The sequence below is a fragment of the Nonomuraea sp. NPDC050383 genome (genome assembly GCF_044459125.1).
GTDB lineage: Bacteria > Actinomycetota > Actinomycetes > Streptosporangiales > Streptosporangiaceae > Nonomuraea.
In genome coordinates this window covers 115,025-170,073 of record NZ_JBITIP010000015.1, presented here as the reverse complement: position 1 = coordinate 170,073, position 55,049 = coordinate 115,025, and the positions used below count along the sequence as shown (strand labels likewise).

Annotated in this window: 52 protein-coding genes and 2 pseudogenes; 29 read left to right on the top strand and 25 right to left on the bottom strand. The window is 70.0% G+C overall.

What is annotated here, in order from left to right; genetic code table 11:
• Nucleotides 1-14 precede the first annotated feature (14 nt).
• Complete coding sequence (locus ACIBG4_RS31730; protein WP_310708253.1) at nt 15-446, bottom strand: MarR family transcriptional regulator; 432 nt, start codon at nt 444-446, stop codon at nt 15-17.
• A gap of 90 nt (nt 447-536) precedes the next feature.
• Here ACIBG4_RS31730 and ACIBG4_RS31725 point away from each other — a divergent pair, with 90 nt between their 5' ends.
• The gene (locus ACIBG4_RS31725; RefSeq protein WP_397204916.1) at nt 537-1,742 is read left to right on the top strand and encodes an MFS transporter; all 1,206 of its coding nucleotides are present in this window, start codon (nt 537-539) and stop codon (nt 1,740-1,742) included.
• Here the strand turns inward: ACIBG4_RS31725 and ACIBG4_RS31720 are convergent.
• The 3 genes from ACIBG4_RS31720 to ACIBG4_RS31710 all read right to left on the bottom strand — a co-directional run bounded on the left by ACIBG4_RS31720 (nt 1,682) and on the right by ACIBG4_RS31710 (nt 5,001).
• Complete coding sequence (locus ACIBG4_RS31720; RefSeq protein ID WP_397204915.1) at nt 1,682-2,188, bottom strand: methylated-DNA--[protein]-cysteine S-methyltransferase; 507 nt, start codon at nt 2,186-2,188, stop codon at nt 1,682-1,684. The genes ACIBG4_RS31725 and ACIBG4_RS31720 overlap by 61 nt on opposite strands.
• Complete coding sequence (locus ACIBG4_RS31715; RefSeq protein WP_397204914.1) at nt 2,185-3,624, bottom strand: AlkA N-terminal domain-containing protein; 1,440 nt, start codon at nt 3,622-3,624, stop codon at nt 2,185-2,187. Before ACIBG4_RS31715 ends, ACIBG4_RS31720 begins: the two co-directional genes overlap by 4 nt.
• Nucleotides 3,625-3,747: 123 nt before the next feature.
• Nucleotides 3,748-5,001 carry an MFS transporter gene (locus ACIBG4_RS31710; protein ID WP_397204913.1) on the bottom strand — a complete coding sequence of 418 codons (1,254 nt, stop codon included), beginning with the start codon at nt 4,999-5,001 and terminating at the stop codon, nt 3,748-3,750.
• 62 nt (nt 5,002-5,063) lie between these two features.
• On the opposite strand from ACIBG4_RS31710, the gene ACIBG4_RS31705 reads away from it, so the two are divergent.
• The 4 genes from ACIBG4_RS31705 to ACIBG4_RS31690 all read left to right on the top strand — a co-directional run bounded on the left by ACIBG4_RS31705 (nt 5,064) and on the right by ACIBG4_RS31690 (nt 9,067).
• A complete protein-coding gene (locus tag ACIBG4_RS31705) occupies nt 5,064-6,035 on the top strand; it encodes a DUF5937 family protein (protein WP_397204912.1) in 972 nt (323 codons plus the stop codon).
• 45 nt (nt 6,036-6,080) lie between these two features.
• Complete coding sequence (locus ACIBG4_RS31700; protein WP_397204911.1) at nt 6,081-6,410, top strand: ArsR/SmtB family transcription factor; 330 nt, start codon at nt 6,081-6,083, stop codon at nt 6,408-6,410.
• On the top strand, nt 6,407-6,676 hold the full coding sequence (locus ACIBG4_RS31695) for a hypothetical protein (protein ID WP_355440078.1): 270 nt from the start codon (nt 6,407-6,409) through the stop codon (nt 6,674-6,676). Before ACIBG4_RS31700 ends, ACIBG4_RS31695 begins: the two co-directional genes overlap by 4 nt.
• A gap of 120 nt (nt 6,677-6,796) precedes the next feature.
• The gene (locus tag ACIBG4_RS31690) at nt 6,797-9,067 is read left to right on the top strand and encodes an MMPL family transporter (RefSeq protein WP_397204910.1); all 2,271 of its coding nucleotides are present in this window, start codon (nt 6,797-6,799) and stop codon (nt 9,065-9,067) included.
• On the opposite strand, the gene ACIBG4_RS31685 is transcribed toward ACIBG4_RS31690, so the two are convergent.
• The 3 genes from ACIBG4_RS31685 to ACIBG4_RS31675 all read right to left on the bottom strand — a co-directional run bounded on the left by ACIBG4_RS31685 (nt 9,025) and on the right by ACIBG4_RS31675 (nt 11,882).
• Entirely contained in the window at nt 9,025-9,966 is a 942-nt protein-coding gene (locus ACIBG4_RS31685; protein WP_355440072.1) for an NYN domain-containing protein, read from the bottom strand. The two genes, ACIBG4_RS31690 and ACIBG4_RS31685, sit on opposite strands and share 43 nt — an antisense overlap.
• Nucleotides 9,967-10,074: 108 nt before the next feature.
• The gene (locus ACIBG4_RS31680) at nt 10,075-10,275 is read right to left on the bottom strand and encodes an acyl-CoA carboxylase subunit epsilon (protein WP_397204909.1); all 201 of its coding nucleotides are present in this window, start codon (nt 10,273-10,275) and stop codon (nt 10,075-10,077) included.
• Complete coding sequence (locus ACIBG4_RS31675) at nt 10,272-11,882, bottom strand: acyl-CoA carboxylase subunit beta (RefSeq protein ID WP_397204908.1); 1,611 nt, start codon at nt 11,880-11,882, stop codon at nt 10,272-10,274. The genes ACIBG4_RS31680 and ACIBG4_RS31675 overlap by 4 nt, the downstream gene beginning before the upstream one ends.
• A gap of 36 nt (nt 11,883-11,918) precedes the next feature.
• Here ACIBG4_RS31675 and ACIBG4_RS31670 point away from each other — a divergent pair, with 36 nt between their 5' ends.
• The 3 genes from ACIBG4_RS31670 to ACIBG4_RS31660 all read left to right on the top strand — a co-directional run bounded on the left by ACIBG4_RS31670 (nt 11,919) and on the right by ACIBG4_RS31660 (nt 17,019).
• Entirely contained in the window at nt 11,919-12,764 is an 846-nt protein-coding gene (locus ACIBG4_RS31670) for an ABC transporter ATP-binding protein (RefSeq protein ID WP_397204907.1), read from the top strand.
• Nucleotides 12,761-14,329 carry a hypothetical protein gene (locus tag ACIBG4_RS31665; protein ID WP_397204906.1) on the top strand — a complete coding sequence of 523 codons (1,569 nt, stop codon included), beginning with the start codon at nt 12,761-12,763 and terminating at the stop codon, nt 14,327-14,329. The genes ACIBG4_RS31670 and ACIBG4_RS31665 overlap by 4 nt, the downstream gene beginning before the upstream one ends.
• A gap of 68 nt (nt 14,330-14,397) precedes the next feature.
• Nucleotides 14,398-17,019: a phosphoenolpyruvate carboxylase gene (locus tag ACIBG4_RS31660; protein ID WP_310708242.1), complete on the top strand. Its 2,622-nt coding sequence runs from the start codon at nt 14,398-14,400 to the stop codon at nt 17,017-17,019.
• Nucleotides 17,020-17,031: 12 nt separating this feature from the next.
• On the opposite strand, the gene ACIBG4_RS31655 is transcribed toward ACIBG4_RS31660, so the two are convergent.
• From ACIBG4_RS31655 to ACIBG4_RS31645, 3 genes are all read right to left on the bottom strand, one after another.
• A complete protein-coding gene (locus tag ACIBG4_RS31655) occupies nt 17,032-18,141 on the bottom strand; it encodes an epoxide hydrolase family protein (protein WP_397204905.1) in 1,110 nt (369 codons plus the stop codon).
• A 114-nt stretch (nt 18,142-18,255) separates the two neighbouring features.
• Complete coding sequence (fdhD, locus tag ACIBG4_RS31650) at nt 18,256-19,095, bottom strand: formate dehydrogenase accessory sulfurtransferase FdhD (RefSeq protein ID WP_310708239.1); 840 nt, start codon at nt 19,093-19,095, stop codon at nt 18,256-18,258.
• Complete coding sequence (locus ACIBG4_RS31645; RefSeq protein ID WP_397204904.1) at nt 19,092-21,296, bottom strand: FdhF/YdeP family oxidoreductase; 2,205 nt, start codon at nt 21,294-21,296, stop codon at nt 19,092-19,094. The genes fdhD and ACIBG4_RS31645 overlap by 4 nt, the downstream gene beginning before the upstream one ends.
• Nucleotides 21,297-21,405: 109 nt before the next feature.
• Here ACIBG4_RS31645 and ACIBG4_RS31640 point away from each other — a divergent pair, with 109 nt between their 5' ends.
• The 9 genes from ACIBG4_RS31640 to ACIBG4_RS31600 all read left to right on the top strand — a co-directional run bounded on the left by ACIBG4_RS31640 (nt 21,406) and on the right by ACIBG4_RS31600 (nt 28,660).
• Complete coding sequence (locus ACIBG4_RS31640; protein WP_397204903.1) at nt 21,406-22,227, top strand: biotin--[acetyl-CoA-carboxylase] ligase; 822 nt, start codon at nt 21,406-21,408, stop codon at nt 22,225-22,227.
• A gap of 58 nt (nt 22,228-22,285) precedes the next feature.
• Entirely contained in the window at nt 22,286-22,798 is a 513-nt protein-coding gene (locus ACIBG4_RS31635) for a PH domain-containing protein (RefSeq protein ID WP_310708236.1), read from the top strand.
• Between the two features lie 47 nt (nt 22,799-22,845).
• Entirely contained in the window at nt 22,846-23,880 is a 1,035-nt protein-coding gene (locus ACIBG4_RS31630; RefSeq protein ID WP_397204902.1) for an adenylate/guanylate cyclase domain-containing protein, read from the top strand.
• 15 nt (nt 23,881-23,895) lie between these two features.
• Complete coding sequence (locus ACIBG4_RS31625; protein ID WP_397204901.1) at nt 23,896-24,981, top strand: S-(hydroxymethyl)mycothiol dehydrogenase; 1,086 nt, start codon at nt 23,896-23,898, stop codon at nt 24,979-24,981.
• Nucleotides 24,982-25,602, top strand: coding sequence for an MBL fold metallo-hydrolase (locus ACIBG4_RS31620; protein WP_310708233.1), 621 nt, complete (start codon nt 24,982-24,984; stop codon nt 25,600-25,602). It begins immediately after the preceding gene.
• A 106-nt stretch (nt 25,603-25,708) separates the two neighbouring features.
• Nucleotides 25,709-25,885, top strand: a complete 177-nt coding sequence (locus ACIBG4_RS31615) for a (2Fe-2S)-binding protein (RefSeq protein ID WP_310708232.1) — start codon at nt 25,709-25,711, stop codon at nt 25,883-25,885.
• Nucleotides 25,886-25,901: 16 nt separating this feature from the next.
• Entirely contained in the window at nt 25,902-26,381 is a 480-nt protein-coding gene (bfr, locus tag ACIBG4_RS31610) for a bacterioferritin (RefSeq protein WP_397204900.1), read from the top strand.
• Between the two features lie 329 nt (nt 26,382-26,710).
• On the top strand, nt 26,711-27,379 hold the full coding sequence (locus tag ACIBG4_RS31605; protein ID WP_043620820.1) for a response regulator transcription factor: 669 nt from the start codon (nt 26,711-26,713) through the stop codon (nt 27,377-27,379).
• Nucleotides 27,380-27,382: 3 nt separating this feature from the next.
• Entirely contained in the window at nt 27,383-28,660 is a 1,278-nt protein-coding gene (locus ACIBG4_RS31600; protein WP_397204899.1) for an ATP-binding protein, read from the top strand.
• A gap of 29 nt (nt 28,661-28,689) precedes the next feature.
• On the opposite strand, the gene ACIBG4_RS31595 is transcribed toward ACIBG4_RS31600, so the two are convergent.
• A complete protein-coding gene (locus tag ACIBG4_RS31595) occupies nt 28,690-29,169 on the bottom strand; it encodes a GtrA family protein (protein ID WP_355440022.1) in 480 nt (159 codons plus the stop codon).
• Between the two features lie 294 nt (nt 29,170-29,463).
• Here ACIBG4_RS31595 and ACIBG4_RS31590 point away from each other — a divergent pair, with 294 nt between their 5' ends.
• The 3 genes from ACIBG4_RS31590 to purE are packed head-to-tail and all read left to right on the top strand — an operon-like array spanning nt 29,464 to nt 32,066.
• Entirely contained in the window at nt 29,464-30,351 is an 888-nt protein-coding gene (locus ACIBG4_RS31590; RefSeq protein WP_397204898.1) for a hypothetical protein, read from the top strand.
• A gap of 45 nt (nt 30,352-30,396) precedes the next feature.
• Nucleotides 30,397-31,545: a 5-(carboxyamino)imidazole ribonucleotide synthase gene (locus ACIBG4_RS31585; RefSeq protein ID WP_397204897.1), complete on the top strand. Its 1,149-nt coding sequence runs from the start codon at nt 30,397-30,399 to the stop codon at nt 31,543-31,545.
• 41 nt (nt 31,546-31,586) lie between these two features.
• Complete coding sequence (gene purE, locus ACIBG4_RS31580) at nt 31,587-32,066, top strand: 5-(carboxyamino)imidazole ribonucleotide mutase (RefSeq protein WP_355440098.1); 480 nt, start codon at nt 31,587-31,589, stop codon at nt 32,064-32,066.
• 118 nt (nt 32,067-32,184) lie between these two features.
• Here purE and ACIBG4_RS31575 read toward each other — a convergent pair whose 3' ends face one another.
• Complete coding sequence (locus ACIBG4_RS31575; protein ID WP_397204896.1) at nt 32,185-33,498, bottom strand: UDP-glucose dehydrogenase family protein; 1,314 nt, start codon at nt 33,496-33,498, stop codon at nt 32,185-32,187.
• Between the two features lie 124 nt (nt 33,499-33,622).
• Between ACIBG4_RS31575 and ACIBG4_RS31570 the strand changes: the two genes are divergently transcribed.
• The 3 genes from ACIBG4_RS31570 to ACIBG4_RS31560 all read left to right on the top strand — a co-directional run bounded on the left by ACIBG4_RS31570 (nt 33,623) and on the right by ACIBG4_RS31560 (nt 36,220).
• On the top strand, nt 33,623-34,786 hold the full coding sequence (locus ACIBG4_RS31570; RefSeq protein WP_397204895.1) for an acyl-CoA dehydrogenase family protein: 1,164 nt from the start codon (nt 33,623-33,625) through the stop codon (nt 34,784-34,786).
• 461 nt (nt 34,787-35,247) lie between these two features.
• Entirely contained in the window at nt 35,248-35,667 is a 420-nt protein-coding gene (locus ACIBG4_RS31565; protein WP_397204894.1) for an HNH endonuclease signature motif containing protein, read from the top strand.
• A complete protein-coding gene (locus ACIBG4_RS31560; protein WP_397204893.1) occupies nt 35,651-36,220 on the top strand; it encodes an HNH endonuclease signature motif containing protein in 570 nt (189 codons plus the stop codon). The genes ACIBG4_RS31565 and ACIBG4_RS31560 overlap by 17 nt, the downstream gene beginning before the upstream one ends.
• Here ACIBG4_RS31560 and ACIBG4_RS31555 read toward each other — a convergent pair.
• The 3 genes and pseudogenes from ACIBG4_RS31555 to ACIBG4_RS31545 all read right to left on the bottom strand — a co-directional run bounded on the left by ACIBG4_RS31555 (nt 36,217) and on the right by ACIBG4_RS31545 (nt 38,208).
• Nucleotides 36,217-37,470 (bottom strand): tyrosine-type recombinase/integrase, encoded by a 1,254-nt coding sequence (locus ACIBG4_RS31555; RefSeq protein WP_397204892.1) that lies wholly within the window; start codon nt 37,468-37,470, stop codon nt 36,217-36,219. The genes ACIBG4_RS31560 and ACIBG4_RS31555 overlap by 4 nt on opposite strands.
• A 2-nt stretch (nt 37,471-37,472) precedes the next feature.
• The gene (locus ACIBG4_RS31550) at nt 37,473-37,649 is read right to left on the bottom strand and encodes a helix-turn-helix transcriptional regulator (protein ID WP_393180957.1); all 177 of its coding nucleotides are present in this window, start codon (nt 37,647-37,649) and stop codon (nt 37,473-37,475) included.
• A pseudogene (locus tag ACIBG4_RS31545) lies at nt 37,646-38,208 on the bottom strand (replication initiator). Before ACIBG4_RS31545 ends, ACIBG4_RS31550 begins: the two are co-directional and overlap by 4 nt.
• A 153-nt stretch (nt 38,209-38,361) precedes the next feature.
• Here ACIBG4_RS31545 and ACIBG4_RS31540 point away from each other — a divergent pair.
• Both ACIBG4_RS31540 and ACIBG4_RS31535 read left to right on the top strand, forming a co-directional pair.
• Nucleotides 38,362-38,931, top strand: coding sequence for a hypothetical protein (locus tag ACIBG4_RS31540; RefSeq protein WP_397204891.1), 570 nt, complete (start codon nt 38,362-38,364; stop codon nt 38,929-38,931).
• Nucleotides 38,932-39,018: 87 nt separating this feature from the next.
• Nucleotides 39,019-39,582 carry a hypothetical protein gene (locus ACIBG4_RS31535; RefSeq protein WP_397204890.1) on the top strand — a complete coding sequence of 188 codons (564 nt, stop codon included), beginning with the start codon at nt 39,019-39,021 and terminating at the stop codon, nt 39,580-39,582.
• 406 nt (nt 39,583-39,988) lie between these two features.
• On the opposite strand, the gene ACIBG4_RS31530 is transcribed toward ACIBG4_RS31535, so the two are convergent.
• On the bottom strand, nt 39,989-41,731 hold the full coding sequence (locus ACIBG4_RS31530; RefSeq protein ID WP_397204889.1) for a hypothetical protein: 1,743 nt from the start codon (nt 41,729-41,731) through the stop codon (nt 39,989-39,991).
• A 303-nt stretch (nt 41,732-42,034) separates the two neighbouring features.
• On the opposite strand from ACIBG4_RS31530, the pseudogene ACIBG4_RS31525 reads away from it, so the two are divergent.
• A pseudogene (locus ACIBG4_RS31525) lies at nt 42,035-42,118 on the top strand (acyl-CoA dehydrogenase family protein); the annotation flags it as partial.
• Between the two features lie 259 nt (nt 42,119-42,377).
• Here the strand turns inward: ACIBG4_RS31525 and ACIBG4_RS31520 are convergent.
• Nucleotides 42,378-44,204: a sugar transferase gene (locus ACIBG4_RS31520; protein ID WP_397204888.1), complete on the bottom strand. Its 1,827-nt coding sequence runs from the start codon at nt 44,202-44,204 to the stop codon at nt 42,378-42,380.
• A 436-nt stretch (nt 44,205-44,640) separates the two neighbouring features.
• On the opposite strand from ACIBG4_RS31520, the gene ACIBG4_RS31515 reads away from it, so the two are divergent.
• The gene (locus tag ACIBG4_RS31515) at nt 44,641-46,125 is read left to right on the top strand and encodes an MDR family MFS transporter (RefSeq protein WP_397204887.1); all 1,485 of its coding nucleotides are present in this window, start codon (nt 44,641-44,643) and stop codon (nt 46,123-46,125) included.
• Nucleotides 46,126-46,156: 31 nt separating this feature from the next.
• Here ACIBG4_RS31515 and ACIBG4_RS31510 read toward each other — a convergent pair whose 3' ends face one another.
• The 4 genes from ACIBG4_RS31510 to ACIBG4_RS31495 form a co-directional block, all read right to left on the bottom strand.
• Entirely contained in the window at nt 46,157-47,572 is a 1,416-nt protein-coding gene (locus tag ACIBG4_RS31510; RefSeq protein WP_397204886.1) for an ATP-binding protein, read from the bottom strand.
• 377 nt (nt 47,573-47,949) lie between these two features.
• Nucleotides 47,950-48,426: an iron chaperone gene (locus ACIBG4_RS31505; protein ID WP_397204885.1), complete on the bottom strand. Its 477-nt coding sequence runs from the start codon at nt 48,424-48,426 to the stop codon at nt 47,950-47,952.
• Between the two features lie 283 nt (nt 48,427-48,709).
• Nucleotides 48,710-49,174 carry a helix-turn-helix transcriptional regulator gene (locus ACIBG4_RS31500; protein ID WP_310708217.1) on the bottom strand — a complete coding sequence of 155 codons (465 nt, stop codon included), beginning with the start codon at nt 49,172-49,174 and terminating at the stop codon, nt 48,710-48,712.
• Nucleotides 49,175-49,252: 78 nt separating this feature from the next.
• Nucleotides 49,253-49,663 (bottom strand): VOC family protein, encoded by a 411-nt coding sequence (locus tag ACIBG4_RS31495; protein ID WP_397204884.1) that lies wholly within the window; start codon nt 49,661-49,663, stop codon nt 49,253-49,255.
• Nucleotides 49,664-49,828: 165 nt separating this feature from the next.
• Between ACIBG4_RS31495 and ACIBG4_RS31490 the strand changes: the two genes are divergently transcribed.
• Nucleotides 49,829-49,969 carry a hypothetical protein gene (locus ACIBG4_RS31490; protein ID WP_397204883.1) on the top strand — a complete coding sequence of 47 codons (141 nt, stop codon included), beginning with the start codon at nt 49,829-49,831 and terminating at the stop codon, nt 49,967-49,969.
• A gap of 22 nt (nt 49,970-49,991) precedes the next feature.
• Here the strand turns inward: ACIBG4_RS31490 and ACIBG4_RS31485 are convergent, their stop codons facing one another.
• The 4 genes from ACIBG4_RS31485 to ACIBG4_RS31470 all read right to left on the bottom strand — a co-directional run bounded on the left by ACIBG4_RS31485 (nt 49,992) and on the right by ACIBG4_RS31470 (nt 53,795).
• Nucleotides 49,992-50,732 carry a DUF4097 family beta strand repeat-containing protein gene (locus ACIBG4_RS31485; RefSeq protein WP_397204882.1) on the bottom strand — a complete coding sequence of 247 codons (741 nt, stop codon included), beginning with the start codon at nt 50,730-50,732 and terminating at the stop codon, nt 49,992-49,994.
• 226 nt (nt 50,733-50,958) lie between these two features.
• Nucleotides 50,959-51,798, bottom strand: a complete 840-nt coding sequence (locus tag ACIBG4_RS31480; RefSeq protein ID WP_397204881.1) for an LLM class flavin-dependent oxidoreductase — start codon at nt 51,796-51,798, stop codon at nt 50,959-50,961.
• A 178-nt stretch (nt 51,799-51,976) separates the two neighbouring features.
• Nucleotides 51,977-52,324: an STAS domain-containing protein gene (locus ACIBG4_RS31475; protein ID WP_310708213.1), complete on the bottom strand. Its 348-nt coding sequence runs from the start codon at nt 52,322-52,324 to the stop codon at nt 51,977-51,979.
• Nucleotides 52,325-52,358: 34 nt separating this feature from the next.
• Nucleotides 52,359-53,795: an LCP family protein gene (locus tag ACIBG4_RS31470; RefSeq protein ID WP_397204880.1), complete on the bottom strand. Its 1,437-nt coding sequence runs from the start codon at nt 53,793-53,795 to the stop codon at nt 52,359-52,361.
• Nucleotides 53,796-53,907: 112 nt separating this feature from the next.
• Here ACIBG4_RS31470 and ACIBG4_RS31465 point away from each other — a divergent pair, with 112 nt between their 5' ends.
• Entirely contained in the window at nt 53,908-54,948 is a 1,041-nt protein-coding gene (locus ACIBG4_RS31465; RefSeq protein WP_397204879.1) for a glycosyltransferase family 2 protein, read from the top strand.
• Nucleotides 54,949-55,049: the final 101 nt, after the last annotated feature.

Genomic DNA, 55,049 nt, shown 5'->3' with positions numbered 1-55,049 from the left:
AAGCCCGGAGGCGGTCAGGCGATGACGGCGGCCAGGGGGGCCAGCTCCGGCACCTCGGCCGCCTCCGCCAGCACCTCCTTGAGCACGGCGTCGTGCGTGGGCTCGGCGGCGGCGAGCAGCGCGCGGCCCTCGGGCGTCACCTCGGAGTAGATGCCGCGCCGGTCGTCCTCGCACAGGTAGCGGTGGAGCAGGCCGCGGTTCTCCAAGCGGGTGACGAGCCTGGTCGTGGCGCTCTGGCTGAGCACGACCGCGCGGGCGAGCTGCTGCATGCGCATGTGCCAGCCGTCCTGCCTGCCGAGCGCGTCGAGCACGGTGTACTCGCTCACGCTCAGCTCGTGCTCCTTCTGCAGGGCTCTCTCCAGCCTGTCCTCGATCCGCGCGTGCAGCGCGGCGAGCCGGCGCCAGCCCTGGGCGCGGGCCTCCGCGGCGTCGTCGGGCAGCGGCATGTGACACCCCTCCAGACATCGTTGTATGGTGAGTTAGTCGGCGTGTGCAAATAATGTCTACGCTTACTAACGTCGTCTGAGGAGTATTCTATGCCTCTCGCCCTGTTCGCCCTCGCGATCAGCGCCTTCGGCATCGGCACCACGGAGTTCATCATCAACGGGCTGCTGCCCGACCTGGCGACGGACTTCGGTGTCACGATCCCCACCGCCGGGCTGCTCGTCTCGGGGTACGCCCTGGGCGTGGCGGTCGGCGGGCCGCCTCTGACCATGCTCGGCGGGCGGCTGCCGCGCAAGACCATGCTGCTGGCACTGATGGTGCTGTTCATCGCCGGGAACCTGCTCTCGGCGCTCGCGCCCTCGTACGGCGTGCTCATGATCGGCCGTGTGCTGGCCGCCTTCGCGCACGGCGCCTACTTCGGCGTCGGCTCCGTGGTGGCCGCGGAGCTCGTCGCGCCGCAGAAGCGGGCCAGCGCCATCGCGCTCATGTTCACCGGCCTGACCCTGGCCAACGTGGCCGGCGTGCCGCTCGGCACCTGGATCGGCCAGGGGTTCGGCTGGCGCGCCACGTTCTGGCTGGTGGTCGCGATCGGCGTGGCCGGGCTCGCCGGCGTGCTGGCCCTGGTGCCGCGCCGGCCGCGCCCGGAGGGCGGCGTGCTGCGGGAGCTGGCCACGTTCCGCTCGGGCGGTGTGTGGCTGGCGCTGGCGATGACCGTGTTCGGGTTCGCGCCGGTGTTCGCCGTCATCACCTTCGTGGCGCCCATGATGACCGGTGTGGGCGGGTTCTCCGCCGGGGCCGTGCCCGTGGTGATGGCGCTGTTCGGCGTGGGGCTCGTCGTGGGCAACCTCGTCGGCGGCCGGCTCGCCGACCGGGCGGTGATGCCGGCCATCTACGGCTCGGTCGCGCTGCTCACGGTGCTGGCCGTGGCGCTCGCGCTGGTCGCGCGGAACCAGATCGCCTTCATGGTGGTGATCACGCTGTTCGGCCTGGCGGGGTTCGCCACGGTGCCGCCGCTGCAGACCCGCGTGCTGGACGCCGCGGCGGGCGCGCCCACGCTGGCTTCGGCCGCCAACATCGGCGCCTTCAACGTGGGCAACGCCATCGGCTCGTTCGCGGCCGGCCTCACGATCGAGGCCGGACTCGGGTACGTGGCTCCCGCCTGGACCGCCGCGCTGCTCGGGGTCGCCGGGCTGGCGGTGGCGGGCCTGGCGGGATTCCACGCCCTGCGCACCCGCGATCAGGCGGGGCGGCCGGTGGACTCGTGCGTCAGCAGCCACTCCTTGACGGGCACGCCGTAGAGGTAGCCGCCGTAGCCGCCGGTGCTGGGCAGCACCCGGTGGCACGGCACGAACGGCGCGATGAGGTTCTGCGAGCAGGCCGAGCCCGCCGCGCGCGCCGCCGTCCTCGGCAGCCCCGCCCGCTCGGCCAGCTCCGCGTACGACACCGTGGTGCCGGCCCGGACCTCCCGAAGCGCCTGGTGGAGGCGTCTGCGGGTCTCGCTGCCCGGCTGCTGGACCGGGATCGCGTCGAGCGCGTCGAGGTCGCCGTCGAAGTAGTCGCGGACCGCCTGGGTCACCGGGCCCAGGTCGGCGGCGACGGACATGCCCTCGGCCCGCAGCTCCGGCGACAGCCGGGCGAACAGCTCGCCGGGCTCGCCGGTGAACCCGCCCGCGATCAGCACGCCCTGCCGTACGAGCAGGGAGAGAGGGGCGATCGGGGTGGGCAGGACCATAGTGTCGATCATGATGAGCTCCAGAGATGCAGGGCGGCGTAGGCCCGCCAGGGCCGCCACCGCTCGATGTGGTCGTCGGTGATGCCCAGGGCGGCCATGCGCTTGGTCAGCACCAGGTCGCCGGTGGGCCACGCGTCGGGGTCGCGGAGCGCCCGCAGCGCGATGTAGCTGGCGGTCCACGGGCCGATGCCGGGCACGTCGAGCAGCGCCTCGACGGCCTCGGCGGGCTCCTGGCCGCCGTCGAGGTCGAGCCGGCCGTCCGCCACCCGCGCGGCCAGCTCCTTGAGGGTGAGGACGCGGCGTCCGGTCAGCCCGAGGTGCTGGAGGTCGGCCTCCAGCACCTGCTCGGGCGAGGGGAACAGCAGCGCCGGCGTCGTGGCGTCCGCGCCCGCGGCCGGGCGGCCCGCACGGGCGACGATCCGGCCCAGCAGGGTGCGGGCGCCGGCGACGGAGATCTGCTGCCCCACCACGGCCCGCACCGCCAGCTCGAACCCGTCGAACGTCCCCGGCACCCGCAGCCCCGGCCGCGCCTCCACCAGGGGACGCAGCGAGGTCTGCCCGAGCGCCTCGGCGATCGCGCCGGGGTCCGCGTCGAGGTCAAGCAGGCGTCGGCAGCGGGCCACGAGCCGGGCGAGCTGCCGTGTGTCGTCCACCGCCACGTCCAGGGCGATGTGCCCCGGCAGCGGCGTGAGCGTGATGACGCCCCCGGGCACGGCCCGGCTGTAGGAGGCGGTGGTCGCCACCTCCAGCCCCGGGATCGCGCGGGCGGCGAGAAAGGCGAAGACGCCCTCCACGTCGTACGGCTCGCGCCGGTGCAGCCGCAGCCGCAGCGGCGTCCCCACGCGGGGCGCCTGTGCCCCGGCGGCCCGCGCCGGACCACCGGCCGTGGCGCGCAGCTCGCTCGGCGTGAAGCCGTACGTCTCCCGCATGGCGGCGTTGAACTGCCGCACGCTGCCGAACCCGGCGGCGAACCCCACGTCCGTGACCGGCAGGGCCGTCTCCGTGAGGAGCTGCTTGGCCAGCAGCAGCCGCTTGGTCCTGGCCACGGCCAGCGGCCCCACGCCCAGCTCGGCGACGAACAGCCGGTGCAGATGGCGCTCGGTGATGTGCAGCCGTCCCGCCAGCCCGGCGATGCCGCGCTCGTCGGCCGCCCCGTCGTCGATCAGGCGCAGCGCCCGCCCGACGAGGTCGCCGCGCACGTCCCAGCCGGGGTCGCCGGGCGACAGCTCGGGCCGGCACCTCTTGCACGGCCGGAAGCCGGCGGCCTCGGCGGAGGCGGCGTGCCGGTAGAAGCGCACGTTCCTGGAAGAGGGGGTGCGTGCCGGGCAGATCGGGCGGCAGTAGATGCGCGTGGTCGTCACCGCCGTGTAGAAACGCCCGTCGAACCGGGCGTCCCTGGAGGAGACCGCCCGGTAGCAGGACTCGAAGTCGAGCTCCAGTGGTGACATGCCTCCGACGTTATGCGCTGTCGGGGCGGTGGGACCGGCGGAAATCGGACCTCAACGTGAAACCGCAGGTCAGCAGGTCGTACGGGGTGAGTGGCGGAAATCGGACCCTGTCGCAGGGCGAGATCAACGCTGACGGCGCAGTGGCGAGAGCACGACCGGCAGCCAGCTCAACGCCATGATCACCGCACCCGCCCAGAGCGACGCCCGCGCGCCCCACACCTCGCCCAGAACGCCCGCGAGCAGCCCGCCGAGGCCGACGGCACCGATGAGGACGAGGCGGATCGTGGCGTTCGCCCGGCCCAGCATGCCGTCCGGGATGATCCGCTGCCGCACGCTGACCAGCAGCACGTTGTTCACCCCCGTGCGGAACGTCAGCACGAACCACGCCCCGGCCGCGGCCCACAGCCACGGGCCGCGGTCCAGGAACGGGATCACGAACGCCGGGGGCGCCGTGGCGAGGCTGAGCAGCAGGGTCGTCCGCCCGGCGCCGAGCCGGCGGCCGAACAGGTGCGCGGTGGCCGACCCGGCGAGCGTGCCCAGCCCGCCCGCCGCGAGGTACGCCCCGAGCACCCACTCCGGATAGCCGAGCTGCCGGACCAGGAGCACGGGCAGCAGCACCGAGAGCAGGGGGAAGGCCAGGTTCGCCATGGCCCCCATCACGCACAGCGCGACGAGGACGGTGTTGCCGAGCAGGAAGCCCACCCCCTCGGCGATCTGCCGTCCCACCCCCTCGGCCGTCGCCGGGCGGTCCGGGGGAGCCGGCTCGGGGACGTGGCGCAGCCAGGCGGCCGACCACAGGTGGCTGAGCGCGTCGAGCAGCAGCGCCACCGGCGCCCCCACGGCCTGCACCAGCACGCCGCCCAGGCTCTTGCCGGTGACGTCCATCCCGGCCTGGGTGCCCACGAGCAGCGAGTTGGCCGCCATCAGCCGATCCCGTCCGACGAGCCCCGGCAGCACGCTCACGGCCGCCAGGTCGAACACCATCGTCCCGGCCCCCATCAGCACCGCCACGGCGTAGAGCTGGCCCATGCCGAGCCCTCCCATCCACCACGCGACCGGCACGGACAGCAGCACGGCCGCCCGCGCGACATCGGCGAGGATCATCAGGCTGCGCCGCCGTGAGCGGTCGACCCAGACGCCCGCCGGCAGCCCGAGCAGCAGCACCGTGAGCGTGCCCAGCGCGCTGAGCAGCCCGACCTCCCCGGGACCCGCGCCGAGCGCGGTGACCGCGAGCAGGGGGAGGGCGACCTGGCTGACCTGGCTGCCGAGCCCGCTGACCGCTCCGGCGACGTACAGGCTGCGGAAGCCGCGGTGCCGCAGCAGCGGGGTCGCGGCGGCGGCCGGAACAGGGGTGGCGGGGGAGGAGGTGGAAGTCATGCCACCGACGATGCTGAAATATCGGCCTATAGGGCTATTGATGAAGCGAGGCGTTAATCCACATGCCCCTCACCCTGGCGTTCACGGCCCAGGACATGGCCAACATCCGCTTCGCCGTCTCACCCCTGGGCGAGGTCGTGGCCAGCGTCCGCGTGGTCAAGGACCCCGCCGCCCATTCCGCCCTGCGCCCCTGGGCCGAGCAGGTACGGCGCCGCCTGGCGGACGTCGACTTCCGCCTGCTGTCCGACCTCGTGCCCGTCCCCACGGTCTCGATCGCCGGCTTCACCTGCACTCCGCCGTCCACCTCGACGCCCGACCTGGAGGTGGAGCTCGCCACGATGCGCGCCGCCGCCGGCCGCGTCCGCGCCGACCTCGACAACGTGGGCGGCCCCCGCACCGAACGCGTCCAGGCCCTGTACGACGACCCGGACAAGGGGCTGGAACGCCTGGCGGAAGAGGTCGGCGGGTACTGGGAGGCGGCCATCGCCCCGTACTGGCCGAGGATCAGGTCGCTGCTCGACGGCGAGATCCTGCGCCGCGCCAGGGTGCTCGCCGAGGGCGGCGCGGACCGCATGCTGGCCGACCTCGACGACGGCGTCACCTGGGAGGACGGCAGGCTGCACGTGCGGAACCGCTACGTGTCGGGCGTCCGCTCACTGCGCGGGCTGGGGCTGCTGCTGGTGCCGTGCGTGTTCGCCTGGCCGAGGGTCTTCTCCGTCACGACGCCGCCGTACCAACCGACGGTCCGCTACCCGCCGCGCGGCGTGGCCACGCTGTGGGAGAGCCGCGCGGCGGACATGCCCTCCGCGCTGGCCACGGTGCTCGGCCGCACCCGCGCCCGGCTGCTGGCCGAGCTGGACCAGCCCGCCTCCACGCAGGACCTGGCCCGGCGCCTGGAGCTGGCCGAGCCGGGCGTGAGCCGGCACCTCACGGCGCTGCGCGACGCCGGCCTGTGCACGTCGCACCGCACCGGGAGGTACGTCCTGTACGCGCGCACCGCGGTGGCCGAGGCGCTCCTCGGGCACCGCACCTGAAGAAGACCTGCTAACTTTTCTTGGCATGTGCCGTTGGACGTTTGCATGAGTGATCCCGCGCCGACGGGAGACGACCTGGTACGGGTGCTGGCCACCCTGTCCAACCCGCACCGGTTGCGGGTCGTCGCGGCCCTCATGCGCGGACGCAACTACGTGAGCCGGCTGGCGCGCGAGCTGGGCATCAGCAGGGCACTCCTCCAGGTCCACCTGAAGAAGCTGGAGGCGGCCGGCCTGGTCAGCTCCCAGCTCGAACTGTCGGAAGACGGAAAAGCGATGAAGTTCTACGAGACGAGACCCTTCTCGATCCACCTGACGCCGGAGTCCATCGCGGACGCGGTGGAGATGCTGACCGACGAGAAGGGATCGCCGCAGTGAACGAGCACGAGTGGCAGGAGGTCATCGGCACCATCGGCGTCTTCGTCCTTCTCACCGCCGTGATCATCACGGTCGTCTGCCAGGTGGCCGTCACCTGGCGGGCCAAGGCGCGGCTCGCGCGCGAGAGCGAGTACAGGAAGCTGGCCGAGGCCGCGGTCTCGGGACAGCAGGCCGTCGAGCAGCGGCTGGCCGAGATCGGCCGGCAGGTCTCGGAGCTGAGCGGCCGTACCGACTCGATCGAACGGATCCTCAAGGACGTCGAGTGACCCCGTGACCAACCCTGGGCCGCCGAGCTGCAACTCGGCGGCCCAGGCACGGGGAGACGAACCACCTCGCCCAGGGCGAGTTTCCACAGGCACGTTCCACCAAGGACAGGAGAGCAGCCGATGCTGCCCGAGAGCAAATCCCTCCACTCCTCATCGGCCGGTCCCGGGGCGCCCGCGCGGTCCCGGGCACGTCCCGGGTTCGCCGAGACCGTCGCGAACTGGTCGGCGCGGCACCGTGCCATGGCGATCGGAGGCTGGTTCGCGCTGGTCGTGCTCGCGACCCTGGCGGGGGCGCTGAGCGGCGGCGAGTCCGCGCGGGCCGTCGATCCCGGCGAGGCCGGCCGCGCCCAGGAGATGATCGACGCCCAGCACGACGTCGGCTCCATCCGGGAGAACGTGCTGATCCGGTCCGGGCAGGCGGGCGGCGGCCGGCGCTTCGCGGAGGACCCGGAGCTGCGCGCGGCCGCCGCCGACCTGGTGAGCCGGCTACGTCGGACGGGCGCGGCGGTTCGGGACGTCGGCTCGCCGTCGAGCCCGCACGGCGAGCGCTGGACGTCGCTAGACGGCGGCTCGGGGCTGGTCACCTTCGAGGTGGCCGGTCCGGACGAACGGTTCGAGGACAACTACGCGGCGGCCGTTCGTGCGGTGCAGGAGGTCAGGGAACGGCATCCGGGCGTGCGACTCCTCCAGGCGGGCGACCGCAGCCTGTCGGCGGCCGTCAACGAGGGGATCAAGGACGACTTCTCGCGGGCCGAGCGGACCTCGCTGCCGCTCACCGTCCTCGTGCTGCTGGCCGTCTTCGGCTCCCTGGTGGCGGCGGGCATACCGCTGTTGCTGGCGGCGACCTCGCTGGCGGGCGCGTTCGGGCTGCTGGAGCTCGTCAGCCTGTGGGTGCCGTTCAACAGCGCGGCCTCGGCCATCGTGCTGCTGATCGGGATGGCCGTCGGCATCGACTACTCCCTGTTCTACCTGCGCCGGCTCCGTGAGGAGCGGGCCGCGGGGAAGGGGGCGCGCGAGGCGCTGCGGACCACGGCGCGGACCTCGGGGCACGCCATCGTGGCCTCCGGCGTCACCGTGATGGTGTGCGCGGTGGGGCTCCTGCTGACCGGGGTGGACGTCTTCAAGGGGCTCACGGCCGGAACGCTGCTGGTCGTCGGCCTGTCCGTGCTCGGCTCGGTCACCGTGCTCCCGGCGCTGCTCGCCACGCTCGGCGACCGGGTGGATGTCGCGCGCATCCCCTGGCTGGGCCGGCGGCGGGTGACGGCCGTGGAGTCGCGCCTGTGGGGCGGGATCGCGCGTGCGGTCGTCCGCCGCCCCGTGGTGACCGGCGTGGCGACGGCCGCGGTCCTGCTCGCCATGGCCCTGCCCGTGCTGGGCATCCGGCTGCAGGACGCGGCGGTGACGGCCAGCCTGCCGCCCGGCGCGTCCGCGGCCGTGGACGCCGCCTCGGCGATGCAACCGGTGTTCCCGGGCGTGGCGACCGCGGCGCGGGTGGTGGTCGCCCGTACGGACGGGGCGCCCGCCGACACGTCAGCGGTGCGTGAGGCGATCGGCGCGCTGCACCGGCAGGCCGCCGGGAGCGGAGGACTTCTGCGGGAGCCGATCACCGCGGTGCCGGTCGGCCGGGCGATGGTGGTGCGGGTGCCGCTGGCGGGCGCCGTCACGGACCCGGTGGCCAACCGCGCGCTGGCCGTGCTGCGCGAGCGCGCCCTGCCCGCGACGCTGGGCTCCGTGGACGGCGTGACCTACGCCGTGGGCGGGAAGACCGCCATGCCGTACGACTTCGCGCAGCAGGTCAACGGCCGCACCCCGGCCGTCTTCGGGTTCGTGCTCGTGCTGGCGTTCGTGCTGCTGGCGGTGACGTTCCGGTCGTGGGCCATCCCGCTGATGTCGATCGCGCTCAACCTGCTGTCGATCGGGGCCTCGTACGGGGTGCTCGTCTGGGTCTTCCAGGACGGTCATCTGGAGTCGCTGCTCGGGTTCACCTCGTACGGCGGCGTGGTGAGCTGGCTGCCGCTGTTCATGTTCATCGTGCTGTTCGGGCTCAGCATGGACTACCACATCTTCGTCCTCAGCCGGATCAGGGAGCGCCGGGCCGGCGGCGCCTCTCCCCGCGAGGCGGTGGCCGGGGGCATCGCGGCGAGCGCGGGTGTGGTCAGCAGCGCGGCCCTGATCATGACGGGTGTCTTCACGGTGTTCGTGACGCTGTCGGCCATCGAGTACAAGATGCTGGGCCTGGGCATGGCCCTGGCCATCCTGCTCGACGCCACCGTGGTGCGCGGCGTGCTGCTGCCCGCCGCCATGGCGATCCTCGGGGAGCGGGCGTGGCGGGGCCCGCTCCCCGCCGGTCACTTGGACGAGACGCCCACGCCCAGGTCGAACTCCCGGTAGACCCGGGCCCAGAACCCGTCGCGCAGCCACACCCTGGCCTCCGGGAACGGCCGCAGCGAGTGACCCAGCTCCTTCTCGGCCTCGATCAGCAGCTCCGTGTCGATGACCGTGGGCAGGATCGGGCCGGGAAGCAGGTCGCGGATGTTGTCGCGGCCACGCGTGAGGATCCACTTCTGCGCCACGTGCTCGCCGACGTCCTCCACCCGCGGGCGGCTGGGGCCAAGCTTGGCCACCTGGCCCGGCTTGACCTGCGGCTTGACGGGCGCGCGCCCGGCGAACACCTGCGCGGGCGACGGCGCGGCCACGGGCGGCGCGACCGGCACGGGCTGCGGGGCACGGCTGAAAAAGGGCCTCAGGAAATCAGCGGAGATCACTTCGACGGTGTCGGACTCCCACACCAGCCGCTCGGCCTGGTTGGTCCCGTACGGCGGCTCGACGCCCCACAGGTGGATGCGCACCCCGTACGCCTGGGCGGCCTCCACGGCGGGCACCATGTCCTCGTCCCCGGCCAGCAGTATCGTGTCGGTCACCGCGTGGTGGCGGGCCAGCGCCTCCAGGTCGCTCCTGATCTGCGCGTCGACGCCCTTCTGCTGGCCGCGGGCGTTGAGGTTGCCAAGCCGTACCTTGACCCAGGGCAGCTGGGCGATGACCCGCTGGTCCACGGTGGGCACGCGGTCGCGGGCGGCGTCATACCAATAGATCCGCAGCAGCTCACCGGAAATACGTTCCATCGCATGCTTCTGGAGACTTTGGATCAGCTCATCCGCGGCCACCCGGTATTCTTTACGTTCCTTGGCCCCCAGCAGGACTTCACCCGCGGCGGCGTACAGGTATCCGACATCCACGAGGACGGCGTACTTGGCCGCCACAGGATGCGGCATGAGGTCTGGGATGGCCATGATGTCCTCCAGGCCGCAGCGTTAGTTGATCGGCCGACTATATACTCCTGCTTTTTTCTAGATAGTCCCAACTCCCTGGGAAGTTGACACCCGTTTCCTGGGATCTCTCTAGGGCAGGGCGCTCATCCGCCAAGCCGCCTTCCCCGGAGAGAGGGGCTTACGCATCCTTCTAGCCGGGTTTCGCCACATTTGTGGAGAGGGCGCGGCGGACGGTCGCGGCGGGGCGGCGCGGGTGGCGAGGACGGCCACGAGTGCGGCGATCTCCTCCGGCGTGGCGTCGCCCCGGACGATCCTGAGGTGCGGCTTCATAGCGGGATGTTCCCATGCTTCTTCGCCGGTAGCGAGGCACGCTTGTTGCGCAGCGCGCGCAGCGCCCGTACGACCTGGGCCCGGGTCTCCGACGGCTTGATCACCGCGTCCACGTAGCCCCGCTCGGCCGCGATGTACGGGTTGGCCAGCGTGTCCTCGTACTCCGTCACCAGCCGGGCGCGCTCGGCGTCCGGGTCGTTGGCCGCCGCCAGCTCGCGCCGGTACAGGATGTTGACCGCGCCCTGGGCGCCCATCACCGCGATCTGCGCGGTCGGCCAGGCCAGGTTGACGTCCGCGCCTAGGTGCTTGGAGCCCATGACGTCGTACGCCCCGCCGTACGCCTTGCGGGTGATCACCGTGACGAGCGGGACGGTGGCCTCGGCGTAGGCGTAGAGGAGCTTCGCCCCGCGCCGGATGATTCCGTTCCATTCCTGATCTGTACCCGGCAGGAATCCCGGAACATCAACAAATGTCAGGATTGGGATATTGAAAGCATCACATGTTCGTATGAAACGGGCAGCCTTCTCGGATGCGTTGATATCAAGACATCCGGCGAAATGCATGGGCTGGTTGGCGACCACGCCGACCGACTGCCCGTCCAGCCGGCCGTACCCGACCACGATGTTGGGCGCGAACAGCGCGTGGACCTCCAGGAACTCACCGTCGTCGAGCACCCGTTCGATCACCCGGTGTATGTCGTACGGCTGGTTCGACGAGTCCGGGATCAGCTCGTCCAGCTCCGGATCGGGCTCCAGGTCGGCCGCCGTGTCGTAGGCCGGCGCCTCGTCCAGATTGTTGGAGGGCAGGTAGGACAGCAACTCCTTGACGTACTCCAGCGCGTCGTTCTCGTCGGCGGCCTGGTAGTGCGCCACGCCCGACTTGGTGTTGTGCGTGTGCGCCCCGCCCAGCTCCTCGAACGTGACCTCCTCACCCGTCACCGTCTTGATCACGTCCGGCCCGGTGATGAACATCTGCGAGGTCTGGTCCACCATGACGACGAAGTCCGTCAGCGCGGGCGAGTACACGTGACCGCCCGCCGCGGCACCCATGATGAGCGAGATCTGCGGGATCACGCCCGACGCGTGCACGTTGCGCTTGAAGATCTCCGCGTACAGGCCGAGCGCGACCACGCCCTCCTGGATGCGCGCGCCGCCGCCCTCGTTGATGCCGATGATGGGACAGCCCGTCTTCAGCGCCATGTCCAGCACCTTGACGATCTTCTCGCCGTACACCTCGCCCAGCGAGCCGCCGAACACCGTCACGTCCTGCGAGAACACGCACACCTGCCGCCCGTCCACGGTGCCGTGGCCGGTGATCACGCCGTCGCCGTACGGCCTGCGCCGCTCCAGCCCGAACATCGTCGACCGGTGCCGGGCCAGCGCGTCGAACTCCACGAACGAGCCCTCGTCCAGCAGCGCCAGCACCCGCTCCCGGGCCGTCATCTTGCCCCGGGCGTGCTGCTTGTCCACCGCCGCGGCCGAGCCGGCGTGGACCGCCTCGTCCAGCCGCCGCTCCAGGTCCGCGATCTTCCCGCCCGTGGTGTGGACGTCCGTGTGGTTGTCCGTGGTGTGGGTGTCCGGCTTTTCTGGTATGGCGTCCGCTGTCATGCGCGCAAGGGTAATCCCTCCTCCTAGAGTGGATCCATGACGGACGCGGTTCGCACGCACGGCCTTTTCAAGCGCTACGGACCGCAGGTGGCGGTCGCGGGTGTCGACCTCGTCGTCCCGGCGGGCAGCTTCGCCGGCCTCGTCGGCCCCAACGGCGCGGGCAAGACGACGACGCTCAGCATGGTCACCGGATTACTGCGCCCCGACGGCGGCCGAGCCGAGGTGGGCGGCCTCGACGTCTGGCGCGACCAGCTCCAGGTCAAGGCGCGCATCGGCGTACTGCCCGAAGGGCTGCGGCTGTTCGAGCGGCTCTCGGGCCGGGAGCTGCTCCTCTACAACGGCCGGCTGCGCGGCATCCCCAAGGCCGACGTCGAGCGGCGCGCCACCGAGCTGCTGCGGGTCATGGACCTGGAGGAGGCCGCCGGTAAGCTCGTCGTCGACTACTCCACCGGCATGCGCAAGAAGATCGGGCTGGCGGCGGCGCTGCTGCACAACCCGGCCGTGCTGTTCCTCGACGAGCCGTTCGAGGGGGTCGACCCGGTCAGCGCCAGCACTCTCACCGAGGTGCTGCGCCGCTTCACCGCCTCCGGCTCGACCGTCATCTTCTCCAGCCACGTCATGGACCTGGTCGAGCGGCTGTGCGACTGGGTGTCGGTGATGAGCGGCGGCCACATCGTGGCCCAGGGGCCGCTCGCCGAGGTACGCGGCGGCCGCAGCCTCAACGAGGCGTTCCTCCAGCTCGTCGGCGGGCCCCGCACGGGCGGCGACGCGGGCCTGACCTGGCTCGGCGCCCACCAGGAGCCCGGCGCCCGCCAGGAGCCCGGCGCCCGCCAGGAGCCTGGCGCCCGCCAGGAGCTGGGTGCCCGCCAGGAGGAGTCGTGAGCGGCACGGTCGCGCTGTTCGCGCAGCTCAAGCTGCGCCTGCTCGCCGGCAACCTGCGCGGCGACCTCCAGCGCAAGCTCGGCTTCGTCTTCTCCCTCGTCGTGGCCGCCGGCCTCGCCGTGCTCGGCTTCGCGCTCATGGCGCTGGTGCGCCTCGCGCCGCACGACGTGGCCGCCGACATCGTCGTCGTCGCCTACACCGCCATCCTCGTGGGCTGGATGGTCGTGCCGCTGCTCGCGTTCGGGCTGGACGACACGCTCGACCCCGCCCGGCTGTCGCTGTTCCCCCTCCGCACGCGTGAGCTGGCGGTCGGCATGTTCACCGCGTCGGCCACCGGCGTCTGGCCGGTCGCCACGCTCGTGGTCGTCGCCGGCGGGCTGGCCGGCCTCGCGACGAGCCCCGGCGGCGTGCTCGTCGGGGCGGTGGCGGTGCTCCTGCAGTTCGCCCTCTGCCTGGTGCTCTCCCGGCTCGTCACCACGTCGTTGTCGGGCGCGCTGCGCACCCGGCGCGGGCGCGACGTGCTGGCCGTGGCCGCGCTGTTCGTCGTGGTGCTGGCCCAGCTGCCCAACCTGCTCCTCAACACCAACCTCGGCGACCCCGCCGCGATGCTGCGCGGCACGGCGGGAGTCCTGCGGTGGACGCCGCCGGGCATGCTGGCCCACGCGATCGCCGACGGCGGGCTCATCGGCCTGGCCGAGGTCGCCGTCGTGGCGCTCGTCGTGGTGCTGGCCGCCTGGCTGTGGATCAAGGCGCTGAGCCGGGCGCTGGTCACCCCCGACGCCTCCACCCAGGGCTCCTCCGTGCGCGAGGGGAGCGGGCTGGCCGACCGGTTCCTGCCCGACGGGCCGCTGGCGGCCGTGGTCGCCAAGGAGCTCAAGTACCTGCGGCGGGAGCCCCGGTTCCGGGTGCTCTGGTTCACCTCGGTCGTGGTCAGCGCCGTGCTCGCCCTCTCGCTCAGCTCCAACATCCCGGGCGGGGCCGGCCCGTGGCTGCCCATCGCGACCACCTCGATGGCCGCCATCATGATCGCGCTCCAGTCCGGCAACCTCTACGGCATCGACGGCGCGTCCCTCTGGATGAACGTCGTGGCCATCGGCTCGGAGGACGGCTTCCGCACCGACCTGGCCGGCCGCCACCTGGCCAACGCCATCGCCGCGACGCCGCTGCTGGTCGCCATCGCCGTGGCCGGCTCGCTGCTGACCGGCCGGCCGACGGCCATCCCGTTCGCCGTCCTGGCCGGCTGGGGCGCGCTCGGCGTCGGGCTCGGCGTCGGCGCCGTGACCAGCGTGGCGATCCCGTACACGGTGCCCGAGCGCATGAACGCCTTCACCGGAGCCGCCCCCGGGCAGGGCGGCCAGGCGTTCGTGTCCTCGATGGGGGCCTTCGCCGGGATCGCCGCCCTGACGCTGCCGCTCGCGGTGCCGATCGCGTTCGGGCTCGTCTGGCTCTGCGTCGTCGCCCCGGTCTACGGTCTGCTGATCGAGACGCTCGGCCGCCGGCTCGGCGCGACGATCGGTTTCTCCCGCATGCCCGAGCTCGTGGCGGCCGTGTCCCGTCCCACGTGAGCAGTGGTCTAGTCCATTAGGTGAGACCGGGCTACGGCCTCCGTCGGCGACTGGATACCCTTCGACACATGATTGACCAGGGGATCGAGCGTCGTAGCGCCGCCGTCACCGAGATGCCCGACGAGCTCCGGCACGATGTGCGGCTGCTCGGCAAGCTGCTCGGACAGGTCATTGCCGAGCAGGGGGGCGAAGACCTCCTGGCCGACGTCGAGAGACTGCGCAAGGCGGTCATCGCCGCCCGCAGGGGCGAGGCGTCGGCCGACGAGATCACCGCCATGGTGGAGGCGTGGGAGATCGACCGGGCCGTCCAGATCGCTCGCGCGTTCACGTGCTACTTCCATCTGGCCAACCTGGCCGAGGAGCACTACCGCATCCGTACGTTGCGCGAGCGCGACACCGAGGGCGGCGTACAGCGCGAGTCGCTGGCGCACGCCGTGCACGAGCTGGGCGCCGACCGCGTCGCCGAGCTGGTCGAGCGCCTGGAGCTGCACCCGGTGCTCACCGCCCACCCGACCGAGGCGCGCAGGCGGGCCGTCGTCACCGCGATCCAGCGGATCAGCGGCCGGCTCACCGAGTACAACACCCCCGGCCGGGGCGCCTCCGAGCGGGCCGAGAGCCGGCGGCGGCTGCTGGAGGAGATCGACCTCCTGTGGCGCACCGCCCACCTGCGCCCGAGCAAGCTCGACCCGCTCGACGAGGTGCGCACCGCCATGGCCGCCTTCGACGAGACCCTGTTCCGCGTCGTCCCGCAGGTCTACCGCTCGCTCGACGCCGCGCTGGCCGACGGCACGGGCACCCGGGCGCCGCTGGCGCGGCCGTTCATCCGCTACGGAAGCTGGATCGGCGGCGACCGCGACGGCAACCCCAACGTCACCGCCAAGGTCACCCGCGAGGCCGTGCAGATCCAGGCCGAGCACGTGCTGACCGCGCTGGAGAACGCCACCACCCGCATCGGCCGCACCCTCACCGCCACCGCCGAGTTCGCGCCGCCGTCGCCCGAGCTGAAGAGCGCCATCGACGCGGCCGAGGACGCCCACCCGGAGCTGGTCTCCGAGCTGGCCACCCGGTCCCCGCGCGAGCCGCACCGGCAGTGGCTGCTGTTCGTCGCGGCCCGCATCGCCGCCACCCGCCGCCGCGACCTCGACCTCGCCTACCTGTCGCCCGGCGACCTGCTCGCCGACCTGCGCCTGGCCCAGGACTCGCTGGCCCGCGACGCCGCCCGCCAGGCGTACGGGGAGCTGCAGCACCTCATCTGGCAGGTGGAGACGTTCGGCTTCCACCTGGCCGAGCTGGAGGTGCGCCAGCACTCCCAGGTTCACGCCGCGGCGCTGGAGGAGATCAGGGCCGGCGGCGAGCTGTCGGAGCGCACCGAGGAGGTGCTGTCGACGATCCGGGTGATCGGCTGGATCCAGGAGCGGTTCGGCGTGCGCGCCTGCTCCCGTTACGTGGTGTCCTTCACCCGGGGCGCGGCCGACGTGGCCGCCGTCTACGAGCTGGCCCGGCACGCCCTCGGGACGCGGGCGCCGGTGCTCGACGTGGTGCCGCTGTTCGAGTCGGGTCAGGACCTCGCCAACTCGCCGGACGTGCTGTCCGGCATGCTCGACATCCCGCAGGTGCGCGAGCGGCTCGCCGCCACCGGCCGGCGCATGGAGGTCATGCTCGGCTACTCCGACTCGGCCAAGGAGCTCGGCCCGGCCGCGGCCACGCTGCGGCTGTACGAGGCCCAGGAGCGGCTGACCGCCTGGGCGGCCGAGCACGACGTGCGGCTGCGCATGTTCCACGGCCGCGGCGGCGCGCTGGGCCGGGGCGGCGGTCCCGCCAACCGCGCCGTGCTGGCCCAGGCCCCCGGCTCGGTCGCGGGCAGCTTCAAGGTCACCGAGCAGGGCGAGGTCATCTTCGCCCGCTACGGCCACCTGGCGATCGCCCGCCGCCACATGGAGCAGGTGGCCAACGCCGTGCTGCTCGCCTCCTCGGTCACGGTCGGCGCGCGCACGGCCGCCGCGGCCGAGCGCTTCCGCCCGCTGGCCGAGCGGGTGGCGACGGCCTCCGAGAGCGCCTACCGGTCCCTCACGGAGGCGCCCGGCTTCCCCGAGTGGTTCAGCCTGGTCAGCCCGCTGGAGGAGCTGGGCTCCCTGCGGCTCGGCTCACGCCCGGCGCGCCGCGGCCTCGGCGCTCCGCGCTCCCTGGACGACCTGCGCGCCATCCCGTGGGTGTTCGCCTGGGCGCAGACCCGGGTCAACCTGCCCGGTTGGTACGGCCTGGGCGCCGGTCTGGCCGCGGTCGGCTCGCTGGAGGAGCTGCGGGCCGCGTACCAGGAGTGGCCGCTGTTCAACGCCCTGCTCGACAACGCCGAGATGTCGCTGGCCAAGACCGACCGCTCGATCGCCGAGCACTACCTGGAGCTGGGCGGCCGGCCCGACTTCGCGCGCCAGGTCCTGGAGGAGTACGACCGGACGCGGCGCCTGGTGCTGGAGGTCACGGGGCACACGCGGCTGCTGGAGAACCGCAAGGTCCTCTCGCGCGCCGTCCAGCTCCGCGACCCGTACGTGGACGCGCTGTCGCACCTCCAGCTCCGCGCCCTGCGCGCCCTGCGCACCGGCACCCCGTCCGACCACGAGCGCGAGCGCCTGTCCACGCTCCTCCTGCTCTCGGTCAACGGCGTCGCCGCCGGCCTCCAGAACACCGGCTGACACCCCGGGGGCTCAGCGCAGGGCGGCGAAGAAGGTGTGGATGTCGGAGGTGAGGGCCTCCGTGGCGGTGTGGGCCGTGTAGTGGCCGCGGGCCGGGGCCGGGAGCGTCTTCCAGGAGACGATCCCGGCGTGGTCGCGCTCGGCGAAGCGGCGGATGGACCTGAAGTCTCCCTCGGCCATGGCCAGCGCCATCGGCACCGTCGTCGGCTCCTTGGCGGCCTGCTGAGCGCTCTGCTGGGCGCGGGCGTTCTCCCAGTACAGGCGCAGCGCCGAGCCGGACGTGCCGGTGAACCAGTGGATAGCGGCGTTCAGCAGCATGAAGTCGTCGTCGAGGTCCTCGTCGAAGAGCTGGGCCAGCCAGCCGACCAAGCCGGCGGGGGAGTCGGTGATGGCGTGCGCCAGCGTCTGCGGCTGCTGCGACTGCAGGACGTTGAACGCGCCCTTCTCCTTCCAGAACCAGTCGAGCACGGCCAGCCCGGCCTGGTCCTCCTCGGTGAGGCCGGCGAACTCGGCCGGGTCGCCGGAGGGGAAGGAGAAGAGCTGGGTCACGTGGACGCCGACGACGTGGTCCGGGGCGACGCGGGCCAGCTCGGGGGAGATCATGGACCCGGCGTCGTTGCCCACCGCGCCGTAGCGGTCGTAGCCGAGGCGGGACATGAGCTCGGCCCACGCGCGGGCGATGCGGAGGTTGTCCCAGCCGGTCTCGGTGGTCGGGCCGGAGAAGCCGTAGCCGGGCAGCGACGGGATGACCAGGTGGTGGTGGCGCGACAGCGGCTCGATGGCGTCGAGGTACTCGGCGATCGAGCCGGGCCAGCCGTGGGTGAGGAGCAGCGGCAGGGCGTCGGGGTCGTCGGAGCGGACGTGGATGAAGTGGATGTTCTGCCCGTCGATCTCGGTGGTGAACTGCGGGTGGGCGTTGAGGCGGGCCTCCTGGGCGCGCCAGTCGAAGCCGGCGCGCCAGTGGGTGACGAGCCGCCTGACCCGCTCGACGCTGACGCCCTGGTCGGCGCCCGGGATCTCGTCGACGAAGCGGGTCAGCGCGAGGCGGGTCTGCAGGTCGTCGAGCTCGGCCTGGGGGATCTCGACGCGGAAGGGACGGATCTCGGCGCTGATGGCGGTCATGCTGACACCTCTTCGGAAAGGAACGGAATGCTTTGTTCTGTCTCCAGAATAGCAGAACGGAATGATTTGTTCCACTGTTGTGGCGGGATACGGCCTACGCCGGCACCCATGTCGTCAGACGCGGACGCGGTCGTGGCCCGCGTAGACGTTGCAGCGCTCGCCCCGCAGGAAGCCCACCAGCGTCATGCCGAACTCCCTGGCCACGTCCACGGCCAGCGACGACGGCGCCGACACCGCGCACACCACCGGAATCCCGGCCGCCAGCGCCTTCTGCATGATCTCGTAGCTGGCCCGGCCGCTGACCATGAGCACGTGCCGGTCCAGCGGCAGCCGCTCCGCCAGCGCCGCCCAGCCGGTCAGCTTGTCCACCGCGTTGTGCCGGCCCACGTCCTCCCGTACGGCCAGCAGCTCGCCCTCCGCCGTGAACAGCCCGGCCGCGTGCAGCCCGCCCGTCTTGCCGAAGACGCCCTGCGCCGCGCGCAGCCGGTCCGGCAGGCCGTACAGGACCTCGGGGGTGAGCTCGACGGCGCCGGGCGGCGCCGGACGGCAGCGGTCGCGCAGCGCGTCGAGGCTGGCCGAGCCGCACACGCCGCACGCGCTGGAGGTCAGGAAGTGGCGCTCCAGCGCCGGCAGCTCGGGGATCGGGCCGCGCAGCCGTACGGTGACCGTGTTGTAACGGGCCTCGACCGGCACGTCCTCGTCGGTGCAGTAGCCGATGGAGGCGATGCCGCCGGCCCGCACCAGGCCCTCCGCGTGCAGGAACCCGGCCGCCAGCTCGAAGTCGTGGCCCGGTGTGCGCATGGTGATCGCCACCGTGCGGCGTCCGCCGTCGAGCGAGGCGAGCCGGATCTCCAGCGGCTCCTCGGTGGCCAGGTCGTCACGGCGCTCCGTGGCGGCCGGGCCGGTCAGCCGCCGGATGCGGACGCGGGTCGTGGGCCCGGGGCGCTCGCTCATGCGCGGCGCACCGTCACCGTCGCGTTGTAGTCGGGGATCCGGGCGTCGGGTGAGCGGCGCGACTCGTCGAGCAGGACGTTGCCCTCCGGCCAGTGGATCTGCAGGTTGCCCGGCATGACGGGCGCCCGCAGCACCTTGCCCCGGTAGGAGCGCTCGCCGGAGCGCAGCTCGATCGGGGTGCCGTCGGGCAGGCCGAGCCGGTCGGCGTCGTAGGCGCTCATCAGCACCGCCTCGCGCGTGGCGCCGTTGAAGCCGTCGAGCCGCTCGTGGACCATGCTGTTGAACTGCTTGCCGCGCCGGGTGGCGACCATGAACGACCCGTCCGGCCGCTCCAGCGCGGGCAGCGGCACGGCCGAGAACCTCGCCAGACCGTCGGGGGTCTGGAAGCCGCCGTCGGCGAACAGGTGCCGCCCGCCGTACTGGACGTTGTCGCCGAACGCGCTCAGCCCCGCGATGCCCGCGTAGAACGGCACGGCCCGCTCGATCTCCTCGCGGATCGCGGGCGTGCCGGTGAAACGGACCTTCGACGCCAGCGCGGGACGGCTGCGGGCGGCCAGCTCGGTGAAGATCTTCCACTCCGGCCACGCCTCCGCCACCCGTGGCCCCTCCACCTCCGGCGAGAAGATGATCCGCCGCTCGGTCGAGGTCTCCGTCACGCCGCCCGTCATCTCGTACCGGGTCTGTGCGGGCAGCAGCAGCACGTCGCCCTCGGACGGCACGAGCATCTGGGACGACAGCACGATGTCGATGTGGACGCGCAGGCGTGGCCGGCGCAGCGCCTCGCGGCAGTAACCGGGGTCGGGGAGCACCTCCAGGAAGTTGCCGCCGCTGGAGATCAGCGCGTCCAGCTCGCCCGCGTGGGCGGCGTCGATCATGTCGGTGGCGGTCAGGCCGGGGGTGGCCGGCACCTCGAAGCCCCACAGGTCCGCGAACCTCCCGGCGTTCTCCGGGGTGATCGGCAGCCCGCCCGGCAGCCCCGTGGCGTACGCGCCCATCTCCGCGCCGCCCTGCACCCCGCTGTGCCCGCGGATCGGCATCAGCCCGCAGTGCTCGCGCCCCACGAACCCGCGCGCGAGCGCCAGGTTGACGATGGCCCGCACGTTGTCCTCGCCGAAGGTGTGCTGCGTGATGCCCATCGACCACACCAGCACCGCCGACCTGGCCTCCGCGAGCAGCCGCGCCAGCCGCAGCATCTCGTCGCGCGAGGCCCCCGACAGCGCCTCCAGCTCCTCCCACGACTGCGCCTCGACCGCCTCGCGCGCCCGCTCGAAGCCCGTCGTACGGAGCGCCACGAACTTCTCGTCCACCCACCCCCGCTCGACCAGGTGCTTGAGCACCCCGTTGAGGAAGCCGATGTCGCCGCCCACGTTCACGCCGAAGAACTCGTCGGTGATCTTCGTGCCGAACACGGCCGACTCCGCGTTGGACGGCACCCAGTAGCGCTCCATGCCCGGCTCGCGGTAGGCGTTGACCATCGCCACCCGAGTGCCGGCCTTCTTGGCGTGGTAGAGGTACTTCATCGCCACCGGCTGGTTGTTCGACGGGTTGGAGCCCATGAAGACGATCAGGTCGGAGCCGATCCAGTCGGTGTAGGAGCAGGTGGTGGCCGCCGCGCCGATCGTCTGCTTGAGCGCGACCGTCGAGGGGGAGTGGCAGATGCGCGCCGCGTTGTCGATGTTGTTGGTGCCGAGCGCCCGCATCGCCTTCTGCGCGGCGTAGTAGTTCTCGTTCGGCACGCCCCTGCTGGTCAGGTACGCGCCGAAGCGCGCGTCGCGCAGCCCGGCCGCGGCGATCGAGAGCGCCTCGTCCCACGGGACGCGCGTGAAGCCGGGCTCGCCCGCGCGGCGCAGCATCGGGTACGGCAGGCGCCCCAGCTCGCGCAGCTCCGCGCTGCGCCGGCCCTCCAGCCCCGACACGTCACGCAGCACCGAGACGTCCAGCGCCGGCATCGTGTTGAGCGGCAGCAGGCGCAACCTGATGTTGCACAGATGGACTTCCCGCATCGTCCAGTCGCGCATGCCCTTGGTGCCGAGCGCGCAGCCGTCGCACGTGCCCTGCGTGAGGACCCGCCAGGCGTAACGCCTGCGACCCTTGACCGCCCGGAACGCCTTCAACAGCTCAAGGTAGTTGTTCGGCTTGCGCAGACCGAGGCCGAACGGCCGCCAGGACGCCCAGTTGCGTGGATCGAGAAGCTTGCTCACCCCTCCATCTTGCTCGCTTCCCGGCCGCGCGAAGCCCGGCGCATCGGCTCTCCCGCGGGAGGACAGGGGCGGCGTCCGGGCGGTGCCGCGCGTCAGCCAAGATGGACAGGTGCCCGACTCGCGCTACTCCGACCTCAACCGCCCGCCCCTCTCCGAGGCGGCGCTCAACCGCGCCCTCGTCCGGCCGGGCGGCCTGTGGACGGGCGTGACCGTGGTCGAGAGCACCGGCTCCACCAACGCCGACCTCGCCGGCCAGGCCCGGGAGGGCGCCGTGGAGGGCACGGTGCTGGTCGCCGAGGAGCAGGTGGCGGGCCGGGGCCGGCTCGGCCGCACCTGGACCGCTCCCGCCCGTTCCGGCCTGGCCGTGTCCGTGCTGCTCAGGCCGGCGCCGCCGGCCACCACGCACGGCTGGCTGCCGCTGCTGTTCGGGGTGGCCGCCGCCTCGGCCGTGCGCCGGCTGGCCGAGGTGGACGTGCGCCTCAAGTGGCCGAACGACCTGCTCGTCGGCGACCGCAAGCTGGCCGGGGTGCTGGCCGAGCGCGTGGAGGACGCGGTGGTCGTCGGCATGGGCCTCAACGTGTCGCTGCGGGCCGACGAGCTGCCCGTGCAGACCGCCACGTCGCTGGCCATCCAGGAGGCCGCCTGCCTCGACCGCGACCCGTTGTTGCGGGCCGTGCTGCGCGAGGTCGAGAGCCACTACGCCGACTGGGCCGAGGCCGGCGGCGACGCCGACATGGCCGGGCTGCGCGCCGCCTACCAGGCCTCCAGCGCCACCATCGGGCGTGAGGTGCGGGTGGAGCTGCCCGGCGGCCGCTTCCTGACGGGCCGCGCCACCGGCGTCGACGAGGCCGGCCGCCTCCAGCTCACCGCCGGCGGCGAGCAGCACACGCTCAGCGCCGGCGATGTCGTCCACCTACGCCCGTCCGCGTGACGGCCCCCCTACGTCCACGGGCGTAGCCGCGCGTCCCGGTAGGTGGCAGCATGTGCGCATGACCATCCCGGACCATCACCTCACCCAGGGTGAGCGCCGCGTCAGGTCCTTCCACCCCCACTGGAAGCGCCTCGTCGGCCCCGTCGCCGCGCTCGTGCTCATCGCCGCGGCCTCGGGCGCGGCGGTGTACTTCGTCCCGGGCGACTGGGAGTACGCCTCCTACGCCAGGATCGCCGTCTGCGCCGTCGCCCTCGTCCTGCTGACCGTCTGGTCGTTCGTCCCCTACCTCCAGTGGAAGAACACCGGCTACGTGCTCACCACCCACCGCTTCACGATCAGCTCCGGGGTGCTCAACAAGTCGACCGACGAGATCCCGATGGCCAAGGTCAACACCGTCAGCTCCGACCAGACGTTCGTCGAGCGGCTGCTCGGCTGCGGCACGCTCACCGTGGAGTCGGCGGGCGACCGCGGCCAGATCGTGCTCCGCGACATCCCCCACCTCCAGGACGTCCGGGCCGACCTGTTCCGGCTCCTGGAGGACGCCACCGACGGCGAGCTCGACGGCCGTTGAGCCGGGAGGGCGGTTGAGCGAGGAGGGCCGTTGAGCGAGGAGGGCCGTTGAGCCGGGAGGGGCCGCGCAGGCCCACAGCTGAGGAGATCGGCCTGCTGCTGGCCGGTGCGCCCGCCAGCCGCACCCGCACCGAGGTGGCGGCCGGCGCCGGGGTGCCCCAGGAGCTGGCCGAGCGGGTCTGGCGCGCCCTGGGCTTCCCCACCCACGCCGACGACGCCGTCGCGTTCTCCGAGGCCGACGTGGCCGCCCTGACGCGGGTGCGGACGATGCTCGACCGCGGCCTGCTGGACGAGCCCACGGTCGTCCGCATGGCCCGTGCCCTCGGCCAGACCACGGCCCGGCTGGCCCAGTGGCAGGCCGAGATCATCATCGGCCACCTGCTGCCCGCGGAGGGCGAGCCGTCCGACGACGACGTGGCGCGCGTGTTCGACACGGCCCGCGCGCTGCTGCCCGACTTCGAGCACCTCCTGGTGCACGTCTGGCGGGCCCAGCTCGCCGCCGCGGGCACGCGCCTGCTGGCCATGGCCGACCTGCGCCCCGAGACCACACCCGACCCGCGCTCCGAGACCGCACCGGGCCGCGTGGCGACGCCCGAGGCCGCGCCGGGCCGGGTGGCGATGGCCGTGGGGTTCGCCGACCTCGTGGCGTTCACCAGGCGGGCCAGGGAGCTGGACGAGCGGGAGCTGGCCGACCTGGTGGAGGGGTTCGAGGCGCGGGCGGCCGACATCGTGGCCGCCCACGGCGCCCGGCTGGTCAAGACCCTCGGCGACGAGGTGCTCTTCACCGCCCCCACCCCGGCGCGGGCCGCCGCCATCGCGCTCGACCTGGCCGGCACGGCCGAGCTGCGCATCGGGATGGCGTACGGGCCGGTGGTGCCGATGATGGGCGACGTCTACGGCACCACGGTCAACCTGGCGGCCCGCCTCACCGCCATCGCCAGGCCCGGCACGGTCGTCGTCGACTCCGGCCTGGCCGAGGGACTGGCGGGCGAGCCGGGGTTCGAGGTGCGCGGCATGCGGCGCAGGACCGCCCGGGGTCTCGGCGTGGTGCGCCCCCATCTCTTGCGGCGATCATCCTCCTGACGCAGGATGGCTGCCATGCCGTACGAAGTGCGGGGCGTCATCGCCCGAGGTAAAGGCCGGGAAGTCTCCGTCGAGAACGTGATCGTGCCCGATCCCGGGCCGGGGGAGGCCGTCGTCGCCGTGCAGGCGTGCGGGGTGTGCCACACCGACCTCCACTACCGGGAGGGCGGCATCAGCGACGACTTCCCGTTCCTGCTCGGCCACGAGGCGGCGGGCGTCGTGGAGGCCGTCGGCGAGGGCGTGACCGGGATCGAGCCGGGCGACTTCGTCATCCTCAACTGGCGGGCGGTGTGCGGCCAGTGCCGCGCCTGCCTGCGCGGCCGGCCGTGGTACTGCTTCGCCACCCACAACGCCACCCAGAAGATGACGCTGGAGGACGGCACCGAGCTGTCGCCCGCGCTCGGCATCGGCGCGTTCCTCGGCAAGACCCTCGTGGCGGCGGGCCAGTGCACCAAGGTCTCGCCCGAAGCGCCGGCGGCCGTCGCCGGCCTGCTGGGCTGCGGCGTCATGGCGGGGCTCGGCGCCGCGATCAACACCGGCGGCGTCACGCGCGGCGACTCGGTCGCGGTCATCGGATGCGGCGGGGTCGGCGGGGCGGCCGTCCTGGGCGCCTCGCTGGCCGGCGCGTCGAAGATCATCGCCATCGACGTGGACGACCGCAAGCTGGGCTGGGCCCGCGACTTCGGGGCCACCCACACGGTCAACTCCCGCGAGAGCGACCCGGTCGAGGCCGTGCGCGACCTCACGGGCGGGTTCGGGGCCGACGTGGTCATCGAGGCGGTCGGCCGGCCCGAGACGTACAAGCAGGCCTTCTACGCCCGCGACCTGGCCGGCACGGTCGTGCTCGTCGGGGTGCCCACCCCGGAGATGACGCTGGAGCTGCCGCTGCTCGACGTCTTCGGCCGCGGCGGGGCGCTGAAGTCCTCCTGGTACGGCGACTGCCTGCCGAGCCGCGACTTCCCCATGCTCATCGACCTCTACCTGCAGGGCCGGCTGCCGCTCGACAAGTTCGTCACCGAGACCATCGCGCTCGACGAGGTCGAGGAGGCGTTCGCCAAGATGGGCCGCGGCGAGGTGCTGCGATCGGTGGTGGTCCTCTAAATGCTCGACAAGGTCATCACTTCGGGGACGTTCACGCTCGACGGCGGTACCTGGGACGTCGACAACAACGTCTGGCTGGCCGGCGACGCGCGCCGGGTGCTCGTCATCGACGCCGCCCACGACGCCCGCGCCATCGCCGAGCGCGTCGGCGGGCGCACCGTCACCGCCATCGTCTGCACGCACGCGCACAACGACCACATCAACGCCGCCCGCGAGCTGGCCGAGCTGACCGGCGCGCCGATCCGGCTGCACCCCGCCGACCAGGTGCTCTGGGAGCAGGTGTACGGCGACGCGGTGCCGTACGAGCCGCTGGCCGACGGCGAGAAGCTGGAGGCCGGCGGCGTCACGCTGGAGGTGCTGCACACCCCCGGCCACTCCCCGGGCGCGGTGTGCCTGCACGCGCCCGACCTGGGCGTGCTGTTCAGCGGCGACACCCTGTTCAAGGGCGGCCCCGGCGCGACCGGCCGGTCCTACTCCTCGTTCGACACGATCATCGCCTCGATCCGCGACCGGCTGCTGACGCTGCCGCCCGAGACCGTCGTCCACACCGGCCACGGCGAGTCCACCTCCATCCGCGCCGAGGCCCCCCACCTGGAGGAATGGCTGGCCAGAGGACACTGAACCCTTACCTCGGTGTGGCGGAGGTAACGTAGGCAAGCCTTACCAAACTGGGTTACATTAGGCATGCCTAACCTACGGACCGTCCAGAGAGTGAGGCTTCCCCCGCATGTACGTGTGCGTCTGTCGTGCCGTGACCGAGAACGAGGTGCACGACTGCATCGCCGCCGGCGCGCGCAGCGCCCGGCAGGTGCGCGACACCACTGGTGCCGGTGGGGACTGTGCCTCTTGTGTCCGGAAAATCTGTGCGATGCTGAAACGGTCTGAGGAACTGACGACCGCATAGCACGAGGGGCCCGTACATGCAGGGCGACAAGCAGATCATCGAGTTGCTCAACGAGCAGCTGACGGCGGAGCTGACCGCCATCAACCAGTACTTTTTGCACGCCAAGATGCAGGAGAACTGGGGCTACACGAAGCTGGCCAAGCACACCCGCGACGAGTCGTTCGAGGAGATGCGGCACGCCGAGCGCCTGACGGACCGCATCCTCTTCCTCGAAGGGCTGCCCAATTACCAGCGGCTCGGCACGCTGCACATCGGGCAGACCGTCGAGGAGCAGCTCAAGGCCGACCTGGAGATCGAGCTGTCGGTGGTGCAGCGGCTGCGCCCGGCCATCCAGCTCATGCGCGAGAAGGGTGATGTCACCTCGGCCCGCATCTTCGAGGAGATCCTGGCCGACGAGGAGCACCACATCGACTACCTGGAGACGGAGCTGGCGCTCATCCACAGCCTGGGCGAGCAGCTCTACCTCGCCCGCTACACGGAGCCGTCGTCCGTCTGACGTCCGTTCGCGCGACACGCCCGCCGGGGCCCCCTCCGGCGGGCGTCGCCGTCTCCGGGCGGGGTGCGCGCCGCCGGAGGCACAGGACACGGCCGTACATTCCCGGACGGATTTTATGAACGACACGCCCGAGTGCGACACGCCCGGCGCGGTACGGCATTTCGCGCCGCTGGACGCGCTCATTCGCCGTCCCGGCCGCTAATCGCGGTAATTTAAGCCCGGCTAACCGATATTTATCAGCGTTTGCCCAGGTCAATGGATAGGTCAACGACAAGTCAAACCGTGCGCTGTGCCCGGGAAACGATCGCTTAAGGTCCTACGATCGCTTCATGACCTGCGTACTTCTCGCCGAGGATGACACCTCGATTTCCGAGCCGCTCGCGCGCGCGCTTCGCCGTGAGGGCTATCAGGTTGAGGTGAGCCCCGACGGCCCGCAGGCCCTGGAAAGGGCTCTGTCGGGGGGCATCGACCTGATCGTTCTTGACCTCGGCCTGCCAGAGATGGACGGGCTGGAGGTCGCCCGCCGGATCCGCGCCGAAGGACACGGCACTCCGGTTCTCATACTCACCGCCCGCGTCGACGAGGTCGACACGGTCGTCGGCCTCGACGCCGGCGCCGACGACTACGTCACCAAGCCGTTCCGCCTGGCCGAACTGCTCGCCCGGGTGCGCGCGCTGCTGCGCCGAGGCACGTCCGAGACTCCGGTGGTCCAGGGCGTGCGCATCGACGCGGACTCCCGCCGCGCCTGGATGGGGGAGAAGGAGCTGCATCTGACGACCAAGGAGTTCGACCTGCTGCGCGTGCTGGTCCGCGACGCCGGCAAGGTGGTCACCCGCGAGCAGATCATGCGCGAGGTGTGGGACACCAACTGGTGGGGCTCGACCAAGACGCTCGACATGCACATCTCGTGGCTGCGCCGCAAGCTCGGCGACGACGCGGCGAAGCCCCGCTACATCACCACCGTCCGGGGAGTCGGCTTCCGCTTCGAACGCGAGTAGGCGATGCGCCGCCGCCTGCTCACTTCCACTCTGGTCGTCGCGGTCATCGCGGTCCTGCTGCTGGGGGTCCCCCTGGGCATCGTGGTCAGCCGCCTGATCGTGGACGAGGCGGCCCAGGAGCTCAGGGCGGAGGCGACGCGACTGGTGGGGGAGGTGGAGTACTCCCGCATCCAGGAGACGCCGCTGGACCCTCAGCAGCTCGAACAGAAGTATCCCGGCCGCTACATCCAGATCTACGAACGAGCGAACCCTCCCAAGGCGACCATCGTCGGCACGGCATCGCCGCCGGGCCACCAGATGGCCGAGGACGCCCAGTCCGAGAACGGCATCTATGTGCGGGTGAGCCGCGACCGGGACCAGGTCGAGCAGGATGTCCGGGCGCGCCTGCTGCTGATCGTGGCCCTCGCCGTCGCGGCTCTGGCCGTGGCCGTCGGCCTGGCCATCGTGCAGTCTCGCCGGTTGACGCTGCCGCTGCTGGACCTGGCGAAGATAGCCGAGCGGCTCGGCTCCGGCGACGCCCGGCCGAGCAGACACCGCTACGGCATACCCGAGCTCGACCAGGTCGCGGAGGTGCTCGACCGCAGTGCCACCCGCATCTCGGACCTGCTCACCCGGGAGCGGGAGTTCGCCACCGACGCCTCCCACCAGCTGCGCACCCCGCTGACGGGGCTGACCATGCGCCTGGAGGAGATCGTCGCCGCCTCCGACCAGCCCACGGTGGTCCGTGAGGAGGGCGAGGCCGCCATCGTCCAGGCCGAACGGCTCACGGCCGTCATCGACGAGCTGCTCGCCGCGGCCCGCCGCCAGCGGCACGCCCAGGCGGAGCCCGTCTCCATCGACGAGGTGCTGATCCAGCAGATCACCGAGTGGGAGCCGGTGTTCCGCGGCTGCGACCGCACGCTGCTGCTGGAGGGCACCCGCGGGCTCAAGGCGCTGGCCACCACCGGCGGCTTCGGGCAGGTCATCGCCACCCTGCTGGAGAACTCACTGCGTCACGGCGGGGGCACCGTCGTCGTCACGACCACGCAGGGTGACAGCTACATCGTGATCGAGGTGGCCGACGAGGGGCCCGGCATCGCCGATGACATCGCGCCCAAGGTCTTCGAGCGGAACGTGAGCGGGGGAGGCGGCACGGGTCTCGGCCTGACGCTGGCCCGCGCGCTGGCCGCCGCCGACGGGGGCCGGCTGGAGCTGGTGCGCCGCCGCCCGGCGACGTTCGCGATCTTCCTGCGGCCGGTGGAGGAGAACAACCGGACGCGGGTGGTCAGCGGGCCCGCCTGACCGTGCCTCCTGCCTGACCGTGCCTGGCGTCAGCGCTCCTGGCGGACCTCGGTGTCGGGCAGCTCGGCCGGGATCGGGTCGGTGGCCTCCAGGAACACCCACCGCTTGTACGACCAGTAGCGGAACAGCGTGCCGAGCCCGACGCCGACGATGTTGGCGACGTTGAGGCTGAACAGGTCGTGCAGGTGCAGGGTGTACTTGGTGAAGCCGATCACCAGCACACCGAACAGCAGCGCGATGCCGTTGAGCAGGAAGAACAGGAAGTACTCGCGGCGCAGGCCGCTCTGCTCCCGGTGGCGGAACGTCCAGAACCGGTTGCCCGCGTACGCGAAGGTGGCCGAGATGGCCGTGGCCAGCACCTTGGACGTCATCGGCCCCCAGTCAAGGACGAGAAGGGCGTTGTAGATCCCCGTGTCGATGACGAACGCCGCGATGCCGATCAGCCCGAACTTGGTCAGCTCGTGCAGCAAGGACGAGAACCGCTGGTAAAGGACCCTGATGAAATCCACGTCTCCGGCTCGGTCCTCTCCTGCTCCGCGTCCTGACCGCCTGGTGTCCGCGTATGTGACAACTTGCCCACGGCCGGGCTGACCACACCAGCGTACTGGCCGTGGCCCCACGCACGGGCCGGAGCGGTGAAGATCGGGACCCCTACCAACACCCCCCTGAAAATCGGCTTATGCCCGGACAAATGCAGATCATGAGTATTACGCTGCGGAGGCAGACCGCCGGCGGGCCACGCGCGCCGGTGTCGGGCTCAGACGGACCGCCGTTCCCACGGCCATGACCTTCGGGACCCCACCGTGCCGTTACGACCGCTCGTGCTGCTCGCCGTTCTGTCCGTATGCGCGGCGGGATGCGCGGGTACGGCCCCCGCCGACACCGGTGGCACCGTGGCGGCCGAGCAGCAGCCGCTCCCGGCCCAGGAGTCCCCGCCGCCGCGGGTGGACCCGTCCACGGCCGAGCCGGCGTTCGGTGTGCTCACCGAGCTCGACGAGGCGTGGAAACGGCGTGACTGCGCCGCCGTCGCCGGGCTCACCACGTGGGCCGAGAAGCCGCTGGGCGGCCGTGCCTGCAAGGGCACCCGGAACGGCCGCCCAGCTCTCTACAGCGAGCCGGAGTTCTTCCTGCCGGAGGAAGGGGGCTGGTTCGCGGCGCTGGCGAGGAAGCCGTCGCCCGCGTACTTCGTGTTCGTGTTCGAGGACGGTCGCTGGCGGCTCGGCGCGGGCCCGATCCCCGCGCGCGGCAAGCCCGTCCGTCCCGGCGACGCCGGCGTCACGGCCGGGCCGGACCTGGCCACCGAGGCGCGGCTCGTGTCGCAGCGCCACCTCACGTACCTGACCGACCCGGCCGGCGTGAACGGCGTGCGCTTCCCCTCCGGCGACCCCGTGCGCGGGCTGCTGGACGAGATCGTCAGCCGGCCCGCCCAGGTCAGGCCGGACCGGCTGGCCATCGACGTCGAGCTGGTCGAGGGCCCGCCGCGCGCCGTCGCGCTGTCGGCCGAGTCCATGCTGGTCTTCGACGTCGTACGGCTCACCTATCGGCAGCGGCCCAAGGCCGGGAGGGCGGCGCTCAGGCACCCTCTGAAGGGGCTGTCGCCGGAGGGGACGGAGCTGGTGGAGCTGGCCAGCGTGCTCACCGCCGCCGACGGCCTCACGACCGTCGGCGTGCGCCGCGGCCCGGCGGGCTGACCCGGGCCGGGCCGAGCTTGGAAAGGCCGGGTAAGCTCACGACACGTGAGTTCCTACCGCCCCATCGGCCCGGTCGTCGGCGTGGTCGGCGCCGGCCAGCTCGCCCGGATGACCCAGCAGCCCGCCATCGCGCTCGGAGTGGAGCTGCGGGTGCTGGCCAACTCGGCCGACGAGAGCGCCGCCCGGGTGATCGTCGACACGCGGATCGGCGACTACCGCGACCTGTCCGACCTGCGCGACTTCGCCAAGGGCTGCGACGCGATCACCTTCGACCACGAGCACGTGCCGACCGAGCACATCAGGGCGCTCGCCGCCGACGGCGTCACCGTCCACCCCGGCGCCGACGCGCTCGTCCACGCGCAGGACAAGGCCGTCATGCGGGAGCGGCTGACCGCCATCGGCGCGCCCTGCCCCGCCTGGGCCCGTGTCTCCGATGTCGAGGACGTCACCCGCTTCGCCGGGGAGCACAGCTGGCCGGTGGTGCTCAAGGCGGTCAGAGGCGGCTACGACGGCCGGGGCGTGTGGGTGTGCCGCTCGGCCGAGGACGCCGCCGAGGCGTTCGCCGGCGGCGTGCCGCTGATGGCCGAGGCGTTCGTGCCGTTCCAGCGGGAGCTGGCCGTCCTCGTGGCCCGCTCGCCGCACGGCCAGGGCGTCAGCTACCCCGTCGTGGAGACCGTCCAGCAGGACGGCATCTGCGTCGAGGTGCTCGCCCCCGCGCCCGGCCTGGACCCGGAGCGGGCCGCGCAGGCGCAGAACATCGCGCTGCGCATCGCCCAGGAGCTGGACGTGACCGGGCTGCTAGCCGTGGAGCTGTTCGACTCGGGGGACGGGCTGGTGGTCAACGAGCTGGCCATGCGCCCCCACAACAGCGGCCACTGGACCATCGAGGGCGCGCGCACGTCCCAGTTCGAGCAGCACCTGCGGGCCGTGCTCGACCTGCCGCTCGGCTCGCCGGCCACGACCGCGCCGGTCGTCGTCATGGCCAACCTGCTCGGCGGCGACGACCCCGACCTGTTCAAGCGGTACGAGCACGTGATGGCCCACGACCCGGGCGTCAAGGTGCACTTCTACGGCAAGCAGGTCCGGCCCGGCCGCAAGATCGGCCACGTGACCGCGCTGGGCGACGACCTCGACGAGGTCCGCGCCCGCGCCCGGCACGCCGCCGTCTACCTGACCACGGGGGAGTACACGTGACCATCGGCACGGTCGGCACTGCCGGCACCATCGGCATCGTCATGGGCAGTGACTCCGACTGGCCCGTCATGCGGGCGGCGGCCGAGGCCGTGGCCGAGTTCGGCGTGCCGTTCGAGGCCGACGTGGTGTCCGCGCACCGGATGCCGGCCGAGATGATCGACTACGGCCGGCAGGCGGCCGGGCGCGGGCTCAAGGTCATCATCGCCGGGGCGGGCGGCGCGGCCCACCTGCCCGGCATGCTCGCCTCGGTGACGCCGCTGCCGGTGATCGGGGTGCCGGTGCCGCTGAAGTACCTCGACGGGATGGACTCGCTGCTGTCGATCGTGCAGATGCCCGCCGGGGTGCCGGTGGCGACGGTCGCCGTCGGCGGGGCGCGCAACGCGGGGCTGCTGGCCGTACGCATCCTGGGGGCCTCGGACCCGGAGCTCCGGCGGCGCATGGAGGAGTTCCAGGGCAGGCTGAAGGAGCAGGCTTACGCCAAGGGCGAGAAGCTCCGCCAGGAGGCGGCGGAGCTCCGCTGACCTCACCTCCGGAGGCCCCTGCTCGTACGTGGGGACCTCCGGTGCTTCTTGCGGGCCGGGAGCGGCTTCTCGTGGGCGGGGAGCGACTTCTCGTGGGCCGGGAGCGACTTCTCCTGGGCTAGGGGCGGCCGAGGGCGCGGTAGTGCCAGCCGGCGGAGCGCCACGCCTCCGCGTTGAGCGCGTTGCGGCCGTCGACGATCCGGCGGGTCGCCACGGCGGCGCCCAGCTCCTCCGGGTCCAGCTCCACGAACTCCTGCCACTCGGTCAGCAGCAGCACCACGTGGGCGCCGCGGACCGCCTCCAGGGCCGACTCGCCGTACTTGAGCTCCGGGTGCGCCTTGCGGGCGTTGCCCAGCGCGATCGGGTCGTACACCGTGACCCGGCCGCCCTGGTGGCCGATCGTGACCGCCACGTCGAGCGCGGGGGAGTCGCGGATGTCGTCGGAGTTCGGCTTGAAGGCGGCGCCCAGGACGCCGACCGTGCAGCCGTGGAACGAGCCGCCCGCCAGCTCGCGGGCCAGGTCCACCATGCGGGCGCGGCGGCGCATGTTGATCGCGTCCACCTCGCGGAGGAACGTCAGCGCCTGGTCGGCGCCCAGCTCGCCGGCCCGGGCCATGAACGCCCGGATGTCCTTGGGCAGGCAGCCGCCGCCGAAGCCGAGCCCGGCGTTGAGGAACCGGCCGCCGATGCGGTCGTCGTACGACAGCGCCTCGGAGAGCTGCTTGACGTCGGCGTGGGCGGCCTCGCAGACCTCGGCCATGGCGTTGATGAAGGAGATCTTCGTGGCGAGGAAGGCGTTGGCGGCGGTCTTGACCAGCTCGGCGGTCGCGAAGTCGGTGACGACCATGGGCACCTCGCCCAGCGGCTCGTACACCTCCCGCAGCATCTTCTCGGCGCGCTCGGAGCGGACACCGATGACGATGCGGTCCGGCTTGAGCGTGTCCTCGACGGCGTAGCCCTCGCGCAGGAACTCGGGGTTCCAGGCCAGCTCCGCCAGGACACCCGCCGGGGCGAGCCGGGCCAGCCTGTCGGCCAGCCGCCCGGCGGTGCCGACGGGCACGGTGGACTTGCCGACGACCAGGCACTCGCGGTTCAGGTGCGGGGCGAGGGAGTCCACGGCGGCGTCCATGTAGGAGACGTCGGCCGCATACTCGCCGTGTTTCTGGGGAGTTCCGACGCAGATGAAGTGGACGTCCCCGAACTCGGCCACCTCCTCGTACGAGGTGGTGAAGCGCAGACGGCCCGAGTCGAGGCCGCGGCGCAGGACGGATTCCAGGCCGGGCTCGTGGATCGGCAGCTCACCGCTGTTGAGCCGATTGATCTTGTCGGCGTCGATGTCGAGGCCCAGGACGTCGAATCCGAGGTCCGCCATGCAGGCCGCATGGGTGATGCCCAGGTATCCGGTCCCGATCACCGTGAGGCGATATGGCACGTGTGAGCTCCTTTCGATCGCCAGGCATGTTACCGGCCCGCGTTATCTCGTTCTGTGCCACCTGTGCCATTTCACAAACCGTACTGACTAGTAACAAACTGGTCGGACATCCTAGTATCTGGGTATGAGCTTCCCTCTCTACGCGCCCGCCGAAGAGCACGACATGCTCAGGGAGACGGTCCGGGCCCTCGCCGACGAGAAGATCGCCCCTCAAGCCGCCGCGGCTGACGAGGCCGGCGAGTTCCCCTGGGACGTCTACAAGGCCCTCGTCGCGGCGGACCTGCACGCCGTCCACGTCCCCGAGCAGTACGGCGGCGCGGGGGCGGACGCGCTCGCCACGGTCATCGTCATCGAGGAGGTGGCGCGCGCCTGCGCCTCGTCCTCGCTCATCCCGGCCGTCAACAAGCTCGGCACCGTGCCGCTGCTCCTGTCGGCCTCCGAGGAGCTCAAGGCCCACTACCTCGCGCCGGTCGCGCGGGGGGACGCGATGTTCTCGTACGCCCTGTCGGAGCCCGAGGCCGGCTCGGACGCGGCGGCCATGAAGACCCGCGCCGTGCTCGACGGCGACCACTACGTCCTCAACGGCACCAAGATGTGGATCACCAACGCCGGTGTGTCGGAGTACTACACGGTCATGGCCGTCACGGACCCGTCGGCCGGGGCGCGCGGCATCTCCGCGTTCGTCGTGGAAAAGTCGGACGAGGGCGTCTCCTTCGGGCCGAAGGAGCGCAAGCTCGGCATCAAGGCGTCGCCGACCCGCCAGGTCATCATGGACAACGTCCGCATCCCCGCCTCCCGCATGATCGGCGACCCCGGCTCAGGCTTCAAGACCGCCCTGGCCACGCTCGACCACACCCGCGTCACCATCGCCGCCCAGGCCCTCGGCATCGCCCAGGGGGCGCTGGACTTCGCGATCGGGTACGTCAAGGAGCGCAAGCAGTTCGGCCGCGCGGTCGCCGACTTCCAGGGCGTGCAGTTCATGCTGGCCGACATGGCCATGAAACTGGAGGCGGCGCGGCAGCTCACCTACCACGCGGCGGCCAAGTCGGAGCTCGCCATGCACGGCCGACCGCAGAAGGACCTCACGTTCCTGTCGAGCGCCGCCAAGTGCGCCGCCTCGGACGCCGCCATGGAGATCACCACGGACGCGGTGCAGCTGCTGGGCGGGTACGGGTACACGAAGGACTTCCCGGTGGAACGCATGATGCGCGACGCCAAGATCACCCAGATCTACGAGGGCACCAACCAGATCCAGCGCATGGTGATGGCCAGGCAGCTCCTCAAGTAGTCCCTGACATGCAGAAACGCCGCCTTCCGTATCGGGTAGGCGGGGTTTCTCGTGTTTAGAGATGGCTCTCAGAGGATCACTGTTCCGTCCTCGTTCCGTGGCAGCAGCTGGTTTGCCGCCTGGACCGCTTCTGAGGTCTGGGCCTTCGCCGTGGGTCCGCCTTCCTCGCCGCTGCTTTTGTCGGTGGCCATCCGTATCTTGATCCGAGATCCTCGGGAGGAGATGACAGGTTGGCCGGACGTGCGAGGGACCGGATCTGTGAAGAACCCGGCTGTGATCGACCGCAAAGGGCTCGTGGACGATGCAATCCATGTCTAAGTCGGGCGTACCGGAACGGGGAGATCGAACGAGTACAGATCCATGGGCGTGTCGGCTGTGAGGTTGAGGGCTGTGACCGTCCCCATCAAGCCAAGGGCTACTGCAGTGTCCACTACGCCAATCTTCAACGCACCGGTGAACCAGTGGCGGCGAGGAAGGTCGTGCGAGGGACTGTGGAGGAACGATGGCTTGCGAAGGTCGTCCCAACCCCAGATGGGCACTGGCTGTGGCCCGAGGCGCCTAAGGGGTGTCCGTATCCGAAGTTGGGCGTGACACTCGACGGTAGGCAGACGACGGAATATGCGCACCATGTTGCTTACCGGTGGGCCTACGGGGCTCTTCCTGAGGGCCGCGTCGTCCACCACACGTGCGGGCTAAGGCTCTGCTCCAATCCTGAGCATCTTCAGGCGGTGGACGCTGTTGCGAACCACTTGGAGATGAAAGAGCGGATCAGCCTTCAGCGAGAGATTGCGGCGCTCAAGGTTGCGATCGCGTCGCTCGAAGCGGCACTCAACGAGGCTAGTTCGCGAAAGGGGGCGGTAGGGGATGCCTCGATGGCCTAAGGACCGTGAGACCCGCAGGTGTGTTGTCTCTGGGTGTGAAGGGAAGCATGCAGGCCATGGCTACTGTAAGAAGCACCTGTATCGCTTTCAGAAGAACGGCGACCCGCTTGTCGTGCGTCATCATGTGGACACGGGAAACGTGGAGGAGCGATTTTGGAAGAAGGTGAAGCCGGGGCCGGACGGGTGCCAGTTATGGGATGGTGCGAAGTTGCCGGATCCTAAGCTCCCTGCCGAAGAACGATATGGCATGTGGACTTGGGACGAAGATGGCCGAACACTGCGGCAACTCGCTCACAGATTCGCTTACGAGCGAGCCAAAGGGTCAATCCCGGAAGGGGTGCAGCTTCATCACACCTGTGCCCGCCGAGCCTGTGTAAACCCTGATCACCTTCAGCTTGCGACGGCGCTTCAGAACACGGCCGAGAGTCTCCAGCGCAAGCATCTACGTTCGCAGCGAGATGCGCTTTTGGAGCGTTATGCGGTATTGATGGCGCAGGCTCAGGCGATTGGCTTACAGCTGGCGACGGAGACGCTTCCGCGTGACGACGCCTAATCGAGGTCACCCTGACCTTGAGCATGAGGACGAGGCATGCGGTCATCGATGGCCTTGCGAGCGCGGTCGTGGGAGCCGGGCATCATGTGGGCGTAGACACGGAGGGTGAAGCCTGGGTCAGCGTGTCCGAGGTATTCGGCAAGTTCCTTGACCGAGACGCCGCCGGCCAGCATGACACTGGCGTAGTAGTGGCGGAGCTGGTGCAGTCCCTCCTTGCGGGAGGTGGCGTAGCGGCTTCGCCGGCGTGTGTCCTTGTCCGGTGCCGGGATCACGCCTGCTACCACGAGAGCGGGCTTCCAGACGGTTTCGCTGTAGCTCCTGGCCTTGATGAACCGGTCGTCCGTCCAGCGGAACAGCAAGTTGTGTGTACGGAGCTTGCCGTCCACCCTCTCCCACGGCAGGGAGCAGGCCAGCGGGGGATAGGGCGAGACGTGCCGCCTGACGGCCCCGGCCGCCCAGTCAGGCAACGGCACGATCCGCTCACGGTCGTTCTTCGGTAGAGCGAAGACGTGGTCGGGCCCGAGCTTCTTAATTTGCCGCCGTACGCGGAGGACGCGCTCCTTGAAGTCGATGTCTTCGAGGGCCAGGCCGAACAACTCGCCCTGACGAAGCCCACACGCGGCCCCGAGCATGGGCAGGAGACGGAAGAGGGCGGGGTGAGCGTCGATCAGGGCGTGAACTCGTTCATCCGACCACGCTGTGATCTCTTCGGTGGTCCGCTTCGGCACCTGGACGATCGGTGACTTGGCGGGGCTGCGCTTGATCGCCTCGTCGGCCACCGCCAGGTCGAGGATGCCCTGAAGAACCAGAAAGGCCGTCTGTACGGTCGAGGTCTCGAAACGGCTGCTTAGACCGCTGATCCACGCCTGGATCTGTGACGGCTTGATGCTCTTCACCTGGCGCTTGGCGAAGGTCGGCGCGACGTGGAGGCGGTGAACGTACTCGTATCGGATCTTGGTTGATGGGTCTACGAGGCGGGATGCAAGCCAGCGTTCTGCGAAATCGCCGAAGAGCACCTTGCCGGCGTTTGGGTCTATGTAGTTGCCACGGGCGACATCGGCGCCCATGGTCGCGATCTTGCGCTCGGCGTCGGCCTTGCGGGCGTAGGCGGTCGAGCATTCCTTACCGTCGGGGTCCACCCAGACGGCGAGCCAGCGCTTGCCCGTGCCATGGCGTGCGGTCTTGACCTTTCGTGGCTTGCCGTCCTGGTCCCGGACTGTCTTGGTCCACAGGTCTTTCACGAAGGCCATGGCTACTCCTGGTCCTGGACCCAGGACATGACGTCCTCGGGCACGTAGCGCAGGTGCCGGCCGATCTTCCGGCCTTTAGGGCCGGTGCGGTGGTGGCGCCATTGGTAGAGCGTCGCGACCGGGACGCCGAGGAAGGTGGCTACGTCCTCCACGGTCCAGAGCTTGGTGAGGGTGCTCATATGCACCCTCCGGTGATGGCGGCGATGAGGAGTTGGTCGCCGAGGGAGTGGCCCTTGCCGGCGTACTCCCATTCGCTGATCACGAGGACGGTGTCTTCGTCGAAGAGCGGTAGGCGGCCGGTGGTGATGTCGGTGTCGCGGGCGTGGTGTTCTCTGGCTGCTCGGAGTTCGCCGAGGGTGGTGGAGTAGCGGCGGGAGCGGGTGGAGAAGTGGCCGCGGAAGCCGAGCATGTGGGCCAGTCGGCGAGACGGAGTTCGGCCAGGTCGGGTTCGCTGCCGAGACGCATGCAGGTGGCGATGAGGCGGCGGGCGTGGTCGCGGAGGTTGTACAGGGTCAGGTCGTCGAGGGGGTTGATGCGGCGGTCGAGGGTGCCGACGCATTCGGCCGCTTTGGTGGCGTACTTGGCGATGTAGCCGGCGACGGCCTGGTCGGTGAGGTCGCCGTCGAGGGTGATGGGGCGGATGTCGAGCTGGTCGCCCCAGCGCAGGACGTGTTCGGGCCGGTCGGCGTAGGCGGGGGCTTTGGCGGAGACGGCCTTGGTCGCGTGCTGGATGGCCATGGTCAGTACGTCGGCACGTCGCAGGCTGATCAGGAGCCCTAGGTGGCTTTAGGCACCATGAGGTATCAACCTACTCAGCTGAGCAACTCCGGCTGTGATCTTCAACGTTGTCGCGTAATCTAGGGCTTTCCGCTACACCTCTCCTGGAGTCCCATGTCCCTAAGGCTGCGGAAGAAGCGCAAGAAATCGATCTGGGATGAGGAGATCGACAAGAATTTTCCTGAGTGTAGCCAGGTCATAGCTAGACTACTTGTTCATCATCAAAAGAGATCTAGATGGCTTGCTAAGTATTCTACAGTATGGTTTCGGCTGTTCGGGGGAATCGAGATCGTGCTCGGGGTTACGCTTCCCCTTTTGTTCATCTATCCGCAGACTCAGGACAACACGCCATTGCTTGCGAGCGTAAGTGTAATTGTCGCAGTCTCATCTGCGTTGAGTGCATTTTTTGCGTGGAGCCCGAATCGTGGAGTTTACACCGGACAAGAAGTTGCGGTGAGTTCTATTCTGAGCGAATGGGAACTTTCTATGATCGAACTCCTTCTTGTGGCCTCTGAGCCCGATGTGAAGAAGCGTGCGTTAGATGTTACGAGAGGGGCGGTTAGAGAGCTGTTTGAAGCGCTTACTCAAGAGCATCAATCGATCTTTACGGCAGCGAAGACGCCCGATGAAATCATCGCTGAAGTGAAGCGCAATAAATTGCGTTCCAGTCAGATAGGTCCTTAACGGCAGAGGCATTGATCAAGGCTGAATTGGAGAGTCAGGATGGCTAGAGCGCCGTACCGCATAGCGCGCCAAGAGCACTTGGGGGAGATGCTCGACTATCTGGCAACTCTCGAACTGTTGGTTTGGCAATGGGAATATTATCAGCCCAGGAGGCGTGCTATCTACTGGGTCACTGAGTCGGGGAAGGTGGTGCGGCCGCTGGAAACAAAGCGAGCCGAGATTCTGGTGCAAAGGCTTTGTGATCAGCGAGGTATTGTCTGGCTTCCCGTCCCGTCTCCAGGTGGCGAGCTAGAACGGGCCGAAACACTGCGAAGAATCGATCAACTCAAACAGGGCATTCAGCCAAGGGAGGCTGACTGCGCAACGCAGATGGATTCCGTCACTGCAATTTCATTCGACCTTGCTGCCTATCCGGAGCTTCGAGAGTGTCTTAATGACGAACCAGCCAACGATCGATCTGCGCAAGTGTTTCGGGTTGCTTGTCGCTGTATGGAACCAGGGCTTTCCAAAGGGCATGCGATGTGGCTGCTCTTCCAGTACCCGCCGTTCCGTGACAAGTGTCTACAGCGAGATGATACTGACCGAGAGCTTAATCGGCTGATTGCAAGGGTCTACGATGGCGGCACCGATGTGCGTAGATCAGGCTCGTGACTTGGAAGGCCCGGCCCTTTCAGGGCATGTAGTTGCTTCGCTGTCACTGTTCCAGGCCGTGACGATCGCTCACTTCGGCACTCGTCGTTGTGGCTGGGGCGATCGGCTGCCGCGGACCGACTTCGTCGGCCCTTGCCACCGAGCCCAAGGGCTGAGGTCTGCTATACAGCAACCAGTACAGCAACGCCGACTCGCCTAACCGCACGGCGACCGTCTAGATCTGCTGGTCAGCTCCGGGTGAGGGCCGGCGACGTGCTGTCTGCCCTGCCCTTGTAAATAGAAGTTCTCCTGCGACCACCTGATCTGCCTACTCTGGGGCGACTTACAGTGCCCCTTCGCAATGGCAGGAAGGCAAACCCTGGAACAGGATAGAAATATTCCTGAGCGTGTAGAGAAGGCCACCGCCTCAGTCAATATCAACCATTTGTGGCAAGTGTTCCACTGGCAACCTGTGGATCAGCTTTCCGCCATCGCTTGGTACAAGCTTAACGATTTGGTTATCAGGCAGGGTCTGTAGCTGTTCAGCAGGGATGGGGCACGTCGGCCGTTGGAAGATGAATTGCTCGTCAATATCGAACTCGATGGTGTAATTTCCCAGGTCCACCACAAGAGGCCGAGTTTGGACGATGGCGCCGTTCGCGGCGGGCTCGGCTGAATCTATTAAGCGTGCTCCCGCTGCCGTTATTGAGATGCTGGTCCAATCCGATGAATAGACCTGGCCAAGCAATAGGTCAGCCACAGTTCCTATGCGTTGCATGTGCTCACGGGTGAGGTCAGCGAGAGGCGGGAACGTGACCCGCATCATGGTGTACTGCTGGAAGATGAGCAGCGCTTTTGCCAACTCCATAAGGTCGGCGGCACGCAGGGTGATCGGGGAAACGTCGTCGGTCACGAAGACTCGATTCCCTACTTCGCCAGCGCCTTGCACGGCGAGCACGGTGGCGTTGCCGGGAACGAGATCTCGGATGAACCGCAGTGCCGGCAGCACTTGTATAGGCGTCTTCCCAGTGAGGTCGTTGAGCGCGAGGTGGAAGCCGTAGCGGCCAGTTAACAGGTTAACCTTGACCACCACCGTGAAGGATCCAGCTGGATCTTGAGCCGTGAGGCTATACCCTCCTTCGGCCTGGCCTGCCGATCGAGCCGGGTTGAGGAGAGGGATGCGATGCAGCGCATTGCCACCTCGATCCAAGAGACGGACTTCAAGATCAGGCAGTTCGGTATCCACGCCCGCAATGAAAGAGATCAGCCCCGGCCCTTCGTCAGCCAGACCGGTGGGATCGTCGAGTATGGTCACGGTGCCGGGGATGTCCTCCAGCCTGGTCCCGTACTCCCAGAACTCGCGGACCGCCTCGGCTGCTGGCGACCCTTCTTGCGGTTGCAGGTGGAAGTGCGCCCGAATCGGCCGGAGCTGAGCCATGCCCTCTGTACGGGGAAAGGCGCGTATGACTACGCAACGTGCGGTATCGATGAAGTGGTACTTGGCGTACGCAAATCCGGCCGGCTGGACCAAGTTTGCCTGTCTGTCGCTGAGATCCGGTGCTGGCTCGGCAGTGATGGTGTAGCGATAGAACGGGTCAGTCTTCTCAAGAAGATCCTCGATCGCAGTTACTTTCGCTAGAGCCGCAGAAGCAAGAGACCTACCTGAGGCGGCGTCAGGCAGCGAAGAACCAATGCGCATCGCCTGTTCGATCAGGGCAAACGCACGTTCCTTACCGTTGCCGACGAAGTAATCGACCGCGGCCGGATGACGTGACGCCAGGACTTCGAGACGAGTCAGCCCCTCCCAAGCGGTTGGGAACATGTCGTTGGCAGTCGCTTGCTCGAACCATGCCCGCTGTTCACGGGTTGGATCCCACGGTATGAGGACTGTCCAGCGTCTAACCTTCATCTCAGTGCTGGCTACCTCAGCGCGGAACGAGGCGAAGGAGTGCAGCACCTGACTCTTCTGGCCAGCATTCAGGGCCTCATAGAACTTCTTGATCTGGTAGACGTCCCAGCCCTCCGGGGTCCAGATCCTGACGTCCATGCCGCCATCCCCCTGTGAGGGCGTGACGCGTTGGGCGCCCACAGGGGAGTCGCTGAAGAGGAGGAGGGCAGCCAGGTCTTCCACGTCGTTGCCGCTTAGGGCTGCCCATGGCACACGTGTCATAGCCGACACTGTAGGGCAGTCACCTCGTCGCGAAGAGTGAACGCATTGCATGGCGATACCCCGGCGCCGCGATGGCATTGGCGGCGTTTACCGAGACGAGAAAGACATCGCGCCGGTCCACCGGTTTGGTTACCTGAAGTCACCGCTCAGTCGATCAAGCAGGGGCGGTGTACGTGCCAAGGGTCGCGATCTTGTTCCGTGGCTGTTCCGTGAGAGTTTGTAAGCCAGCGAGAAACTATGACAGGTGCCCAGAGTTGTACGCCCAGCTCAGCGACTAGACCGAGGAGTTAGCCCGGGTCGCCCATGAGCACAGCGGAGATCACCCAGATCTACGAGGGGACGAACCAGATCCAGCGCATGGTGATGGCCCGGCAGTTGCTGAAGTAGCTCGTTCGGGTGTCACGGGCGCGAGAGGCGCGGTCCTCGCCTTCACGCGCTTCGCGCGCCGGGGGCTCGGGCAGTCACGTCGGGGGGCGCGGCCCCCCGAACCCCCGGCCCACAACCCGCTGCGCCGCCCGTGGGCCACAACGACTAACGACGCGCAGGCCCAGGAACCCGATGCCCCGAGGCACGGCGGGCGAGGTGATGGCCATGAGAGGTGCTCAGATATGCCTATAGAAGTCATCGAGGCATGCGGAAGATCGAGTCAGGAAATGCGCTTCACGTAAGTGGAGATGAACTCCCAGAGGATATCCCGGTCCGAATGCAGGCTCGCGGTTCTGTCGTGCCAGATGCCTGCGTAGCCTCGTTGAAGGTCGAACGCCTCTGTCTTGGGCTTGAGGCCGAGCTCGACGATCTTGTTGGGGAACGGGCCGAACAGCCCGGGTTTTCCGGCCAGATCCGCCTCGTTCCAACGAGGTCCCAAGGTGGGGCCGAGGGCCTCTATCGTCTCCTGTCTGGTGGAACTCAGGAGCGGCCGGTCGTTGATGACTGACATGTCACTCTTGTAGAGGACGTTGTAGGCGAGTTGGACGAACTCGTCGAGACTGGTTCTCGCCCAGAGTTCGCCGACCCTCGTGCGCCGCGAATCCGACGAGCCGAGACTGCTGTCCTTGCCGTCGGTCGTGCTCATCGAACGGCCCTTGGCGAGGTCGAACTCGCGGCCGAACTGGCCGACTCGTTTCTGCAGGAAGAAGGGGTTCCGTCTGTCCTCGGCGAACTTCGCGAGCGCGAAGACGGCGACCGCGGGAGCGGTTACGAGGAGAATCGCCGAGGCCCACTTGACGTCATGCCACCGCTTGGCCGGGCTCTGCTTCCAGGCTCTGCCCCTCAGGCTCGCATAGCTGGGAGCGGCCCAGGTCCGGGAGGCGAGTGCCGCGCCGGTGCTGAGAACGGCCATGCCGAATCCCATCTCGGCGGCGTGCTTCCAGTTCCAACCGGCACCGCTGGCCCATCCCGCGGTCGCCAGCACGGTTGTGCTCACCGCCCCGCCGGTCATGATCCGGGAGAATGCCCGCTCCCAGGTGGCCGACTCCATGGCCTCGGCCAGGCCGGTGAGCGCGGGTCCGCCTCGGCGCAGGAGCACGGGCAGCGCGGCGTGCGCACCGGCCATCAACCCGCCGGCGAGCGCTCCGTGGAACATGTCCCGAACCAGCTCCGCCGCATCGACGTCGCCGGTGGCGAACAACTGATCGATCGCGCTCAGTCCGCCGGAGTACATCGCACCCAGCGCGGCCTGCCGGATGACCAGCAAGATGATCCGCAGTGCCAAGCCCTCCGCTCGGAGAAGCCTTCGCACCACAACGTCGAGGAGCGGGCCGAGCCGGGGGGCCAGCAGCCTCGCGAGGAGCATCAGTGTCACCACGAACGCCGCGGATGCCACGAAGTGCCGTCTGGCCTTGACGATCGCGTCATAGGCGATCTGGCCGCAGTAGGCGAGATGCTCGCACCGCCGCCGCAGGTCCGCCAGCGGCCCCTTCTCGCCGTGCACCACTCGCGCGACCCGCCCGAACGCGGCCGTGGCCGGCCCGAACCCGGCCCTGGTCACGCGCCCGGCCTGCCCGGCGATCTGCTCCTGAACGTCGCCGACCACGCGTCCCAGCGCCGTCGCGGCATCGCGGAGCCGCGCCACACCGTCGAGATCGGCATCCGGCCACGCGGAGCCGAAGCCCACAGATTCGAGGAACCAGATCGCCTGGCGCACCAAGCCAGGTGGTGGCGTGGTCGTCGGCAGGCCGCTCGGGCCCAGCTCAGGCTTGTACTCCTCAGGATCCGTCAGCCATCCCGGGCACCGCCGCGCGTACGGAATCCCGAGGTTGGCCGCCTCGGCCGCGGCGTACGTGTCGCCGGCGACGACCAACCCGGCCGCCATCCCGCGTAACAGGTTCACCGCCAGGACGAGGTCGTTCAGCAGGTCGTCACGTAGCCGGGCGAACCCCGGCCTGTCCGCCTCGGGATGGCCCTCGAACAGCGCCCGGCCCAGATCGTCCTGACCGAAGGGCCGCTCATCCATCGCCCGGCAGAACGTGTCCACGCCCCGGGCCAGATCGTCGGCGACCTCCCGGACGCCTCTCCCCGCGCTGACGCAGATCTCCGGGTCGAACTGCGCTGCCCCCGCAAGGGACAGATCGTCGGCGGCGATGTCTCTTCAACCCCATGATTCGCAGCAGGCGGTCGGGCAACTCTAACCGATCAGCCATCCCGGCGGAGTGTGCGGCCGCTCGTCCCGCTACCGGCGCCTGAGACGCTCCTGGTCGCTCCCCTCCTGCGCCGAGTCGGCGGGCTCGGCGGGCGCTCCTTCTCATGGTCTTCAGATCGTTGTCCACCGGTGAAAACCGGGTGGAATTTCGCATCGCACGCCGGGATGCTGGGCATGAGCGATGAGTTTTGTCGGTGGTGCAGGTCAGTCTTTGCTGATGACCACTACTTCTCGTGAGACCCACGGCTGGGACGCCAGCCATGATCACGTCATGTCCGACGATCCCGATCGAGGTGCCGTGTCCAGCCCACAGCTCGACTCACCCGCCACATCAGCGACCGCCGTTCCAGGTCGCACCCCGGCCGTGGTTCGGCTGCTGGTGCTGGCCACCTTCGTGGTCATCCTCAACGAGACGATCATGATCAATGCGATCCCGCGGCTCATGGGCGCGTTGCACATCACCGAGCAGACCGCGCAGTGGCTCTCGACCGCGTTCATGCTGACCATGGCAGCCGTCATCCCGATCAGCGGTTGGTTCCTGCAGCGGGTGTCCACCCGCCGCGCGTACACCACCGCGATGGGTCTGTTCCTGATCGGGACGGCGTTGGCCGCCGTCGCGCCGACGTTCGAGGTGTTGCTGGGCGCCCGCATCATCCAGGCGTCCGGGACGGCGGTGATGATGCCGCTGCTGATGACCACGCTGATGCAGGTGGTGCCCGAGGCGGAGCGGGGCCGGGTGATGGGCAATGTCACCCTGGCCATCTCGGTCGCGCCCGCGATGGGCCCGGCGGTCTCAGGGGTGATCCTCCAATTCGGGTCCTGGCGGTTGCTGTTCGCCGTGGTGCTCCCCATCGCCGCCGTGATCACCTGGCGCGGCCTGAAGCAGCTCGAGAACGTCGGAGAGCCCGAGCTCAGCACCATCGACTGGTTGAGCGTGGTGACCGCCGCCGCCGGCTTCGGCGGCCTGGTCTACGGGCTCAGCCGGTTCGAGGGCGGTGACGTCCGTCTTGCCGCCGCGATCGTGGCAGCCGGTCTGGTCGCCATCGCCGTCTTCGTCGTCCGCCAGCTGGCGTTGCAGAAGCGCGGTGCGCCGCTGATGGACCTGCGTACCCTGCGTCACCGCACCTTCACCGTCGCGCTGATCCTGATGTCGGTGGCCTTCATGGCGATGCTCGGCTCGATGATCATGCTGCCGCTGTACCTGCAGAACGTCCGCGAGCTCAGCCCTCTGGAGACCGGACTCCTCGTGATGCCGGGCGGCCTCGCGATGGGCCTGCTCGGTCCGGCCGTCGGCCGCCTGTTCGACCAGTTCGGTGGCCGGGTCCTGGTCATCCCCGGCGCGATCGGCATCACGCTCGCGCTCGCCGGCTTCACCCAGGTCACGATGACCATGCCGTACTGGCAGCTCCTCGGCCTGCACGCGCTGCTGATGGTGAGTCTGGCCGCGACGTTCACCCCGGTGTTCACGCTCGGGCTCGGAGCGGTTCCCTCACACCTCTACTCTCACGGCAGCTCGATCCTGAGCACGCTGCAGCAGGTCGCCGCGGCCTTCGGCACCGCGCTCGTGATCACCGTGATGAGCGCGCGAGCCGATGCCCTGAGATCCGCAGGCGTCAGTGAGGCACTCGCCAACCTCGACGGCATGCGGCTGGCTTTCATCATCGGCGCGGTGCTGTCCTTGGCTGTGGTCGTCACCGCCCTGCTCCTGCCGGCCCGTGCGGACAGCGTCAGTGAGCACGAGGAACCCGGTCGATGACACATGATGGGTCCATGGAGACGTTCAACGTTCACACGTGCCCATAGAGGCGATCGAGGCCGACAAGGAGGATCTTCGAGTCGGTCTCGGCGGCGGCATTCAATTCCGGGGTGAAGCCCGACCCCCCGTAACAGGCCAGCACGGTGTCACGGGTGTCGTAGCCCTTGCCTTCCAGCAGTTTCCGCGCCCGGCCCAGCCGCTCCAGGTGCGGCCGTCCCATCAGCTCGCCCCACTTCGCCTCGCCCAGAGACAGGACGCGGCGCGGTCTGCCCGGCTCCTGGGCGGCGAGGACGGCCACGTCGATCTCGATCTGGGTCCGGTTCGCCGGATCGGGCACGATCCCCGATCCCACTTCCGCCGGAAAGTCGCCGTACAAGCTCTCGTCCGCGTCCGCGGCGAAATCGCGGCACAGCGCCTCGAAGTGCGGACCGACGACCTGCGCCAGGAAGCTCTGCCGGACAGACCCCCAGACGCTCTCCGCCCGGTGGATCTCCAGCTCGGGCCATCGTCGCCGCATGATGGCCTCGTAGAAGGTGATCAATGGCTCCACGATGCGGTAACGGGCGCGTCCGGAACGGAACAAGTCAGGCTCGCGCGTGACGAGCGCGCAATCCTCCAGGACGTTGAGAGGGTGGGTGATCTGATCGGATCTCCGCCCGACATAGTTCGCGATGCCGCCGTTGGTGGTGTTGCCGCTGGCGATGGCGGCGAGCACCGAGTGGTAGAGCGCCGGGTCCCGGATCTCGGACTCCTCCGCCAGCAGGTAGCGCGCCTCGCGGAACAGCGGGGTCTGGGGGTTGAGGACAGTGCGGATCACCCATGGGTCGAAGTCGGCCAGGTCCGCGGGCACGTCGCCTTGCGTGAACTCGTACCGGTACGCCGGAGTTCCACCGAGTACGGCATGGACCAGCACGGCGAGTCTCGGATCCGTGATGCCCCAGAAGTTCGCTGCCTCCTGATAGCGGAACGGACGGATGACCAGCTCGAGCCCGGCCCGCCCACGCAATGGAGCCTGGCCCGCCAGCAAGCTCCCCATCACGGACATGGCTGAGCCGCAGAGCACGAGCCGCGCACCGCTCTCCCGCCCACTGCCCCCGGGGCCCAGCTCGCGCTGGATGATCGACGGCAGTTCGGGCGAACTTCTGGTCATGAACGGGAACTCGTCCATGACCACCGGCATGTGCCGGTCGCGGAACGCCCTGAACAGGTAGGTGATCGCGTCGTTCCAGTCTCTCGGCGGGATCTCGATGGTTTCGCGCGTGTAGCGCGTCAGCGCCTCGGTGAACAGCCGCAGCGACTCCGCCTCCGTGGCCTCCGTCGCGGCGAAGTACATGCCGCCGGCCGCTTCGGCGAGGGCCTGGAGGAGAAAGCTCTTCCCCTGGCGGCGGCGTCCCGAGACCACGCCGAGAGCCGCCCCGCCCTGGGCGGTCGCCGGCCCCTTGCCCACCACGAACCGGGACAGCCCCTCCCACTCACGGGCGCGACCGAAGACACGCTCAGGCTTGGTGATCATTACGTGCCCCTCGCGGTATGTGGCAATCCACAGAACTGTACTTCACGGAAGTATACTTCTGTGGATTCCGAGATGGCGGTGTGGCGCCACCGCGGTGTGCGGGCGACCTCGGCGATGATCTGACCGGCGGTCCTCGTCTTCACGCGCTTCGCGCGCCCGGGCTCCGGCAGTCACATCGGGGGGCGCGGCCCCCGAACCCCGGCCCGATCCGTGTCTCGAATCGTCGTGGCCTACGGGCGGCGGAGCGGGTCAGCCGTGCCAGGTGGCCGACGGATCGCGCGTCAGGCAGGAGGCGCGTCCGAACGCCCGGCTCAGCTCGCGGCCTTCTTGATGAGCTCGCCGATCCGTGCCTCGTCGGCGGGGGTCAGCTGCGTCAGAGCGAACGCGGTCGGCCACATGGTGCCCTCGTCGAGGTTCGCCGGGTCGTTGAAGCCGAGCGTGGCGTACCTCGCCTTGAACTTCTGGGCGCTCTGGAAGAAGCAGACGACCTTGCCGTCCCTGGCATACGCCGGCATCCCGTACCAGAGCTTCGGCGAGAGGGCCGGCGCGCTGGCCTTGACGATCTCGTGGATGCGCTCGGCGAGGACGCGGTCCGCCTCCTCCAGCTCGGCGATCTTCGCGAGCACTTCGCTCTCCGGGTCCGGCTTGGCCGCGCCGGAGCCGCGCCGCGCGGACGCCTTCAGCTCCCGGGCGCGCTCCTTCATCGCGCTCCGCTCCTCCTCCGTGAATCCGTCGTACTTCTCTGCCGCTGCGCCGGTGCTCTCGGCGGACGTCTGCGTGCTCTCCATGGCAGGTATTCCTCTCATACAAGTCTTAAAGGGTTGATCCGGACAATCTGATGCTAGAGATCCGCCGCCGGTGAAGGCTTCTCGAAAACTGATCGGTTGCCGCCCGGGTGACGACAGCGGCAGGTCACGGCGTGGTCGCCGGCGACGCGGCCACCCACGCGGACCCGTCCGGGTCAGTGAAGGGCCCGGCGTCCCCTGCCGAGCAGGAGCCGGTGCCGTCCATGGGACGCCGTCGCGGTCGACGCGCCCTCAAGTGCGAGGGACGCGATCGACGTCATGTCCGTCACGCCGGCTGCGGCTCGCTGACCGGCGCTTCTCGGTTCCTGACTGGTCTCGTCACCTGCTTGGCCACGCACGACGGCATCCCCGCCCCGGCGCCCGCGGTGCGGCGCTGGTAGACGCTGGGCGGCATGCCGACCAGCTCGGTGAAGCGGGTGCTGAAGGTGCCCAGCGACGAGCAGCCGACCGCGAAGCAGACGTCGGTGACGCTGAGGTCGCCACGACGTAGCAGCGCCATCGCGCGTTCGATGCGCCGGGTCATCAGGTAGGCGTACGGCGACTCGCCGTAGGCGAGCCGGAACTGCCGGCTGAGGTGCCCGGCCGACACGTGCACGCTGCGGGCCAGCGCCTCGACGTTCAGCGGCTGCGCGTACTCGCGGTCGATCCGATCGCGGACGCGGCGCAGTCGCGCGAGGTCGTTCAGGTGCTGTGCCGCGGTGAGCGCGCGTCCCCATGCGGGATGACACATGAGAGAACTCCTTTCGTCGATGTGTGCGAGCATCCGGGCCGCATGGCGAGGCGCTCGCCGGTGAGGGTGGAGCGGGGCTCAGCGAAGCTGCTGGATGCGGACCAGGTTGCCCGCGGGGTCGCGGAAGGCGCAGTCACGAACGCCGTACGGCTGTTCCGTCGGCTCCTGGACCACCTCGGCGTCGCCGGCCTGCAGCTTCTCGAAGGTGCCGTCCAGGTCCCGGGTGGCCAGCAGGATCCAGCCGTAGGTGCCCTTGGCCATCATCTCGATGATCGTGCGGCGCTCGTCCTCGGTGATACCGGGGTCGGCGGCCGGCGGCGCCAGGAGAATGGACGTCCCGGGCTGGTCGACAGGGCCGACCGTGATCCAGCGCATCTTGCCGTGCCCGACGTCGCTGCGTACCTCGAAGCCGAGGGTGTCGCGGTAGAAGGCCACAGCGGCGTCCGGGTCGTCATGCGGGAGGGAGGTCGTGTGAATGGTGATGTCCATGGCTGTCACGGTATCCGGGGCCCGGTGACCTGTGCTTCTCCAAAACTGATCGGTCCGGCCACCCGGGATCAGGTCCTGCCGGACGATGGCCTACGCGACGTCCGGGAGGGCGGGAACCGGGCGGGCAAGGACGGGTGTCCCACCCGTGAGCCGAGAGGTCAGAGCATGCCGGAAACGAGCCCGGCCGGCTCCGCGGTCATCGCGCGGTCCCGGCCGGAGCCCGAGGTGTTCGCGGAGATCTTCCGCAGGCACGCGCCCGGGACCAAGAGACTCGTCGTCCGCCGCCTCGGGCTCGACGTCGCCTGAAATTTCCCCCGTGAGAATGCGGTCAGCGGGTGAGGATTCGGATGTCGCCGGAGGTGCTCTTCGCGACGATGGTCCGGTCGCTCCGGACGTCCTTGACCTGCGACCGCTCGTCGCCGTACTGGCTCTGCGCCGTCACGGCGTACGCCCCCCGGGGCACCGTTGTCCTGACGTAGCCGTCACGCGACATGACGTCCACCTCCGTCGGCGGCGCGGCGAACGTCAGCCGGACGGCCCCTGAGCTCGTCCGCACCCGTACGCTCGCCGACTTCAGCCCCTCGCCCGCGACCACCCCGTCGGCGCCCAGCAGCCGCAGCCGTCCCGACGTGCGGTGCGCCGTGATCGGCCCGTGCGTCGACACGTCGACGTCCTGGGCGAGGTCGTCGAGGATCACGCCTTCGTCCGCCGCCTGCACCACGATCCGTACGCCGGGCGGCACCCGTACGTGGTAGCGGGCGCCGCAGTCACCGAACACCGTCGTGCAGTCGGCGCCCAGCCGCAGCACCCCGTCCTTGAGCGACCAGGACGCGTTGCCGTCGCCGGCGGCCTTGCCGCGCACCCACCGGTCCACGCGTACCCCGCCCGGGTCGCCGGGCAGGATGCGCAGGCCGCCCGTCGAGCTGCGGATGGTGAGCTGCCCGCCCGAGTGCGTGAACGCGCGGCTGCCGTGCACCTCCTTGGCGTCCAGCTCGATCCCGCAGCCGGCCGTCGCCACTGCGAGCACGGTCACCGCCACCGCCGCCATCGTCCCCGTGATGCGTCTCATGGGAAGATCGTCGTCCGGCGGCGCCGCACCGCCATCGGCCATCCGGCCGAGTCCTGCTCCGCCGTTCGGCCGCATTTCCCTCCGTGACCGGACAATGCCGCGCTCCTCACCGCCGAACGAGTCAGAAGGGCCTCACCGGCGTACGGGTCAGAAGAGCCTCACCGGCGTACGGGTCAGAAGGGCCTCACCGGCGAAACGGGTCAGAAGGGCCTTCCCGCCGGCCGGGTCAGAGGGCGGCGAGGAGCTTGCGAACGTGGGACAGCGGCTCGGCGCCCATCGGCCGTACCGCGACCGTCGTCGCCCCCGCCTCCCACAGCTCGCGCACCTGCGCGGCGGCCTCCTCCGGCGAGCCCACGGCCATGACGACCTCCTCGGGCGTCACGTCGAGGAACGCCGCCTGGCCCTCCGCCGCCGGCCGCATCACCTCACGGGCGTCGTCGCCGACGCACAGGAACGTGAACGCCACCAGCTCGTGCCCCTCCGGCGCGCCGATCTGCTCCAGGATGGCGGGCAACCGGTCGGGCCGCAGCCCCTCGGGGACGATCGTGCCCTGGGCCACGCGGCCCGACAGCGCGAGCGAGCGCGGGCTGACCACCCCGGCCAGCACCGGCGGCGGCTCGGCGGGCGGGTGGACGAGCGAGACGCCGTCCAGGTGCACCGCCCGGCCGTGCAGGGTCACGGTCTCACCGCGCAGCAGGGCCCGTACGGAGGTGATCGTCTCCTCCAGCAGCGCCAGCGGCGACGGTACGGCGGCGCCGACCTGGCGCATCCAGTCCTGTACCCCGTGCCCGATGCCGGCGGCGAGCCGGCCGGGGTGCAGGCGGGCCAGGTTGGCCAGCTCCATCGCCAGCAGCGCGGGGTTGCGCAGGGGAGCGGGGGTGATGCCGATGCCGACCCGCAGGCGTTCGGTCACGGCCAGCGCGGTCGCGGCCGCGGACACGGCGCCGGTCCACCCCAGGTCCTCCACGACCCACAGGTCGGCCACCTCCAGGCCGTCCAGCTCCCGCGCGAAGGGCACCAGCAACTCCGGCGCCAGGTCGCGGTCGAACATCACTCCGAGCCTCACAGCGGCCTCCTGTGTCGTCACCGTCGGGCGGCACGACCATCCCCGGCGGCGTGCCACGCCTCCCAGGAATGATCGCCTCCATGGGCCGCCTGCCGGTAGAGGGCAGCGGCCGATCGGCATCCGAGTATCCAGTACGTCGGCAGGCCGCGGTCGTCCGGCCTCAGGTCGCCGCCGGGAGTCAGGCCGCCGCCGACACCGCCGAGCACGCCTCCTCGACCGACGACGCCGTCTCGAAGTGACGGTCGAGGTTGGTGATGGTGAGGAGGTGGCTGATCATGCCGTCCGCCAGCACGAGGATGAGTCTGCCATGCACGTGGTGAACATGGTTGAACGCGCTCACCAGAACGCCGAGCCCTACCGAATCGCAGAACGGGACCGCTGTCAGGTCGATGACCACGTTGCTTGAGTCGGTCCTGGTGAGGATGTGGTCCAGCTCCGCCCGCAGACGCGGGGCTCCGGCCACGTCGAGATCACCGACAACGCGCACAACCGTGCAGAGGTCCTCCCGCCAGTATTTGACCACCATGACGGTCCAGTGCCCGAAGTTAGGATACTTATACCTATTTCTTGCATATGTTCTGAGTTGCCGTTTTCGCAGTCGGTGTAGCGGTTGACGTGGGCTTCACCCCTGGGGTAGCCGTCTGGGCCGGTTTCGAGATCTTCGGCTGGTCGCTGCCCACGATGACCTCGACACCCTTGACATCCGCCGCCTCGCGCAGCTCCGCCCCGGGGATCGCGGCGGCGACGGTGCGGGCGGAGTCCTCGCGGTCGGCGGCGTAGCGGATGACCGTCTTCTTGTAGTCCTTGCGCGGGGTGTTGCCCGGCTGGTCCGGCACGCGGAACCCGGCCGCCACCAGCGCCTCCTTCGTCCGGGCGCCCAGACCCGTGACGAGCGTGCCGTTCTTGACCGTGACCGCGATGCGCTCTGGCGGGATCGCCTCGCCGGCGGGCTTGGCGGTGGCGCTCGCCGAGGAGGAGGCGGAGGGCGAGGGGCTGGGCTTGACCAGGTCCTCGTCGGCGCCGATCCGCCGGAACAGCTCGCGCGCCGCCGTCTCGTCCCACAGCACCGCCGACTCGCCGGTCGGCGCCTTGAAGTCCACGTTCTTCAACGGCACGTCCGCGAACGCGACGTCGTCCAGCGAGACGTCGCGCATCTGCGTGGCCAGCCCCATCAGCCCGTCGTCGGGATCGACCTTGATCGTGCGCAGCGTGGAGTCGACGAACGCGGCCAGCTTGGCCGGGTTGGCCAGCGTGCCGGCGCTGAGGGCGCGGTTCAGCAGCGCGGAGATGACCTGCTGCTGCCGGTCGATGCGGTCGAGGTCGGAGCGGGCCGTGGCGCGGGTGCGGGCGTAGCCGAGCGCCTGAGCGCCGTGCAGCTCGTGGGTCCCCGCGGTGAGCGTGAGCCCCGCCTTGGGGTCGTTGATGGCGACCGGGGTGCACACCGTGACGCCGCCGAGCGCGTCCACGACGTCGATGAAGCCGAGGACGTTCACCTCGATGTAGCGGTTGATGGACAGCCCCGTGACCTGCTCCACGGTCTGCTTGGCGAGCTTCGGCCCGCCGAACTGGTACGCGGAGTTGATCTTGTGCTGGCCCTTGCCGGGGATGGTCGTCCAGGTGTCGCGGGGGAGGCTCACGACGGTCACCTTGCTGTGGTCCTCGGACAGGTGGATGACCATCATCGTGTCGGTCCGCTGCCCGACCTCACGGCCCAGCTTGAGCTGGTTCTGCTGCTTACGGGTGAGGTCGTCGCGCTTGTCGACGCCGACGAGCAGGACGTTCATCGCGCCCCGGGACACCGGCTCGGTCACGCCCGCGTCGACCGTGCCGATCTGCCTGGGGGTCGCCCACACCACGCCGGTGCCGACCAGCACCCCGGCCGACAACAGGCCGGACAGGATCAGGTTGCGCCGACGCGCCCGAGCGCCGCGTCCTTGCCTGCGCTTACGACCTGGCGCGAGCCTGACGCCGCCGTAGGCGTCTCCGCCCACATGCACCCCAGCGTCCTCCTCGCCCGGGTCGCGCATCCCGTCCCCCTCATGTGCCGCCGCGAGGATCGGGCCTTCGATTGCCCTCCTCCCCTGCCCGTACAGTAGCGTGAGCCCCGCCATGAAGCAGTTCCCCGACTCGCCGCACGCGCCAGCGGAGACCCGAAGCTGGCCGCCCATCTCCGTCGTCATGCCGGTCCTCAACGAGGAGCGGCATCTTCGCGAGGCCGTCCACCAGATCCTCGCCCAGAGCTATCCGGGCGAGATCGAGGTCATCCTCGCCGTGGGACCCTCACAAGACCGCACCCAGGAGGTCGCCGACGCCATCGCGGCGGCCGACCGGCGGGTCGTCGTGGTGCCCAACCCGACGGGCCGCACGCCCAACGCGCTCAACGCCGCCATCGCGGCCTCGCGCAACGGCATCGTCGCCCGGGTCGACGGGCACGCCATGCTGCCGTCCGACTACCTGCGGGTGGCGGTCGAGACGCTGGAGGAGACCGGCGCCGACAACGTGGGCGGCGTCATGGCGGCCGAGGGCGTGACCGCCTTCGAGCAGGCCGTCGCCTGCGCCATGACGTCCAAGATCGGCGTCGGCGCCGCGGCCTTCCACGTCGGCGGCACGGCCGGCCCGGCCGACACGGTCTACCTGGGCGTGTTCCGTCGCTCCGCGCTCGACCGTGTCGGCGGCTACGACGAGCACTTCCAGCGCGCCCAGGACTGGGAGATGAACCACCGCATCCGCCAGAGCGGCGGCCTGGTGTGGTTCCAGCCGCGCATGCGGGTGTCCTACCGGCCCCGGCCCAACGTCAAGGCGCTGGCCAAGCAGTACTTCCACTACGGCCGCTGGCGCCGCGTCGTCTCGCGCACCCACGAGGGCACGATCAACCTGCGCTACCTCGCGCCGCCCGCCGCCGTGCTGGCCATCGCGCTCGGGCTGGTCGTCTCGCCGTTCTTCCCGCTCGGGCTGGTGATCCCGGGCGGGTACGCGCTGGCCATCGTGGTCGGCTCGGTGCTGACGGGCAGCGGCCATCCGGCGGCGGTCAAGGCGAAACTGCCGCTGGTGTACGCCACCATGCACCTCTCGTGGGGCTGGGGCTTCCTGACCAGCCCGCGCAAGCTGGCCCGCCCGTCGCCCCAGCAGGGCCACCTGGCGCTGCACTGACGACCGCCACGGGCGCGCGCACCACGAGGTGACACGCGCCCGTACGGGGCCGTCCGCGCCCCCGTACGAGCCGGTCCGTGCCGTACGGGTGGCGGGCGCTC

What these genes read in the sequence shown, in the direction of transcription:
- ACIBG4_RS31730 (WP_310708253.1), bottom strand. Translation starts at nt 446, where the DNA reads ATGCCGCTGCCCGACGACGCCGCGGAGGCCCGCGCCCAGGGCTGGCGC.
- ACIBG4_RS31725 (WP_397204916.1), top strand. Translation starts at nt 537, where the DNA reads ATGCCTCTCGCCCTGTTCGCCCTCGCGATCAGCGCCTTCGGCATCGGC.
- ACIBG4_RS31720 (WP_397204915.1), bottom strand. Translation starts at nt 2,188, where the DNA reads ATGATCGACACTATGGTCCTGCCCACCCCGATCGCCCCTCTCTCCCTG.
- ACIBG4_RS31715 (WP_397204914.1), bottom strand. Translation starts at nt 3,624, where the DNA reads ATGTCACCACTGGAGCTCGACTTCGAGTCCTGCTACCGGGCGGTCTCC.
- ACIBG4_RS31710 (WP_397204913.1), bottom strand. Translation starts at nt 5,001, where the DNA reads ATGACTTCCACCTCCTCCCCCGCCACCCCTGTTCCGGCCGCCGCCGCG.
- ACIBG4_RS31705 (WP_397204912.1), top strand. Translation starts at nt 5,064, where the DNA reads ATGCCCCTCACCCTGGCGTTCACGGCCCAGGACATGGCCAACATCCGC.
- ACIBG4_RS31700 (WP_397204911.1), top strand. Translation starts at nt 6,081, where the DNA reads ATGAGTGATCCCGCGCCGACGGGAGACGACCTGGTACGGGTGCTGGCC.
- ACIBG4_RS31690 (WP_397204910.1), top strand. Translation starts at nt 6,797, where the DNA reads ATGCTGCCCGAGAGCAAATCCCTCCACTCCTCATCGGCCGGTCCCGGG.
- ACIBG4_RS31685 (WP_355440072.1), bottom strand. Translation starts at nt 9,966, where the DNA reads ATGGCCATCCCAGACCTCATGCCGCATCCTGTGGCGGCCAAGTACGCC.
- ACIBG4_RS31680 (WP_397204909.1), bottom strand. Translation starts at nt 10,275, where the DNA reads ATGAAGCCGCACCTCAGGATCGTCCGGGGCGACGCCACGCCGGAGGAG.
- ACIBG4_RS31675 (WP_397204908.1), bottom strand. Translation starts at nt 11,882, where the DNA reads ATGACAGCGGACGCCATACCAGAAAAGCCGGACACCCACACCACGGAC.
- ACIBG4_RS31670 (WP_397204907.1), top strand. Translation starts at nt 11,919, where the DNA reads ATGACGGACGCGGTTCGCACGCACGGCCTTTTCAAGCGCTACGGACCG.
- ACIBG4_RS31660 (WP_310708242.1), top strand. Translation starts at nt 14,398, where the DNA reads ATGATTGACCAGGGGATCGAGCGTCGTAGCGCCGCCGTCACCGAGATG.
- ACIBG4_RS31655 (WP_397204905.1), bottom strand. Translation starts at nt 18,141, where the DNA reads ATGACCGCCATCAGCGCCGAGATCCGTCCCTTCCGCGTCGAGATCCCC.
- fdhD (WP_310708239.1), bottom strand. Translation starts at nt 19,095, where the DNA reads ATGAGCGAGCGCCCCGGGCCCACGACCCGCGTCCGCATCCGGCGGCTG.
- ACIBG4_RS31635 (WP_310708236.1), top strand. Translation starts at nt 22,286, where the DNA reads ATGACCATCCCGGACCATCACCTCACCCAGGGTGAGCGCCGCGTCAGG.
- ACIBG4_RS31625 (WP_397204901.1), top strand. Translation starts at nt 23,896, where the DNA reads ATGCCGTACGAAGTGCGGGGCGTCATCGCCCGAGGTAAAGGCCGGGAA.
- ACIBG4_RS31620 (WP_310708233.1), top strand. Translation starts at nt 24,982, where the DNA reads ATGCTCGACAAGGTCATCACTTCGGGGACGTTCACGCTCGACGGCGGT.
- ACIBG4_RS31615 (WP_310708232.1), top strand. Translation starts at nt 25,709, where the DNA reads ATGTACGTGTGCGTCTGTCGTGCCGTGACCGAGAACGAGGTGCACGAC.
- bfr (WP_397204900.1), top strand. Translation starts at nt 25,902, where the DNA reads ATGCAGGGCGACAAGCAGATCATCGAGTTGCTCAACGAGCAGCTGACG.
- ACIBG4_RS31605 (WP_043620820.1), top strand. Translation starts at nt 26,711, where the DNA reads ATGACCTGCGTACTTCTCGCCGAGGATGACACCTCGATTTCCGAGCCG.
- ACIBG4_RS31600 (WP_397204899.1), top strand. Translation starts at nt 27,383, where the DNA reads ATGCGCCGCCGCCTGCTCACTTCCACTCTGGTCGTCGCGGTCATCGCG.
- purE (WP_355440098.1), top strand. Translation starts at nt 31,587, where the DNA reads ATGGGCAGTGACTCCGACTGGCCCGTCATGCGGGCGGCGGCCGAGGCC.
- ACIBG4_RS31570 (WP_397204895.1), top strand. Translation starts at nt 33,623, where the DNA reads ATGAGCTTCCCTCTCTACGCGCCCGCCGAAGAGCACGACATGCTCAGG.
- ACIBG4_RS31560 (WP_397204893.1), top strand. Translation starts at nt 35,651, where the DNA reads ATGCCTCGATGGCCTAAGGACCGTGAGACCCGCAGGTGTGTTGTCTCT.
- ACIBG4_RS31555 (WP_397204892.1), bottom strand. Translation starts at nt 37,470, where the DNA reads ATGGCCTTCGTGAAAGACCTGTGGACCAAGACAGTCCGGGACCAGGAC.
- ACIBG4_RS31550 (WP_393180957.1), bottom strand. Translation starts at nt 37,649, where the DNA reads ATGAGCACCCTCACCAAGCTCTGGACCGTGGAGGACGTAGCCACCTTC.
- ACIBG4_RS31540 (WP_397204891.1), top strand. Translation starts at nt 38,362, where the DNA reads ATGTCCCTAAGGCTGCGGAAGAAGCGCAAGAAATCGATCTGGGATGAG.
- ACIBG4_RS31535 (WP_397204890.1), top strand. Translation starts at nt 39,019, where the DNA reads ATGCTCGACTATCTGGCAACTCTCGAACTGTTGGTTTGGCAATGGGAA.
- ACIBG4_RS31530 (WP_397204889.1), bottom strand. Translation starts at nt 41,731, where the DNA reads ATGACACGTGTGCCATGGGCAGCCCTAAGCGGCAACGACGTGGAAGAC.
- ACIBG4_RS31515 (WP_397204887.1), top strand. Translation starts at nt 44,641, where the DNA reads ATGTCCGACGATCCCGATCGAGGTGCCGTGTCCAGCCCACAGCTCGAC.
- ACIBG4_RS31505 (WP_397204885.1), bottom strand. Translation starts at nt 48,426, where the DNA reads ATGGAGAGCACGCAGACGTCCGCCGAGAGCACCGGCGCAGCGGCAGAG.
- ACIBG4_RS31500 (WP_310708217.1), bottom strand. Translation starts at nt 49,174, where the DNA reads ATGTGTCATCCCGCATGGGGACGCGCGCTCACCGCGGCACAGCACCTG.
- ACIBG4_RS31495 (WP_397204884.1), bottom strand. Translation starts at nt 49,663, where the DNA reads ATGGACATCACCATTCACACGACCTCCCTCCCGCATGACGACCCGGAC.
- ACIBG4_RS31490 (WP_397204883.1), top strand. Translation starts at nt 49,829, where the DNA reads ATGCCGGAAACGAGCCCGGCCGGCTCCGCGGTCATCGCGCGGTCCCGG.
- ACIBG4_RS31485 (WP_397204882.1), bottom strand. Translation starts at nt 50,732, where the DNA reads ATGAGACGCATCACGGGGACGATGGCGGCGGTGGCGGTGACCGTGCTC.
- ACIBG4_RS31475 (WP_310708213.1), bottom strand. Translation starts at nt 52,324, where the DNA reads ATGGTGGTCAAATACTGGCGGGAGGACCTCTGCACGGTTGTGCGCGTT.
- ACIBG4_RS31465 (WP_397204879.1), top strand. Translation starts at nt 53,908, where the DNA reads ATGAAGCAGTTCCCCGACTCGCCGCACGCGCCAGCGGAGACCCGAAGC.